Genomic DNA, 56317 nt, shown 5'->3' with positions numbered 1-56317 from the left:
GGGCCTGGGTCACGCGCCTTTTGGTGCCGGGGTCTTGTCCTTGAACTGGCAGATATCCTCGACGGGGCAGCGCCAGCATTCTGGCTTGCGGGCCTTGCAGAGATAGCGGCCATGCAGGATCAGCCAGTGATGGGCGCCCTGGCGGAATTCGTCGGGCATGATCTTCTCGAGGCGCAATTCGACAGCCAGAGGATCCTTGCCCGGCGCCAGCCTGGTGCGGTTGGAGACCCGGAAGATATGGGTGTCGACGGCAATGGTCGGCACGCCGAAAGCCTCATTCATCACCACATTGGCAGTCTTGCGACCGACGCCCGGCAAGGCTTCCAGGGCGGCCTGGTCGGCCGGCACCGCGCCGTCATGCTTGTCGATCAGCTGGTGTGAAAGCGCGATGACATTCTTGGCCTTGTTGCGGAACAATCCGATCGTCTTGATCCGGTCGCGGACATGATCCTCGCCCAGCGCCACCATCTTCTCGGGCGTATCGGCCTCTTGGAAGAGGAGTTTGGTCGCCTTGTTGACCCCGACATCCGTGGCCTGGGCGGATAGCGCGACGGCCACCAGCAGCGTGTAGGGATTGGTATAATCCAGCTCCGTACGCGGATCGGGGCGGTCCTGGGCCAGCCTCGCCATCAGATCATGCGCCTGTTCCCGATTGAGGCCGCGCGGGGCCCGCTTGGCACGTTTCTTTGTCTTGGCAGGAATGGCGGGCATGGCTCGGTCTCCCGATAGAGTCAGGCAGGTCGCGTATCAAGGAACAGCCAAATTGCGATCAAGGCCAGCAGAACAGCCAGTGTGCGCCGGAACAGCCGTGTCTGGTTGGAATCTGCCAGCCAGACTGATGCGCGCGACGCCATGGCCACTATGGCGAGATGAATCGCGGTCGCGACCCCAACCGAAATGGCAGTCAGGCCGATGGCCTGAGGCAGGCTGGGAAGGTCGGGCCGGATATAGTCGGGCAGGACGATGAGGTAGAAGAGGCCGGCCTTTGGATTGAGCAGGTTGATCATCAGACCATCGCGAAAATGCCGACGCAGGGAACCGGTCATGCGGGCGGGCGAGCTTTCTCCGGCACTTCGCCAGCCCTCGAGGGCGAGCCATAGCAAAAAAGCCGTGCCGCCATAGCGCAAGGTCTCGAACAGCCAGGGTGAGCGCGCGATCAGCGCGGCAATGCCCAGAGCAGCGAGCAGGCCGAGCAAGGCGAGTCCCGCGGCCACTCCGAGCACGGCCGCCAGGCCGGCGCGGCGGCCGCGATCCGCGCTCAATACTGCCAGCCAGGCCATGTTTGGACCAGGAGTCAGCTCGATCACGACGACGGTAAGAATGAAAGCGAAGAGAGGGCTTGCGGCGGCGTCCATGGCGCATGGTTAGGCAGAAACGCGGGTTTCGTCACCGGGCAAAACGCCGCGTGGAAATGCCCGGGCCCCGCCCTATCCTGTTGCGCATGAGTGGAATTGTTGAAACCTGGCCCGCCGAGGCCGCGCCGCCGATGCGCCATGACGGGCCTGTATTCATGGAGGCCGAACTGGCGCCCAACCGCTCTCTGGCCAATCCGGCCTTCATCGCCCTGATGGCGGCGATCGGCGGAATATCTTTCACGGCCGGGATTTTCTATCTGATCCTCGGGGCCTGGCCTGTCCTGCCTTTTTTCGGATTGGACGTGTTCCTGGTCTGGCTGGCCTTCAGGATTTCCTATCGCGATGGTCGTGCCCGGGAATTTGTCCGCGTCGATGCCCGCGATATCGAAGTTGTGCGCCAGCATCCGACCGGTCATCGCCGTCGCTATCGTCTGCCGACGGGCTGGGTCAGGTTGAAACTCCATGACCCGGAGGCGCATCATGCGCAGCTGGCCCTCCATGCGCACGGTCGGGCCCTTGTGCTGGGCCAGTTTCTCAGCCCGCCCGAGCGCGGAGAGTTTGCCACCGCGCTGGGGGAGGCGATCGCGCGGGCGCGAAAGGCACCAGTTTGACCGCAAGAACCGGGTGGAGCTGATCTGGCGAGCGCGTAAACTCGTCCTCATGACAGCCGATATCTACACGCTCGACGCTTCCTCCCGGGATTATGACCGCATCGCCGGTGCGCTCGCCTATCTGGGTGATAATTGGCGCGACCATCCCGATCTCGATCGTGCCGCGAAAGCGGCCGGCCTCTCGCCTCACCACTTCCAGCGGGTGTTCACCCGCTGGGTTGGTGTCTCGCCCAAGAAATTCGTCGGAGCCCTGGCTCATGATGCTGCGCGCGAAGCCATTGATGACGGGGCGTGTGTGCTCGATGCGGCGTATGAGGCGGGTCTGTCCGGTCCGGGACGATTGCACGACCTCTTTATTGCCCACGAAGCCGTCACGCCGGGTGATGCGCGACGCCGTGGCGCCGGTCTGCAATTTCACTGGGGTGTCGCGCCCTCACCCTTTGGGGACGCGGTCCTGCTGATCGCGCCGCGCGGCCTCTCGGCCATGGCTTTTGCCGATCCGGATGTGGAGCGTGGGTTTGCCGATCTCGAAGCCCGTTATCCGGCGGCTCGGTACGAACGCGATGACGCCCTCGCCCGGCACTGGTGCGAGCGGATATTTGCCGCCGAGCGAGCCGAGAAACTGCCCCTCGCGCTCTACGGAACGCCCTGGCAACGTCAGGTCTGGCGGGCCCTTCTGACTCTGAAACCTGGCGAGACGACGAGTTACAAGTCAATCGCCGAGCAGGTGGACTCTCCCAAGGCTTCGCGCGCTGTCGGGGCGGCTGTTGGTGCCAATCCGATTTCCTGGCTCATACCCTGTCATCGCGTGCTGGCCACAAACGGCAAGCTGACCGGCTATCATTGGGGTGTGAAACGCAAGCGCGCCATGCTCGCCTATGAGGCCGCGAGGCGCTAGATTGCGCCCATGAGCAACCCATTTCTCTATGCGGCTGCCGCAGCGTTGATTGCGGCTGCGGCCTTCTTACTTAGCTGGCTCGCTGCACGCCGTTCCCTGATGGAGGATGCGCGGTCGGAATATGCCGAGCGCTGCGAGAGCAAGCCGGGAACGGTAAAGGGCGTGGACGAACAGGTGTTCGAACGCCTCTATGTGTCCGCGCACGAGCCGCGTGGTGCGCTCTATATCGCGCTGGCATTGGTTGTGGCGGTGGCGATCACGCCCTTGGCCGGAGTCGGATTGATCGCGCTCTGGCCCTATATCGTCATGCTGCTGGATGGCGGGCCCTGGTATGACGTCGGATATTATCCGTGGATGTTCTACATGTTCTTCGGCCTGTGTGGCTGCTGGGCTTTCGCCGGCGCCGTCGTCGCCCGCATCCACCATGCGCGCACGCCGGAAAACTTTCACCCGGCCCTCGCCCGTGCTCGTGGCGAACCGCTCGATGATATTGTCATTCCGCGCAAACGCCCCAAATGGGCGGTAAAAGCCTTGTCCGGTTCGTCTTCCGATACCGAGACGCCGAACGACAACTGACGATCAGGGGAATTTCATGCGTTATCTGCACACAATGGTCCGGGTTTCGGATCTCGACGCCAGCCTCCGCTTCTATTGCGAGGGCCTCGGCCTGACCGAGATCAGTCGCCATGACAGCGAGAAGGGCCGCTTCACCCTGATCTTCCTGGCCACGCCGGAAGATGTCGCCGCGGCCGGCTATGAGGGCGGCAAGATTCCCGAGGGCCTGCCCTGCGTGGAGCTGACCCATAACTGGGATCCTGAAGCCTATCAGGGCGGCCGAAATTTCGGTCACCTCGCCTACCGCATGGACAATGTCTACGACACCTGCCAGCGCCTGGCGGACTTGGGGTATACGATCAATCGCCCGCCCCGCGACGGCCATATGGCCTTCGTGCGCTCCCCGGACGGAATCTCGGTCGAACTCCTCCAGCGTGGCGACAATCTGCCGGCGCAGGAGCCCTGGGCGTCGATGGAGAATACCGGGAGCTGGTAGGGCGTCTCAAGCCGCCCGCCGCATGTCCTCATAGCGCTTGCCGGGTTCGTCGTCGAAGCTCTCGGCCAGCACCGTCAGGCGCTCTACCCGATCGGTCCGGAAATGGCGGAAATCATTACGCAGCTCGCACCAGGCCGAGAGTAGCCAGACACGCCCGAAACAGGTCAGCGCCAGGGGCCGGATGACGCGTTGAGTCGTGTCGTCGGCCAGGGATTGGTAGCGCACCCGAAGTTTGCGCTTGTTGGCGATGGCATTGCGGACAGGGCCGAAGGCCTCGGGGCGCACGGTCTCGTCGAGGAAGGCGGCAAAGAGCGGCACATTGCGCAGCCGCTCGCGATGACTCTCCGGCAGGGCGTGCTCAATTTTGGCCAGCGCCTCATTGGCGGCCGAGGCAAGATCCTTGTCGCCGGTTGCCTTGACGAGACGTGCCCCGAGCGCAAGCGCGTCGAGCTGTTCGAAGGAAAAGGTCAGCGGCGGCAAATCGAAGCCTGGCCTCAGGACATAGCCGACCCCCGCTTCACCATCGATAGGCGCGCCCGATCCGATCAGATGCGCGATATCGCGATAGATGGTGCGCTCGGACACTTCGAATTTATGGCCCATTTCATGAGCCGTGACAGCGCCAGGCGCGGCTTCACGCAAAGCCTGGACAATGCGGATGAGACGTTCGGCCCGGCGCACTGACACCTCCTGCAATACCGTTATGGCGGGATGATGTCAGGATTTGTGGTATGCGGCAAGTCGCGAGGTTTCACGTGCGACACTCGCATGCAAGTTGAAGACTGACACGAAGTGTCAGGGTGGATGAGGCCCTATCCGACGACATCCTGCATGGTATAGCGCCCGTTCGGTCGACCCTCGCCTTCATTGATCATCCAGCGGGCCGCCTCCAGGGCGCCGCGGGCAAAGATCGAGCGATCGAGCGCGCGGTGGGAGATTGTGATCTCCTCAAGCTCGGCGAGATAGCGCACCGCATGTTCGCCGACCACAGAGCCGCCACGGCTGACGGCAAAGCCGATCGAGCCGCTCTGACGCGGACCGGTCGTGCCTTCCCGGCTCCATGTCGCAACATCTTCCAGGCGTTCCCCGCGGGCCTCGGCCGCGGCGCGGGCCAGCATGATGGCTGTTCCGGAGGGCGCATCGGCCTTGCGCTTGTGATGGGTCTCGTGAACCTCGATATCCCACGCCTTCGCCGGCAGGCGCGCGGCTTGGCGCACCAGGGCTTCTGTCACGGCAACACCAAGCGAGAAATTTCCGGCGGCGAGGAGCGGGATCTTGTCCGAACACGTTGCAAGTCGGGCTTCCTGGTCGCGATTGAACCCCGTCACACCGGTGACCAGGCTTGGCCCACCGAGGCTCGCCAGACGTTCTGCCGCGGCAACGGTCATGCCCGGCAGACTGGAATCGATGACGATATCGGCCCCGTGCACGGCTTGCTCCAGCGCGGTCTCACCCAGGCAACCGATGGGATCGCGCTCAAGCCATGTCCCGATATCGACACCGCAGGCAGGCGATTCCGCTCGGACAACAGCGCCGGCGAGCCTGAAATCAGGTGAATCCAGAAGCGCGTGGCAGATGGCGCTGCCCAGCCGGCCGGTCGGGCCAAGCACTGTAACGCGGATGGGAGAGGTCAAACCGGAGTTCCTGTGACGAGCTGGTCCGCAATCTTTTCAAAGATATAGGAGCCGAGAATGGGCAGAAGCGGAAGCAGGATATAGAGCGAGAAGCGGGTCGTCACGCCGCTGGATACCGGCCATTCCGGGCGATTGGTGATCCAGACTTCATAGTCGGTCAGTCCGGCCAGAGCCGCCGCCGCCGCGGGATCCCCGGCCAGGGCATGGTCACGAACCCGGTCCATCTCGGCGTGAATGCGCGCGAGCTCGGTCTGCTTGGCCGCGCATATTTTCTTGTGCACCGGATGCACGGCGCTCGTGAGCAGGAAAAGTCCGCCCAGGACGGACACGCCGACCACCGGGATGGTCATCCATAACTGGCTGGCGTCGAAAATTTGTTGCGGGTTGTTCGGATTGATCAGGAATAGCAGAAGAATTGCCGCCATGATCATCCAGGAGCGAGCCGCCTTCAGGCCAATTCGACCGAACACGGCCAGGCGCTCGAGATGGAACAGGTCGACTGCGAGATGGCCGCGGATCAAGGCTTTCAGGGCTCCGCTCTCTCGCGCCACATCGACCCCCGCTCGAAAACCGATCCCGTAGAGCAGGGGCGAGACCACCAGGAACCAGAGCCCGACGGAATTGGCGTACTCGATGAAACTGAAGCCGCCGGAGACGATCATGAAGCCATTGAATACCAGGCCCGCGATGGCACCGACGACAAACATGGTCAGGTATTGTCGGCGCCAACGGGCCGGGATGCCGGCATTGAGTGCCTCGACCTCGACCACCCCGCTCGGTTTCAGCGCCGCGATCAAGAGCTCTCTTTCCCTTGCCCACATGTGGCGCCCGGACTCGGTAAAGGCCGTACCCGCTGTGAAGATGAGGGAAAGAACCAGAGCGATCCAGGCGACCTGGGTCATGACCATTTCGCCCGCTGCACCAGGCTCGAAGACCGGTGGCCGCTGCGTCAGCGTCGCGACTACCAGGTAGAAGCCGTAGACGAGGAACAGGATCAGCGCGGTGGTACCGCCAAACCCGAGCGGCGACAGGGCGTAGAAACGCACTTCCGCAGGCTGGAAGCAATCCGTCGGACGCTCAATGGCCTCCGGTTCGGTTTCATCAGGGGCAGGCGTCTGGTTCATACCGTGATTGGTAAGCCGTTCCGCCTTGGCCTGTCATCCCATACCCGGTCGTGTTGTTTCACGCCCGGTCAGGTTCAGCCGGCATTGGGTCGCCCGTCATCCGTCGTTACCTCATCCCAGAACTGCTTGACCTTGTTGAAGAAACCGGCGCTGTCGGGATTACAGTTCTCGCCGGACAGGTCACAGAATTCTTTCAAAATCTCTTTCTGGCGGTCGCAAAGATTACGTGGGGTCTCGACGAAGAGCTCGACGATCATGTCACCGCGCGGCCCGCCGCGAAGGCGGGGCATGCCCTTGCCGCGCATGCGCATGCGCTTGCCGGTCTGAGCACCTTCGGCGATCTTCATCTCGGCCTTGCCGCCTTCAATGGTGGGAACCTGGATGGTGCAGCCCAGGGCCGCCTGGACCATGGAGGCCGGCGTCCGGCAATACAGGTTGGGCCCGTCACGCTCGAAAATCTCGTGCTCACGCACCGAGATGAAAATATAGAGATCACCGCGCGGCCCGCCACGCGCTCCAGCCTCGCCCTCACCGGCCAGCCGGATACGGGTGCCATCCTCGACGCCAGACGGAACGGTGACATTGAGGGTACGGGTCTTGCGCACGCGTCCGACGCCATCACAGTCCTGGCAGGGCGTTTTGACGTACTGGCCGCGCCCGCCGCATTGCGGACAGGTCTGCTCCATCGTGAAAAAACCCTGGGAGCGACGGATTCGACCTGCACCCTGACAGGTGCCGCATGTGTCCAGCTCCGTACCCGGCTCATTGCCCTGGCCGTCACACCGTTCGCAATGCATGGCGGTGGGAACCTTGATGGTCTCATCGGCGCCGTTGAAGGCATCCTCCAGCGAGATTTCCATGTCATAGCGCAGATCGGCGCCGCGGGCCGGACCGGACTGGCCGCGGCCGCCGCGTCGGCCGCCCATGCCGCCGCCCATATTGAAGGCCTCGCCAAAAACCTGTTCAAAAATGTCCGAGAAGTCGGCTGCACCGCCGCCGCCACCGCCGAATGGACCTTGGCCGCCGCCCATGCCGCCCTGCTCGAAAGCGGCGTGACCCATGCGGTCATAAGCGGCGCGCTTGTTCGGGTCGGAGAGAACCGACCAGGCCTCGCCGACTTCCTTGAACTTCGCCTCGGCCTCGGCATCGCCGGCATTGCGGTCCGGGTGGAATTTCATCGCCTGTTTGCGATAGGCGCTCTTCAGAGCCTTCTCGTCGGCGCCTTTCTCGACACCCAGGACTTCATAGAAATCACGCTTGCTCATCACTGTTCACCTGTCCGCAGGACCAGAACCGCGTTCTGCCGCATTTGCTGGGCCACTGTGTAGCCGTGTTCGAGGCAGAGACCGGAAGCGCCTTCGGTGATGGCGGCTTCATGCCGGGTCTCCAATAGGATCATCGTCGGCCAAAGACTCTTTGGAGCCTCGGCGAAGAAAGCTTTCAGGACCGGGGTTTCAAATCCCTCAATGTCCATTTTCATGACGTCGACACGCTCGACGCCCGCTTCGGCCAGTGCCGCTTCGAGCGGGCGCAACCGTATCGTGTCGCCGGTCTCGCTTGCTGTGGCGACATGGACCTCGCCGCGATTGGTAACCGACTGCACCATGGCGCCTTCGCCTTCTTCCGCACCCAGCGCATAGGGCAGGACAGTCACGCTCCCGGCCTTGGAAACAGCGAGGTTGAATTCGAGTCGGCGCCGGTTTTCGGTATCAGGCTCGATGGCGATCGCCTTGACGGGATGTGACTGCGCGGCAGCATCGGCGAGGACGGAGAGCGTGTAGAGACCGGCATTGGCGCCGGCGTCGACGAAGATGAAGGCCTCTTCGGCGGGCTTGGCCGCCATGGCCTCGCGAATGGCACGGCGCTCGGCATTGTCCCAGCTCTTCGACCCGGCGAAGACCCGTTTCTCGCAGCGATTATCGCGCAAATGGACGCGCGCGAACTGGCCGGGAAAGACCTCGATATCGGCGATCTCGCGACCGCCGGACATCAGGGCCCGTCTCACAATTGATTCCGCACTACGGCGCAGCGCGTCACCGGGCATCGCCATCGGAAGGCGACGGACACGCTCGGCCAGCGGCGAAAGAGCGAAGGCTCCAAACGGAGCGGTCAAGGGGTCGGGACGGGTCATGGTCGGGCTCGAAAGGTGAGCCGGGAGGGCGACAAGCCCTCCCGGTCAAACCGGACCTTACGCGTCTTTCTTCTTGTCGTCGTCGACTTCGGAGAATTCCGCATCAACCACGTCATCATCGCCTTCGGCATCAGCCTTGGCGTCGCTTTCGGCGGCTTCGGTCTGCTGGGCCGCATACATGGCTTCACCGAGCTTCATGGCCGCCTGGACGAGGGCCTGGGTCTTCTGCTGGATCGCTTCGAGATCCTCGCCATCCTTGACCTCTTTCAGCTCATTCAGGGCCGCCTCGATGGCGTCCTTGTCCTCGCCCGGCACCTTGTCGCCGAACTCTTCAAGCTGCTTCTCGGTCTGGTGGACCATCGCTTCGGCACCGTTGCGGGCCTCGACGATTTCCTTTTTCTGCTTGTCCGCTTCGGCATTGGCCTCGGCGTCCTTCACCATCTGCTCGATATCGTCGTCCGACAGACCACCGGAGGCCTGGATCCGGATGACCTGCTCCTTGCCGGTCGCCTTGTCCTTGGCGGACACGTTGACGATGCCGTTGGCGTCGATGTCAAAAGTGACCTCGATCTGCGGCAGACCACGCGGTGCTGGCGGGATGCCGACCAGGTCGAACTGGCCGAGGAGCTTGTTGTCGGACGCCATCTCGCGTTCACCCTGGGAAACCCGGATGGTCACGGCCGTCTGATTGTCATCCGCGGTCGAGAAAGTCTGGGATTTCTTGGTCGGAATGGTCGTGTTGCGATCGATCAGGCGGGTGAAGACACCGCCCAGCGTCTCGATGCCCAGCGAAAGCGGGGTCACGTCGAGCAACAGGACGTCTTTCACGTCACCCTGCAGGACGCCGGCCTGGATGGCGGCGCCCATGGCAACGACTTCATCCGGGTTCACACCCTTGTGCGGGTCCTTGCCAAAGAAGCCCTTCACGGCCTCCTGGACCTTGGGCATGCGGGTCATGCCGCCGACCAGCACGATGTCGTCAATGTCGGACGGGCTGAGGCCGGCATCCTTGAGCGCCTTCTTGCAGGGCTCGAGCGTGCGCTTGACCAGATCCTCGACCAGGGCTTCCAGCTTGGCACGGGAGAGCTTGATATTGAGGTGTTTCGGGCCAGATGCGTCAGCCGTGATGAAGGGCAGGTTCACTTCGTAAGAGGTGGCCGAAGAGAGTTCCTTCTTGGCCTTTTCGGCTTCTTCCTTCAGACGCTGGAGAGCCAGCTTGTCCGACTTCAGATCGATGCCGTTCTCTTTTTTGAACTCGTCCGCGAGGTATTGGACGATGCGCATGTCGAAGTCTTCACCGCCGAGGAAGGTGTCACCATTGGTGGCCTTCACCTCGAACACGCCGTCGCCGATCTCAAGGACAGAGACGTCGAACGTACCGCCGCCGAGGTCGAACACGGCGATCGTCTTGTTCTCACCCTTGTCGAGGCCATAGGCCAGGGCAGCCGCGGTCGGCTCGTTGATAATGCGCAGGACTTCCAGGCCGGCAATCTTGCCGGCATCCTTGGTGGCCTGGCGCTGGGCGTCGTCGAAATAGGCCGGGACCGTGATGACGGCTTTTTCGACCTTCTCGCCGAGATAGCTTTCCGCGGTCTCCTTCATCTTCTGAAGGGTGAAGGCGGAAATTTCCGACGGGGAGTATTTCTTGTCGCGACCCTGGACCCAGGCGTCATTGCTGTCCGACGGGACGATCTTGTAGGGCACCATGTCGATGTCCTTCTTGACCGTCGGGTCATCCATCATGCGGCCGATCAGGCGCTTGATGGCAAAGAAGGTGTAGTCCGGATTGGTGACGGCCTGACGTTTCGCCGGCTGGCCCATGAGGCGCTCGCCATCTTCGGTGAAGGCAACGACGGACGGGGTGGTCCGTACACCTTCGGAATTCTCTATGACCTTTGGCTGGCCGCTTTCCATAACTGCCACACAGGAATTGGTCGTACCCAGGTCGATGCCGATGACCTTGCTCATTGATCGTCTCTCCGTTTTTTCCAAGCGGGACCCGTCCGGCGAATGCAGGGCCTTCCAAAGAAGCACCTCACATCCCGCTGACCGTCCCCTTCGGGGTCGTCATTGATGATACCGGTGTGCCGACACCGGCTTGGTTCAATCCACAGGGCAGAACCCTGCGCTTGATGGCGATTTAGGGAGGCGCGAGGGCGAGCGCAAGGCCTGCATCAGCGCCATCGCATATGCGACATACGCATTTGATATGACTCAAGCCTTGCCAATCCGCACATACCGGGTGGTCAGCGCCCTGACCGCGGCCCATCTTGAAGGTATGAGCACGCCCTATGTCATGCCGGACGGTTTTCGACTTCTGCCGGGAAAACTCTCCCGATCGGAGCAGCAGGCGCTGATCGAAGCGGTGATCGCGGCGCAGGAGAAGGCGCCCTTCTGGCGACCGACCATGCCGCGCACAGGCCAGCCCCTGTCGGTGAAGATGACCAATTTCGGCATGCTGGGCTGGGTCACCGACAAGATCGGCGGCTATCGCTATGAGCCCTGCCATCCAGAGACCGGCGAGACCTGGCCGACCATGCCGGACGCGTTGACCGGGCTGTGGCGCGAACTGGCGAATTATCCGGTCGATGCCGAAGCTTGCCTGGTCAACTGGTATGCGCCGGACAGCAAGATGGGCCTGCATATCGACTGGGACGAGGAGGCCACGGATGCGGCGGTGGTCTCGATCTCGTTGGGCGACAAGGCGCGCTTTCGGCTTGGCGGGCCCAAGCGCGGTGGCAAGACGGCCTCGATGGTGCTGTCATCTGGCGATGTGGTCGTGCTCGGCGGCGCGGCCCGGCGTTGTTATCACGGTATTGATCGCATCTATCCTGGCACATCGACCCTTTTGCCGCCGGACTATTTTCCCGGTGGTGGCCGGATCAATCTGACGATGCGTCGCGTGAAGCGAGTGTCATGATCACCAGCTTGATCAAAGCGATGCGATTGCCCGAGACGCGGACGCCACAATGACCAGTAGGAAAACCGGCACCATGACCGGCACCACCCTCAGCGCCCAACTTTCCGGCAAGAACAGAATATCGCGAACCCAGTGCGGATCCGTCTCCTCGACACCCCTCATGCGTCGGGCCAGTGTCTGAAGGATGCAGCGTCCGCGATTGAGGACAAGGCCGAGAAAGACCCCGACCGGCGGCAGCAATGCCCAGATTGCCCACACCGCGCCGTGGCCGCTGGCAGCGTACCAGCCAATCGGTAGCAGGCTCGCAATGCAAACGATGAATACGATCGTGTGAACGAGTTGAAGCAGGAATAGGGGCGACATGCGCTAGGGCTGCTTAGGCAGGCCCGGGGCGCCACCGCCGGCCGGGGTCAACCGGTTCGGCGCGTCATCATCCGGCAGGTAGTTCAAGGTCGTCATCGGTAGAGAACGTCCATTGGCCTGGACGATGCGGACATGCTTGCGCCCGAGCCGGCGCGGTTCCGGTACGCCACAGGAATGGGCGATCATCTCGACATGCTTGCGGACCGTATCGGCATAGACCGCAACCCGTTCGGCCTTGTCACGCACCACCAGGCCGCGCTGCAGGCTTTTCTTGTGCGTCGTGACGCCAGTCGGGCAGGTGTTCTGGTGGCATTTCAGCGCCTGGATGCAGCCCAACGAGAACATGAAACCGCGCCCGCACTGAATGAAGTCGGCTCCAGCGGCCAGTGCCCAAGCGACCGCACCAGGGGTCAGGAGTTTGCCTGAAGCGATGATCCGGATGCGTTCTTTCAGGCCGTAACGCTCGAGGATGGAAACGACAATTGGAAGGCTTTCGCGGATTGTCAGGCCGACATTATCCATCAGCGCCATGGGAGCTGCGCCAGTCCCGCCATCGCCGCTGTCTATGGTGAAGAAATCCGGCGCATTTTCGGGTCCGCGCTTCGTTATCTCTTCGCACATCTCCTCGAGCCAGCCATAAGCCCCGATGACGGCCTTGAAGCCGATCGGCTTGCCGGTGACTTCGCGGATATGCCCCATCATGTCCAGCAGGCCGCCAATATCGTCGAACTCGGGATGACGATTGGGGGAAATCGATGCCTGGCCAACCGGAATGCCGCGGATTGTCGCAATATCCCGCGTGACTTTCTCGGCCGGCAGGATGCCGCCCTTGCCCGGTTTTGCGCCCTGCGAGAGTTTGAGCTCGAACATGCGCACCTGTTCGTGCGCTGCCATTTTCCGCAAATTACTGTCGGACAGGCCGCCTTCTGCGTTGCGGACGCCGTATTTCGCGGTCCCAATCTGGAAAACGATGTCGCAACCGCCTTCAAGATGCATGGGCGACAATCCGCCCTCGCCGGTATTCATCCAGATCCCGGCCTTCGCCGCGCCGCGTGACAGGGCCCGCACGGCCGGCTTCGACAATGCGCCATAGCTCATGCCGGAAATATTGAAGAATGAGGGCGCGTCATAGGGGGTACGGGCCTGTGGGCCGATCCGCATGGGACGGGATTCAGCGGCATCGTCGTCGAGCAGGGGAAAGGGGCAATTGACGAAAATCGCCGTGCCCGGCTTGTCCATCGGCTTGGTGGAGCCGAAAGGAATGGTCCCGCCCTTGCCCTCTGAGGACCGGTAGACCCAGTCCCGTTCAGCCCGGTTGAAGGGCAATTCCTCGCGGTCCATGGCGAAGAAGTATTGCCGGAAGAACTCCCCCAGCGTCGTGAAGAGTGAGCGAAAGCGCCCGAATAGCGGATAATTCCGGCGCACGGCATCCCGGGTCTGGGTGATGTCCGCCACATACATGAAGAAGCCGATCAGAACGGCCAGGCCCACGGCGAGAATAAAGGCCTGGGTCAGGATGTTCATCGTATCCATGGCCCAACTCGGTAGCATCGACATCGTCACCTCCCACGCGCGCGCGCCGCATCATGCCCCGTGAAGAGGGCCGAGGCGAGCGTCGGGTTGTGGGCCATCGCAAATGTGACGGGTCGTGAGCCCGTCAGGCCTTCATGTCGACATTGCCACCGGAACCGCCAGATGCGTCTCCATCGCCTGCGGCCGGGCCGGAAGAAACCGCGACCATGGCAGCGCGCAGTGTGCGGTCTGCAATCACAAAACCGGTCTGCATGACATTGGCGATCTTGCCAGCGCCGTGGTCCGACGGGATTTGCGCGACGGCCTGATGTTTGTGCGGGTCGAACGTGTCACCCGGCTGCGGATCGACCTTCTTCACGCCGTGGCGCTCCATCTTCGCGATCAGCGCCTTCTCGGTCATGGCAACGCCTTCGACCAGGTTCTTTACCGAGCCCGGCACGTCGGCGAGCGCGGATTCGTCGGCCGAGGCCATGGCACGGGCAAGATTGTCAGACACGTCGAGCATGTCCTTGGCAAAGCTGGATACGGCATAGCTCCGGGCATCGGCCACGTCGCGGGCGGCACGCTTGCGGGCATTGTCCGCTTCAGCCAGTGCGCGCATCAGCTTGTCGCGCATGGAATCGAGTTCGGCGGTCAGTTTGAGGACCGGATCCAGTTCGGCTTCCGCCTCAGTCTCATGCTCATTCTCGCTGCCGGCAGCGGACGCTGTGTTCACGGTCTCGTCTTCCGGGGTTTCGGTTTCGCTCTGCGGCTTGTTCTCTGTGTCGCTCATCTTGTCTTCACTCTCGCGATCGCGCGCCATCCAGTATCTGTCCGACCACACGGGCAGTGTAGTCGACGAGGGGGATAACACGGGCATAGTTCAAACGGGTGGGGCCAATTACACCCAGCGCCCCGATGATTTCCTGTTCCGCATTCATATAGGGAGCCACGATCACACTGGAACCCGAAAGACTGAAAAGCGGGTTCTCGGCGCCAATGAAGAGCCGTACGCCCTGGGCGTCGCGGGCCTTGTCCAGCAGGGTGATCAGCTCTTCCTTGCGCTCGATGTCGTCGAACAGGCGCCGGATGCGTTCGAGATCGCTGGCCGCTTCCAGGCTTTCCAGAAGCCGGGCCTGGCCCCGAACGATCAGCGAGCGCTCCTGTCCCTTGCCGCCGCTCCAATCCGCCAAACCCTGTGTAACGAGGCCCTCGGCAGCACTGTCGAGGGCGGACCGGCGTTCTGCGATTTCGGTCTCGATGGCCTTGCGGGCATCGCTCAGCGTGCGGCCCTTCAGGCGTGTGGAGAGGTAGTTGCCGGCCTCGATCAGCGCCGCCGGCGGAATCCCGTCCGGAGACCGCATGAGACGGTTTTCGACACTGCCATCCTCGAAAACGAGGACTGCCAGCATCTCCACAGCCGACAGCGGGACAAATTCGACATGCCGCAAAGGCGCTTCGCGCTTCGAGGTGACAACGAGGCCCGCCCCGCCCGCCAGTCCGCCCAGCAGCGAGGTCGCCTCGGTCAGCAGGTCCTGGGTCGAGCGCCCGGAGACCGAGACCTGACCTTCAATTGCCCGCCGCTCATCCACCGACAACTCGCCCACTTGCAGCAAACCGTCCACGAACAGGCGCAAACCGGCGTGGGTCGGCATGCGCCCCGCGCTTGAATGCGGTGCGCTCAACAGGCCCAGATCGGCGAGATCGGCCATGGTGTTGCGGATGGAGGCCGGTGACAGGGACAGATTGCCTGTCTGTGACAGGGTGCGAGAACCGACCGGGTCGCCCGAGCGCAGATAGGCTTCCACGATCTCGCGAAAGATCGTGCGCATCCGGTCGTCCAGCGCGGCCAGGGCCGATTGCGGTGCGGCAGGTATCATGCTTCTTCAATTAATCGCGCCCGCCCTCCTGTTCAATGCGCAAGACATTTGGGGGCGTGAAGGCCAGCTCGCTTGAAGCCCGGCGGCAACGCCGCTAGGAGCGGTGGCAGGAAACACCGAGACCGGAGAGACATATGAGACCGAATGGACGCGCCCGCGATGCAATGCGGGAAATCAGCCTGGAAGCCGGCGCCTCGGTCTATGCGGAAGGCTCCTGCCTGGCCCGCTTTGGTGGCACACATGTCCTGTGTACAGCGTCGGTAGAGGAAAATGTTCCGCCCTGGCTGCGCGGCGGCGGCAAGGGCTGGGTGACGGCGGAATACGGCATGCTGCCGCGCGCCACCCACACCCGCTCGCGCCGCGAGGCAACGGCCGGGAAACAATCCGGCCGGACCCAGGAAATCCAGCGCCTGATCGGACGCTCCCTGCGGGCGGTCGTTGATCTCAAGGCCCTCGGCGAGCGCCAGATCACGATTGACTGCGATGTTCTGCAAGCCGATGGCGGCACACGCACAGCCGCGATCACCGGCGCCTGGGTCGCGCTGAAACAGGCCATTGGATATCTGATTGAGGAAGGTGTTCTCAAAGAGGACCCGGTCCATGGCCAGCTTGCCGCCATCTCCTGTGGCGTCATTGACGGCGAACCCCGTCTGGATCTCGAATATGAAGAAGATCGCCGGGCCGAGGCCGATGCCAACTTTGTTCTGACGGATAAAGGCGGTATCGTCGAAATTCAGGCGACGGCAGAAGACAAGCCGATCCCGGAAACTGATTTTGACGAATTATTCGTCCTGGCCAAATTGGGTGTTTCGCAGCTTTGTGACGCGCAATTGGCGGCCTTGGCCTCGCGCGACTGAGCGCATCGGGTCGGCTGTACAGGTCGGTACGGATAGGAAGAACAGACGGCGGGGGCGCGCTGGGGGGCTGGAAACGGCCCGCACGGCCTCTTTGGGAAGGGGCTACCGTGCAGGCCCACCCCCGCCGTCTGTCCCGTCGGCACACAGGCCGGCGGTCTTGTGGTGACGATCGCGCCTATTCGGCAGCGTCCTCGTCCTCATCATCAAAACTCAACAGGTCGCCAGGCTGACAACCCAGTTCGCGGCAGAGCGCTTCCAGGGTCGAGAAGCGGACGGCCTTGGCCTTGCCTGTCTTGAGAATGGACAGGTTGGCCATGGTGATGCCGACACGGTCGCAGAGTTCGGTCAGCGACATGCGGCGCTCTAGGAGCATGCGATCAAGAGTGACGCGAATGGGCATGGTGTGCGTCTCCCTAAATCGTCAATTTTTGTTCTTGGCGCATTCGAGCACCTTCGCGGAACACTTCCGCCAGGACCAGGAGTGCCGCCACGGCAAACCAGGCCCCAAGATCGAAGCTGGCAAACTTGTTGATTTCCACGCCGCCGACCACGGGGGCATCGGTGTGCAACAGCGTCAGCACCATCGCGACGGCTCCCTGGGCCATGTAGCGCAGCACCTGGAATACCGCGATTGCAATCGCGATCATCCGAAGGTGACCCGCATTTTCCGGGACGAAGGGGTCTCCGGCGACCAGGGTCGCAAAAATGCGACGAAGCCGATCATTGACGACCAGGAACGCGATGATATGTGCGATCAAGATCGGGTATGCGCCGCCATAATCTCTGATGGCCTGAAACAAGTCAGTCAGGAAATTGGGCGAATACCCCAGCCAATCCATCAGCAGGGTTGCGCCAGTAGCGATCAGTACGAGGGCTGCAAAACCCAACAGACCCCAGGCTAGATACCAGAGGATATCCAGTACCACTTTCAGCACGGATACCAATGATCCGCTGCCCAGTGTCTTCATGACCGCCCCTTCCCTTTTAGGCGTCGCACGCGAGATCCGCGGACTTTATTCCGATCCGTCGGATCTCACGCGACTTTTTCCATCATGCCGTAACCGGAGCAATGGCGTAGAACGCGCCGGCGGCAACTGAAACCAGCAATACCAGATTGATGGCGATAGAGCCGACCATCTGCATGCCTGAATTTTTGGACCTGACCATTTTACTGTTTCCTTTGTCTTGTATCTGACCAATTACCGTTGTCATTCATGTTGTTCGGACGACGTTTCCCGTCCTTGTTGTTTATCGATAAACACAAAGTTCGGGGCACGCAAGCAGAAAATATCGTTTTTCGATATGAATTTTTCGAAAGGCGATATGAAACCGGGTCGATAAGGGGTCAAAATGAGCCAGGAAACCTGGGTAATCGCGAGCCATAATGCGGGCAAGATCAAGGAGATGGAGCAGATTCTGGCTCCGTTTGGAATCGCCCTGAAAAGCGCCGGCGACCTTGATCTGCCTGAACCCGATGAAACCGAGACGACATTCCGCGGTAATGCTGCGCTGAAGGCCCGGGCGGCGTGTGAGGCCACGGGATTGCCTTGTCTGGCTGACGATTCCGGGCTTTCAGTGGATGCGCTGGGCGGTGATCCGGGGATTTACTCCGCGCGCTGGGCCGGCGAGCCGCGTGACTTCACGCGCGCCATGCAGCGCGTCGAGGACGGATTGACGGAGATCGGAGCTTCCGACCGCACGGCCCGCTTCATCTGTACGATCGCACTCGCTCGGCCGGGAAGGACAGTGAGCTTCTTTGAGGGTGAAGTTGTCGGCGATATTGTCTGGCCGCCCCGCGGACCGGGCGGGTTTGGCTATGACCCGGTCTTCCGGCCGCACGGTCATGACCGAACATTCGGGGAGATGAGTGCGGCCGAGAAGCGCAAGCTCAGCCACCGGGCTCAGGCACTTGATGCCATGACCCGGGCCGAGTTCGGTTCTTGACCCGACAACCGGATACCGGGCTGGGTCGTGCGCTGGGACTCTATCTTCACTGGCCTTATTGCGCGCGCATCTGTCCGTATTGCGATTTCAACGTCTACCGCCCGAAGGGCGATGATGACGCGCTTCTGGATGCCATCTTGATGGATATGGCGGAGTGGCGAGTGCGGACGGGCGACCGTCAGCTTGCCAGTCTTCACCTGGGTGGCGGTACGCCGTCCTTGATGACGCCGGCCGCTGTGTCGCGTGTCCTCGAGGTTGCGGATCGGCTCTGGGGCTTCGCGCCGGATATTGAAATCGGGCTGGAAGCCAATCCGAATGATCAGGCTCGCTTTGCTGGTCTCGCCGAAGCCGGCATCCAACGCCTGTCCCTGGGGGTTCAGAGCTTTGATGACGCTGTCCTGCGGAAGCTGGGCCGCGATCATGACGGGCCGGAAGCGCGCTTGGCGATTGATTCCGCATTGGCGGTATTCGATCGGGTTTCCGTCGACATGATCTATGCGTGGGCGGGCCAGGACCTGGCGGCCTGGTCGGTTGACCTGGGAGAGGCTTTGACGACCGGTGCCGGCCATGTTTCCGCCTACCAGCTCACCATTGAAGCCGGTACCGCATTCGGGAAGCGGAGCGAGCGTGGCGAGACACTCGCAGTCGATGGGGACAGCGCAGCCGATCTTTATGAGGCAACCCAATCCCAGTGTGAGGCTGCGGGGTTTGCGGCCTATGAAATCTCCAACCATGCGCGAACGCCGCAAGACCGCTCAACGCATAACCGTCTCTATTGGGAAGGTGGGGACTGGATCGGTGTCGGTCCTGGCGCCCATGGCCGTCTGGGCCAATCCGTCAATGGGGGGCGCTACGCCACAACCGCCTGCCGACGCCCAGTCGATTACATCCGCTCGGTTCAGAAGACCGGGTCGGGCATCGCTCCGGACGGCATGGAGCGTCTGACACCACAGGACGACCTGGTCGAGCGGGCCTTTCTTGGTCTGCGCGTCATCGACGGGCTGGACCTCGCCCATCTCTCAGCCAGTACAGGATGCGAGCTCGATGCCGACGGTGTCACGCAGATGCTCGAATCCGGCATGCTCGAACTGGACGAATCAAGGCTGCGCCTGAGCGCCAGCGGGCGCCTGCTTGCTGATCGGGTAACGCGTGAAATCCTGCCTTGATGCCTAGAAGGAGTCTTCAGGCTCGAAAGTCAGCGGCGCCGGCTCAATTTCACGCAGGCCGCGTGAGCGCATCTCATAGATGGCCAGACCACGTTCGATCAGACCGGTTTCGCGGAACCGGAAAAGTCCATCAGCGCCCAGGAAGCCCTGGTCTTCCTCGATCGCTTCGCGGGTAAAGCCGCGCTCACCGCCATCGAGATGCGCGGCCAGGCTCATCGCATCATAGGCGAGGCTGGCAATCCGGGAGGGTTCGCTACCGAAATTGGTCTCATAGGCGGTTTCAAAGGCCGTGCGCGCATTCAGGTCCGGGCCAGCGAACCAGCCGCCATGCAGGGCCGGTTCACGCAGCAGGTCCGGGTCATTCCACAAACCGGTACCAAGAAAACGCACAACAAGCGGATCGACAGCCTGGGAGATCAGGAGCGGGCCCAGCGACCGCAGTCGTGTCCCGCCTTCCGGCAGAATGACCGCCTGGAAGGGCGCTTCCGGGTCCGGAACCCAATCTTGCTGACGCAGTTCGTCGGCTTCTTCCGGGGTCAGCGGCTCGAAGACGCCCTCGGCCAGCCGGGCAGAGGCGCGGGCCATCGCTTCGACATCGCCGGTGTAAAAACTCTCCGCAGCAATATATCCGCCGGTCAGAGCCGAATTGTCCTCAAGAGCCGAATAGACCGCCATGCCATAACGGTTCTGCGGCCCCAGATAGGCAAAGCGTTCGACGCCCTGCCGCGTCGCATATTCGACGATCCGGGCGACTTCCAATTCCGGCGGGAAGCTCATCAGATAGACGCCATCGCCGGCGACGGTTGTGTCAGTTGTGAAGGCAATAACAGGGACATCGGCCTGACGGGCAACTTGTCCGGCCGCCTCGACGGCTGGGCCAAAAAGCGGGCCGACAATGATATCGGCACCGTCTTCGACAGCCGCCAGCGCCGCGGAGCGGGCGCCCTGCGGCGTGCCTTGCGTGTCTTTCGGGATCAGCAGCAAATTGCCGCTGCCACGCTCGAACAATGCCAGCTCGGCGGCCCTCAAAAGCCGCAGGGCTTCAGAACGGGCACCGGAATTATCGGCCGAGAAGGGCAGGAGGACAGCGACGCGGGCAATATCCCGGTCGGCCATGTGCGGCGGCATGAGGCCGACTGCGACGGGTTCTTCGACCGGTTCCGGCTCCTGCTCGACCGGCTCCTCGATCACCGGTGCCGGCGGTACGATCACCGGCTGGGGCGGGGGTGTCGTCTGTGTTGTGCCGCAAGCGGCCAGGGTTCCGACGAGGCCGATGACAGCGAGGCAGCGCGCCGCCCGGCTTTGTGCCAAAGTGTCGAGTGACAGGGCGATACGCGATTTGAAGACTGGAAGCATGACCGAAACATCCCGGGAAATTCAAGGCGAAGCTATCCGCCACGGCGGCAAGGGGCAAGCGCTCGGACCGGGCCTCTATCTTGTTTCAACGCCAATCGGCAATCTGCGCGACATCACCTTGCGGGCGCTGGACGTTCTGGGCGGTGTCGATCGCGTCCTCGCGGAGGATACCCGGGTCACGCGACGTCTGCTCGATGCCTATGACCTGCGGGTCGAACTCACCGCCTATCACGACCATAACGGCGAGCGCGTCAGGCCCGGAATTCTTGCCGATCTGCGTAAGGGCGCGCGTATTGCCCTGGTCTCAGATGCCGGAACGCCGCTGGTTTCGGACCCGGGCTACAAGCTGGCGCGTGAGGCCATCGCTGACGATGTCCCGGTGACAGCCATTCCTGGCGCGTCGGCAGTCCTCGCAGCGCTCGCGATCGCTGGGCTTCCGACTGATTGCTTCACCTTTGCCGGCTTCCCGCCGCAAAAGACCGGTCCGCGCGAAGCCTGGCTGGAGCCCTTTCGTCATGTCCCGGGCAGTCTTGTCTTCTATGAGGGCGTCTCGCGCCTCCCCGCTATGCTGGCCAGTCTCGCCACGATCCTGGGCGATCGCCCGGCCGCAGTCTGCCGTGAGCTGACCAAACTGCATGAAGAGGCCCGACGCGGCAGCCTGTCTGAACTCGCTGCTCACTATTCCGAGACGGGCCCGCCGCGTGGCGAGGTCGTGATTGTGGTCGGACCGCCGGCTGCTGATGACTGGGATGCCGGACGGATCGATGCGGCGCTGGGTGCCGCGCTCGAGGACATGAGGGTCAAGGAGGCCGCCAGCCACGTCGCGGAGGCGTCTGGCTGGTCCCGGCGCGATGTCTATGCCCGGGCCCTCGCGCTCAAGGGCGAGGGCCGGTGAGCCGGGCGCGGCGGCAGGCGGAAGCCCGCGGCCGATGGGCTGAATGGCTGGCCATGGGCTGGCTCCTCTGCAAGGGCTATCAGTTGCTGGATCACCGCGCCCGTACAGCGGCGGGGGAGATAGACCTGGTTGCCCGGCGCGGTGAATATCTAGTTTTCATTGAAGTGAAGGCGCGCTCTTCCGTGCAGGCTGCGCTGGATTCAATCGGGTCGCGCCAGCGGGGCCGGATCACGCGAGCGGCCTCCATCTGGCGTGCGCGTCGCCCAGATCTGCAGTCTTTGCATCTGCGTTATGACCTGATGCTGGTGGTGCCCGGGCGCTGGCCCCAGCACCGACGCGCGGCCTGGGTGCCGGGCGACCGCGCCCGCGACCTGCTTTGACAGCGGGGCGTCCATCGTTCCGGCTTGGCCCGGGCGCCGCGACTTGTCATGGTAAGGTGTCTGCAAATAACTAAGCTGGGACGCGGGCGATTCGACAGGAGTTTCGTGCATGGCTGACCGACTTTCCACGCTATCCATCTTGCTGTTTGCCGGCGTTGCCGGACTGGTCCCGGCGGCCTGTAGTTCGGTTGGATCGATTAATGACGAACGATCGATCGGGCGCCAGCTCGATGACACCAACGCGTCGGTCTCGATCAAGTCCGCCATGCTTCGGTCCGAAGGCTTTGCGCTGGACGGGGTCGATGTCGAGGTAACCGAAGGTATAGCGCTCCTCACCGGGCGGGTACCACGAGAGGATGACCGGCTGATGGCGGAATGCCTGGCCTGGTCGTCTGTCGCTGTCCGCAATGTCGCCAATGAGATCCAGGTCGGTGACGATCAGGGTTTCCGTGATCGGGCCCGTGACGCCGAGATCACCGCGCGCGTCAATGGACGACTGATTTCCGACCGGGCTGTCCGCTCCATAAATTTCAACGTCGAAACCCGAAATGGGCGAGTCTACCTGCTGGGTGTCGCGCGCAATCGTGGTGAGCTCGAACGGGCCAGTTCCCACGCCTCCCTTGTGGAAGGCGTACAGGACGTTGTTTCCTATGTTCGCATCTCCGGCGTGCCGACCAATTTGCCGGCCCGCGGTGAGCGCCGCGCCGAAGCGTGTGCGGGCGAGGCCAATCCCGGGGTTGAATCCGGTGCCGGCACGCCTAACTCCGGTCCGCAATTGCTGGGTGGACCGGAGACAAGATGATGGCATGGCGTGTTGCGGTCCAGATGGACCCGATCGAGACGGTCAATGTGGACGAGGACACGACCTTTGCCCTGATGGAAGAAGCCCAGGCACGTGGCGCCGAGCTCTTCGTTTATCATCCGGACCAGCTGGCCTGGAATGAGGGGCGGATCGAGGCGCGGGCGCGCCCGGTGGCGGTTCGTCACGTCCAGGGCGCGCATGCCGAGCTGGGCGAAGAGCGCGTGCTTGACCTGCAGCGCGATATAGATGTGGTCCTGATGCGTCAGGACCCACCTTTCGACATGGCCTACCAGACCGCGGCGCATCTTCTGGAAATGCTCAAGGGCGAAACACTGGTTCTCAATGACCCTTTCTGGGTGCGTTCGAGCCCGGAGAAACTCCTGCCGCTGCTCTATCCGGACATCATACCGCCGACCCTGATCACGCGCGATCTGCCGGCGCTGACCCGTTTCAGGGACACGCACCAGGACATCATCATCAAGCCGCTTTACGGCAATGGCGGTGCCGGGGTGTTTCGGCTCAAGCCGGGCGACGGCAATTTCTCCGCCTTGCTCGAAACCTTCTTTGCGCAATCGCGCGAGCCTGTCATAGCCCAGGCGTTTCTGCCGGACGTGTCTGCCGGCGACAAGCGTGTCTTGATCATTGATGGTGAGCCGGTTGGCGCGATCAATCGCGTGCCGCAGAGCGGCGAGACACGGTCCAACATGCATGTTGGCGGCGTCGCCGAGGCCTCGGATCTGTCCGATAGCGATATGCGGATTTGTGACGCGATTGCGCCGGTTCTCAAGGAGCGCGATCTCGTTCTGGTCGGGATCGATGTGATCGGCGACCGGCTGACGGAGATCAATGTTACGTCCCCGACGGGTGTCCAGGAATTGAAGCGCTTTTCCGGCATCGATGCCTGTGCGGCGTTCTGGGATGCAGTTGCCCGTCGCATCGGAAACTGATCTGCACACCCTTGACGTGCATGCTTTGCTCGTACATGGTTTGTTCCTGTTTTGATCCGGGCGCGTGTCGACCTGTGGAAAACCCAATGATGCCGGATGGTTAACGGTATCGTATTTTTCCGCTACCAGACGGGCCCGATCGGAGGTCGGGGCGCGACACAGGCCAAGCCTTGTGATTCAAATCCCCGGTAAGCCGGGGGATTTGTTGTGGCAGCACGAACAAGCTCTGTCGCCTTCCAGGGAGCCGAGGCTCGACTTGTGGATGTGCAGGTTCAGGTTGCGGGTGGGTCGCAGCCGATATTTTCGATCGTCGGGCTCGCTGACAAGGCAGTGGCCGAAAGTCGCGAGCGCGTCCGCGCCGCCTTCTCGGCGCTGGGGTTGTCGTTGCCGTCCAAGCGCCTGATCGTCAATCTTGCCCCGGCTGACCAACCCAAGGAGGGGTCGCACTTCGATCTGCCTATTGCGATCGGAGTCCTGGCGGAACTCGATGTCCTGCCCAAGGATGTGGCGGAGGATTATCTGGCCTTCGGGGAGTTGGGCGCCGATGCGCGAATCCGGTCGGCCCCGGGTGCCCTGCCGGCGGCCGTCGCCGCTCACGGAGCCGGACGCGCGCTGATATGCCCTGAAGGCTGCGGCCCTGAAGCTGCCTGGGCCGGCGGAGACCTGGCCATTCTGGCGCCGGCAACGCTGATCCAGCTCATCAATCACTTCAAGGGTAGTCAGGTCCTCGATCGACCGGTGCCAGGCGAATTGATCGAAGCGGGACCACAGGTCGATCTGCGGCAGGTCAAGGGTCAGGAAGGGGCCAAGCGCGCACTCGAGATCGCGGCAGCGGGGCATCATAATTTGCTCATGGTCGGGCCACCCGGCTCCGGAAAGTCAATGCTGGCAGAACGCCTGCCCGGCCTGCTGCCACCGCTGACCGCGCCGGAACTGCTCGAAGTATCGATGATCCACTCGGTTGCCGGCCTGCTGGAGCGCGGTCGGCTGACTCGCAACCGGCCATTCCGGGCGCCTCATCACTCGGCTTCCATGGCGGCGATGGTCGGTGGGGGAAGTCGGGCCAAGCCTGGCGAAGCCTCCCTGGCGCATCGCGGCGTGCTGTTTCTCGACGAATTGCCGGAATTCCACCCGCAAGTGCTCGATAGTCTTCGTCAGCCTCTGGAGACTGGCTCCATCACCGTGGCCCGTGCCAATGCCCACGTCGCCTATCCGGCCCGGTTTCAGCTCGTTGCGGCGATGAATCCGTGCCGGTGCGGTGGTGGCGGAAGCGACGGGTCGAGCTGTCGTCGCGGAGAGCGCTGTGCCATTGACTATCAGGCCCGGATTTCCGGACCGATGCTGGACCGGATCGATCTGCAGATACAGGTGCCACCGGTCACGCCAGCAGACCTCGCCTTGCCGCCTCCCATCGAGGGGACCGCCGAGGCGGCAGCCCGGGTTGCGACAGCCCGGGAGGCTCAGGCCGAGCGCGGTTCGCTCAACGCCCACCTGCCCACCGATCAGCTTGATCATGTCGCGGCGCCGGACCGGGCTGGCGAAATCCTCCTGCATGAGGCGGCCATGCAACAATCCCTGACCGCCCGCTCCTATCACCGGATCATGCGAGTGGCGCGAACGATTGCCGACCTGGACGGGCAGGAGGCGGTGCGTCGGCTCCATATCGCCGAAGCCCTGTCCTGCCGCCGTGGCCTCAATCGAGGAGCGCCGCGCGCCGTCGCGCGCACCGGCGGCCTGTCGCGATAGGGAGTGCTGGTAGCGGACGGCAATTTTCGCGCTGGCCAGACCAGACCCGGTGTGATCGGTCAGCTCCTGTCACATTATCCGGGAGCGGTGCAATCGGGCTGGCGTCGCAAGTGCGCCGGCCGAGCTTGGCTCTGCACGCCCGGACATTGCGAACGGAAGGCCGCGATGACGACGCTTCATTAACCCCGATCGGCTAGAAAACATGCAGATAAAGCCGAGGGTGGATCGTGGCCGACGAGCCGGACAATCGACACAACGCAGCGGACCCGCGAGGGTCCGACGATGTCGCGCGTCCCACCGACGGCAATGCGGACCCCTTTGCCTCACCCCGCGAAGCAAGCCTGGACGACTTGCTGCTCACTGCGCTCGATGCTGCCGGAGAGCTTATTCTGGTTCGCGGCTTCGGTGGCCGGGTCATGTATGTGAATGCGGCCTTCCTCCGGGCGTTCGGCGGAGAACGGTCGGATTGGGTCGGGCGCTGGTTCTCAGTCGCCCCACCTGTAACCACACAAGATTCACGCCGCTACGAAATGCTCATGCGCACCCGCGACGGGGCGATATGGATTGAGTGGGATGAGCGTCTCCTTCCCGGAAGCGCCGGCGTGATCTCGGTCGGGCGCGATGTCACCGGCCGCCGTGAGGCGCATGAGGACCTGGAAGCATCCCAGCGCGCGAAATCCCTCTTTTTTGCCGCTGTGACCCATGAATTGCGCACGCCCCTGGCTGGCGCACTGGGCGTGTCGCGCCTGCTGGAAGCCACCGCCCTCAAGCCGGATCAGGCCGATTATGTCCGTTCAATTGCGGCCTCGGCCGATCATGCACTTGCCATGGTCGATGATATTCTCGACCTGTCGCGCCTTGAAGCGGGTCGCCTCGAATTGCGCCCGGAATCTGTCGATGTCGCCGACCTGGTCCGCGAAACGGTCGAGCTGGCCGCGCCGCGTGCCCAGGAAAAAGGGCTTGAGATCGGTGTCGTGCACGCTCATGGCGCGCCGGCCGAGATCATGGGCGATTCCGCCCGGCTCAAGCAGATCCTCTACAATCTCATCGGCAATGCCGTGAAATTCACCGCCCGGGGCGGCGTTCGAGTGGACATCACCAACGCGCCGGACAGTGAAGGACGTGATCGCCTGGCTCTGGCTGTCAGTGATACGGGTCCGGGTATTTCCGAGGCCGACCAGGAAACCCTGTTTGAGCATTTCGAACGCGGCGCTGCCGAGCGCAATGGCGCGGAAAGCGGGGCCGGGCTCGGCCTGGCCATGGTCCGTCGTCTCGCCGATGCGATGAATAGCGCCATGGGCGTTGAAAGCCGTCTGGGTGACGGCGCGAAATTCTGGCTGATCTTCGATCTACCGGTCCTCGCTCTTCGCACCGCCCTGCCCATGCTCGGGCGCGAGGTTGCTGTGGCAAGCGATAATGCCACGCTCAGGCAATGCCTTCACGACCAACTCGAGGCGATGGGCGCTGCGGCGCAGGTTATCGAAAGCCCGGAAACACTCGATCTGGCGCGTGATCGAGACCTCCTGTGCGACGCCGACTGGGCGATGGCGGCCGAGGCGACCCGTATCTGGCAGCTTGTGACTCCGGCCGAGAAAGCCCAGCGCGATGACCTTGTGGCCGACGGGCCAACCAACTGGTTTGTGAAACCGGTCCGGGCCGCGACCCTGGCAACGCAATTGACCGGTGCTTCAACCGGCGACGGGAAGGCACAGACTAGCGCGGCTTCCCGCGTGACCCCGGCATTCCAGCCGGATGTGTCCGGCCTTCATCTCCTTGTCGCCGAGGATGATCCGGTGAATGCGCTGATCGCACGCAAATGCCTCGAGGGGCTTGGTGTCTGCGTGACCCCGGTTTCACGCGGGGATGAGGCATTGGAGGCGCTCACTTCACAGGCATTTGATGCGGCCTTGCTGGATCAGCGCATGCCCGGAATGGATGGGCCCGAGATTGCTCGCGCGGCCCGCGCCGCGGGCCTCGGCTTGCCGCTAATCGCGTTGACTGCCAATGATTCCGAAGCCGATCGCACGCTTTGCCTCGGTGCGGGCATGGATGAATTCCTCACCAAGCCTCTCGATACCGATCAACTCGCCGCCAGCCTCACCCGCTTGTGCCGCCCCGGAAACCGCGCCAGCATGGGCTGACGGTTTTTCAAGCACAATCGGGGACTTGCGATAATGGCCGAGGCGACAGAGACGAAGCGCTCACTACTTTCGGCGCTCGCGGCGATGGGGCGCGACAAATCCCTCGCGGCCATGCTGCTGCTTGGCCTCGGAGCTGGTCTGCCCTACGCCGTCCTGACCGGGACTTTGAATGCCTGGTTTACCGAGGAGAACGTCGATGTCTCCACCATCGGTGTCCTCTCCTGGATCGGCCTCGCCTACGCCTTCAAGTTTCTCTGGTCCCCGGCGCTGCATCGATCCCGCTTGCCCTTTTTCGACAAGCTGGGCCAGCGACGTGGCTGGATGCTGGGATTCCAGGTCGTCATCATGCTCGCCATGGGTACGCTCACCATGGCCGATCCCGGCTCCCAATTGGGCCTTATCACCCTGATGGCGTTACTGGGCGTCGTGGCCTCGGCCAGTCAGGATATCGTGATTGATGCTTGGCGGATCGAGGTGGCGAAGGATGAGGACCATCTCAACAGTCTCTCTGCGCTCTACCAGTTGGGGTATCGTGTTTCCGGCTTCCTGGGCGGATTCCTGGCCCTCATCCTCGCTGCCCGGATTGGATGGTCATTCACCTTTGCGCTGCTGACCCTGATGATGGTGTTCGCAATCATTGGTGTCCTCATCGCGCCGGAGTCCCGGCCGGATGGCAATGATGATGCTGAAGAGGGCGTCACGCTCGGCGCCGGCCTGCCGACCCTGACACGGCGCGCGGCCCTGGGTGTCGTTGTACTGGGCTGGGGCTGGGCGCTTTGGATGCTTGGCGCCTTCATGGCGGCGACCATCTTGGCGGAGGAGCCGCCCAATGCGCGGAATTTCATTCGCGGCTACGGGCCCTTGATTGTCTTTGCGACCGTTATTCTGCCAGCGATTATCTCTGCAGTCCTGCTTTGGCTCGAAGGTCGAAGCAAAGCCCCGGTCGAGTTGGACAATTCGCCGGCTGGACGTGTCGCTGACACCCTCCATCGTTTTATCCTCGAACCGCTGATGGACATTATCGGCAGGCTCAAATGGGCGGCGCCGCTGGTGCTGCTTCTCATCCTGTCCTACCGCTTCACCGACCTTGTCTGGGGTTCCTTCGCCTACCCGTTCTATCTGGGCACAAATTACGGCGCGATGGCCTACACGATGGATGATGTCGCAGTCGCGTCGAAATTTGTCGGTGTGATCATGACGATTGCCGGCGTCGGCCTTGGCGGACTGGCTCTTAAGGCTTTCGGGCGGATGAGCTGCCTGATCGCTGGCGCCATCATGGCGGCGGCAACCAATCTCCTGTTCTGGGACCTGACAACAGGCGCGACCTATGTCGGTGGCTTCCTGTCGTTTACCCAGCTCGACGATTTCATGGCGCTCTTCCATATCAATGAGCGGCTCGGCTGGCTGGTCGCGGCGATCGCGGGTGAGAATTTGGCGGTCGGCTTTGCGAGCGTGGTCTTCGTTGCCTATCTCTCGGCAATCGTGAATCCGCGCTACGCAGCGGTCCAGTATGCGTTGATGGCTTCGCTGACGATGTTGATCGGCACGCTGGGGCGCGGCGCCCTGGGCGAGCTGATTGAAGAGCGCGGCTTTGCCTATGTCTTCATCCTGACGGCGCTCCTGGGCCTCGTGGCCGTCGCCGCATCCATCGGTGAAGCCCTGCGGACCCGGTTTGCGCCGGACAAACCGGCCGCGGGCAGTACGGACAGCGGAGCGAGCTGAGCCTTATTCGGCCAGCCCGCTTTCCACATCATGCTTGTCCGGGTCGTAGGCGGCCAGGGCTGCGAGTGTGGTGATTTCCGAGACCGACGCGCCCAGACGCGCGATTTGCACGGGCTTTTCGACCCCGACCAGCATCGGCCCGATCACGGTCGCGCCGCCGGCCATGCGCAAGAGTTTGGTCGCGATCGAGGCCGAGTGGATGGCCGGCATGACCAGCACATTCGCCGGGCCCTTGAGGCGCGAGAACGGGTAGAGGAAGCGGTGTGACGGGTCGAGTGCCACATCGACATTCATCTCGCCCTCGTATTCGAAGTCCACTCCCCGCTCATCGAGGATCTGCACCGCGCGACGGAGCTTGTCGGAGCGGTCGCCGGACGGGTTGCCGAAGGTCGAATAGGACAGGAAGGCGACGCGCGGGGTGAAGCCGAAGCCCTTGGCTGCAGCCGCCGTTTCCATGGCGATATCGGCCAAGGCGTTCTCGTCGGGGAATTCGGCGATATTGGTATCGGCGATGAAGAGGGTCCGGTTCTTGGCCAGGGCGATAGACATGCCCATGACACGTTGACCCTCCGCCGGATCGAGGACCTGTGAGACATCGCCCAGCGCTGCCCCGTAGGAGCGTGTTGTGCCGGTGACCATGCCGTCGGCATCGCCCAGCTTGACCATGCAGGCAGAGAAAACATTGCGGTCATTATTGACGAGGCGCTGCACGTCTCGCTTGAGATAGCCTTTGCGTTGCAGGCGCTTGTACAGGAAGTCGGAATAATCGGCATTGCGGTCCGAGAGGCGCGCATTGACGATCTCGATCGAGTCTTCCGGTACGCCCACGAGGCGCATATTCGCGCGCGTGATTTCTTCTCGCCCGACCAGAACGGCCTTGCCGAGCTCCTGGTTCTGGAATGCGTAGGCGGCGCGGATCACTGACGGTTCCTCGCCTTCGGCGAAGACGATGCGACGGCCATGGCCCATGACAGCGCCCTGGATCCGCTGCAGGAGTGCTGCTGTCGGGTCAAGGCGGCGGGCCAGGGAGGCGCGGTAGGCGGCCATGTCGGGGATTGGCTTGCGAGCGACGCCGGTATCCATCGCGGCCTGGGCGACATAGGGCGGCACATAGGAGATCAGACGTGGGTCAAACGGCGAGGGAATGATGTAGTTTCGGCCAAAGGTCGGGCGGGCTCCATGGTAGGCAGCGGCGACCTCATCCGGCACATCTTCCTTGGCCAGGGCGGCCAGTGCCCGGGCCGCGGCGATTTTCATGTCTTCATTGATCGTTCTGGCACGAACATCCAGAGCACCGCGGAAGATATAGGGGAAGCCGAGAACGTTATTGACCTGGTTGGGATAGTCGGACCGGCCGGTGGCGACGATGGCATCCTCGCGTACGGCCCGGGCATCTTCCGGCGAAATTTCCGGATCCGGGTTGGCCATGGCGAAGATGATCGGGTCCTTGGCCATGGTCTTGACCATGTCCTGGGTCAGCGCGCCGGCCACGGACAGGCCGAGGAAGCAATCCGCGCCGTCAACCGCTTCGGCAAGCGAACGCTTGTCAGTCCGGATGGCGTGGGCCGCCTTCCACTGGTTGAGATTGTCGCGTTCGGTATGGATGATGCCCTTGCTGTCACACAGGATGGCATTGTCGGGATGGACACCCATTGCCTTGAGCAGTTCGAGCACCGCGATTCCGGCGGCTCCGGCGCCATTGACGACAACGGTAAGGTCCTCAATGCGGCGATCAGTCAGCTCGCAGGCATTGATGATGCCCGCGGCCGAGATAATGGCGGTGCCATGCTGGTCATCGTGGAAGACGGGCACATCGAGCAATTCGCGCAAGCGCTGTTCCACGATGAAGCTTTCCGGTGCCTTGATGTCTTCCAGATTGATGCCACCGAATGTGTTGCCGATGCGCTTGACGCATTCGATGAATTGCCCGGCATCCTCTTCCTCGACCTCGATATCGATGGCGTCGATATCGGCGAAGCGTTTGAACAGGACAGCCTTGCCCTCCATCACCGGCTTGGACGCCATGGCGCCAAGATTGCCGAGGCCGAGAATGGCGGTGCCGTTGGAGATCACGGCGACCATGTTTCCCTTGGAAGTGTAGTCGTAAACCTTGTCAGGCTCTGCGGCGATTGCCTTGACCGGAGCGGCGACGCCCGGGCTGTAGGCGAGCGAGAGATCGCGCTGCGTGGCCATCGGCTTGGTCGGGGACAGGGCCAGCTTGCCGGGAACGGGATCCTTGTGGAAGGCGAGGGCTTCCTCGTCGTCGACGTGGCTGGTTCTGTCGTTCATCACCGTTGTCCTTGTATACTCTGAAGTCCCGGGTCTTACAGCGCTCTAGCCGCTTCGCACCCTTGCACGCAAGGCGAAACCTCGCCACCGTCTGCGCCGATGAATGCCATGTCGACCCTCCCTGTCCCGCGCGACCGCACCTTCCCGACCCCGGAAGGGGCGACGCCGATGATGCAGCAATTCCTGGAGTTGCGACGTCAGGCTCCGGCGGATGCCCTGCTTTTCTACCGCATGGGCGATTTCTACGAGCTATTCTTTGATGATGCCGTGCGTGCGTCTGCTGCGCTGGACATCGCCCTGACCAAGCGCGGCGAACACCAAGGTGAACCGATCGCGATGTGCGGGGTGCCGGCGGCCACGGCGGAAGCCTATCTGGCGCGCCTGATCAAGGCCGGCTTCAAGGTCGCGGTTGGCGAGCAGATGGAGGACCCCAAGGCCGCGAAGGCGCGCGGCGGCTCAAAGGCAGTGGTGAAGCGTGCGATCACCCGGATCGTCACGCCAGGCACGTTGACCGAAGACACCTTGCTTGACCCGCGGTCGTCCAATCGCCTTGCGGCCTTGTCGCATTTGCCGACGGGCGAGGCGGCGCTCGCCTGGGCCGATGTTTCGACCGGTGATTTCAGGGTCTCGCCGGTGGCGCCGGACAATATGGCCGCCGAGATCGCCGCCTTGAGCCCGGCCGAGCTTCTTGTCGAGGAGCGTGCCTTTGCCGAAGCCGCCGGTCTCGCGCCGAGGGCGGTGCTGACCCCTTTGTCCAAGGCGAAATTCGATCCGGCTTCAGCCGAGCGTCAGCTGAAGGACCAGTTCGGGGTCCAGGAATTGACGGCGTTCGGAAGTTTCTCCAAGGCGGAGTGCGCGGCGCTTGGCGCTTTGCTTGACTATCTTGCGCTATCCCAGGCGGGAGCGCCGGCCAAGCTCGCCCCGCCGCATCAGATACAAGCCGGGGCAAGCCTCGCCATTGATCCCGCGACCCGTGCCAGCCTTGAGATCGACCGTACCTTGTCAGGGGCGCGTCAGGGGTCGTTGCTGGACGCGATCGATCGTACGGTAACTGCGCCCGGCGCTCGTCGCCTGGCCGAACGCCTCGCCCGCCCGGTGACGGATGTCGCGGTGATCGAAGCGCGGCTGGATGCCATTGCCTGGTTCGAACGCGGTCGGGCCGAGCGTCGCGACTTGCGCGAACGCCTGCGCCAGGCAGGTGATGCAGAGCGCGCCCTGTCACGCCTGCTCCTCGGGCGCGGCGGACCGCGTGACCTCAAAGCCCTGGCGGCGGCGTTGCAGGAAGGCGAGATCATTGCCTCACGCCTGCTGGACAAGACGCTGGACACGCCGCCCGCCCTGGTCGCTGACGGGCGGACCGCGCTGGTCCTCAATGACAAGCCCGAGCTGGCCCGGCTGGTCGCTGATCTCGAGCTGGCGATTGTCGATGAACCGCCGCTTCTTGCTCGCGATGGTGGGTTCATCGCCGAGGGATGGCAGGCAGAACTGGATGAATTGCGACAGCTGCGCGATGCCTCCCGGCGCGTCGTGGCCGGGCTGCAGCAGACCTATGCCGAGGCCGTCGGTGTCAGCGCGCTGAAGGTCAAGCATAACAATGTGTTGGGGTATTTCGTCGAGGTCACGGCCAAGCATGGTGACGCCCTGATGGGGGATGAGCGCTTCATTCACCGTCAGACCATGGCCAATGCGGTGCGCTTTTCAACAACTGAGTTGGCTGAACTGGAAGCGAAGATCGCATCCGCCGGCGATCGTGCCCAGGCCATGGAGCTGGACGCCTTTTCCGGGCTGCGCGAGCGCGTGGAAGTCGTCGCTGATCAGATCCGCGGCGCGGCACAGGCTCTGGCCGATTTTGACGTTTCGGCGGGTCTGGCCGAATGGGCCGAGGAAAGCGAGGCCTGCCGCCCGATCGTGTCGGATGACAGCGCGTTCCGCGTCGAAGGCGGGCGGCATCCGGTTGTCGAGCGGGCGTTGGCCAAGGCTGGCGACGGCCGGTTCACACCGAATGACTGTCATCTCGACGGCACCGGGACGGACGCCGCGCGCCTGACTTTTGTAACCGGGCCAAACATGGCGGGTAAATCGACCTTTCTGCGCCAGAATGCCCTCATCCTGATGCTGGCCCAGTCGGGCTGCTATGTCCCGGCGCGCGCGGCCCGCATCGGGATCGCTGACAGGCTTTATTCCCGGGTCGGAGCCGCGGATGATCTGGCAAGGGGCCGATCAACCTTCATGGCCGAGATGATCGAGACTGCCGCTATTCTCAACCAGGCCACGCCGCGCAGCTTTGTCATCCTCGACGAGATCGGGCGCGGGACTGCGACTTTTGATGGTCTGTCAATTGCTTGGGCCGCGGCAGAACACCTGCACGCTGTGAATGGATGTCGGGCGCTTTTCGCCACGCATTATCACGAACTGACACGCCTCGCAGACGACCTCGACGCTGCCGGTAATGTGTCCCTGAAAGCGCGCGAGTGGAAGGGAGAGCTGGTTTTTCTGCATGAGGTCGGTGCCGGCGCCGCGGATCGCTCCTACGGGATTGAAGTGGCTCGCCGTGCCGGTCTGCCGCGGGTCGCAGTCAAGCGTGCCAAGGCGATCCTCGAGCGCCTCGAAGCAGATGGGACACCGGCTGCAGCGCTGCACGATCTGCCCCTCTTCGCGACAGCCGAGGCGGAAGTGGAGCCTTATGTGTCTGAGGTTGAAACCCGTCTCGAACAGATCGATCCGGACGCCCTGTCACCTCGCGAGGCACTCGATGTGCTTTATGCGCTCAAAACCCTTACGAAGAAGACGTGACGCTGGCCCGGGCGTTGAACTAGATTGGCTCCATCATGACGATGCCCGTTCTTCCCGCTTCGCTGGATGGTCTGCAATTGCGGGCCCAACTGGCTTCAGCCCTGTCTCAACAAGGTTGGGACTCGCCGGCTGCGCGGGCGGCGGCCCTGTCGCATGTGCGGGCTTCGATCGACCGCTTCCGCAAACAGGCTTTTGCGAGTCTGTCCGGCGCGGGGGGCGGTGCGGTTGCGGCCCATCTTCTGTGTGACGGTATGAGCGCCTGCCTCCACGCCCTGTTCGATTCCATGGCGGCGGCGGACGAGACAGGCTCGGCCGGGGTCGCCCTGTGCGCCCAGGGCGGATTTGGTGCGGGTGAACTGGCACCGTCGTCTGATATCGACCTGATGTTGATAAAGCCGGACGGGGCAACCGAAGAAACGAATGTCTTCCTGCAGCAATTCCTCTACGCGCTCTGGGACCTCAAGATCGATGTTGGCGGCGGGGCCTGCCGCACCATGGATGAGACAATCGAGCTGACCCGCGAGGACGCCTCGGAGCGCACGGCCCTGCTTTCCCTGCGCCACCTTGCGGGAGATGAGGCAGTGACCGCAAACTTGGCCCAGCGCTTCCGCGATGAAGTCGTGGCCGGCGATTTACCCGGTTTCGTCGAGGCCAAGCTCAAGGAACGTGATGCCCGGATCGAGAAGGCGGGGCGTTCACGCTACACCGTCGAGCCCAATCTTAAATCGGGCAAGGGGGGGCTTCGGGACCTCCAGCTCATGCGTTGGCTGGCGCAATTCCTTTATGGCGCAGACGCCTTCGAGCGCTGGGTCGGTACGCGTCTGCTTTCTGTCGAGGATGTGTCGAAATATATTCTCGCTGATGATTTCCTCTGGACCGTGCGTTTCCACTTGCACGAAATTGCCGGTGGCAAGGATGAGCGGTTGACCTTTGATGTCCAGCCGGAGATCGCGGCTCGCATGGGGTTTGAGGATGGCGAGACCGAGAACGGGGTCGAGCGCTTCATGCGGCGCTATTTCCGCACAGCAATGGATGTCGGCGCGTTGACGCGCCTCGTCTGCGCCAAGCTGGAAGCCGACGCCTGGAAGTCCAAGCCGAAGGGCCTCGCCCGCTTTCTCCCGCCTGGCATGGATGCGGCTGAAGAGGCCGATGTGGGAGAGTTCATCGTGCGCGAGGGGCGGCTTGATTTTGCCCATGCCACCCAGATCCGCGAAGACCCGATCCGCTTGATGCGCTTTTTCCATGTGGCTGCGTCGCGGCGTCTGGACTTGCATCCCGAAGCGGTCGCGAGGATCGGCCGCACCTTGCACCTGATCGATGATGATTTTCGCCGGGCGCCGCGGGCCGCACGAGCCTTCTTTGCGGTCTTGCTGGACAGCGCGGCCCCGATGGCGGTTCTGCGCATGATGACCGAGGCCGGTGTGCTCGGGCGCTATGTGCCGGAATTTGGCGATATTGTCGCGCGCACCCAGTTCAACATGTATCATCGCTACACGGTTGATGAGCATACCCTGCAGGCGCTGGGACTGTTGCGTGAGATCGAGGACGGCCTCCACCCGCTTGACCACCCGCTCGTGACCCGTCTGGCGCCGTTGATCCAGAACCGGCGCGCGCTGCACCTGGCTGTGCTGCTGCACGATACCGGCAAGGGAGCAGGCGATCAGTGCATCGAGGGCGCCGCCCGGGCCATGACGGCTTGCGAACGCATGGGGCTGGGCGAGGCCGAGACCGAGCTCGTTTCCTGGCTGATCGCCAACCATCTCCTGATGAGTGATACCGCCCAGCGCCGCGATCTGTCTGATCCGCAAACCGTGGCCGATTTCGCTGCGGCTATTGGAACTGTTGAACGCCTGCGCCTTCTGTCCGTCCTGACCGTGGTGGATATCCGCTCCGTCGGGCCGGGTGTGTGGAATGGCTGGAAGGGACAATTGATCCGCGAGCTCTACGCGGCAACCGAACAAGTCCTGTCCAGTGAGGGCGATAATCTCCAGCTGGCGCGCGAAACGCTTGCCGACAAGGCCGAGCTGGCGCGCAACCGGATCCGACCGCGTCTGGAACGGGTCAATCCGGCGTTTGCCGCGTGGTGGGCTTCCGAGCTCAATGACGCCTATTGGACGGCCTTCTCGGAAGAGGACCGTTTTCGCCATGCCGCCTTTGTGCGTCATGCCCGCGACGCCGGACGCCAGACGTCCGCAGCAGTGCGCGTGGATCGGCGGCGGGCGGCAACCGAGGTGATGATCTGGTCGCCGGACCGCGAGCGAGTCTTCGCCGATATCGTCGCCGCCTTTGCCGAGGTCGGGGCTGATGTTGTCGGGGCAACAATCAACACCACGGCCTCCGAGCAGGTGTTCGACATTTTCTACATCCAGGATGCCGCCGGGCAACCCTATGGCCGGCTCGACGCCCTGCAGCGTCAGGCCTTGGTTGAATATTTGCGTGAAGTCGCGACCGGTGAAATCACGGTCCGGCGCCGCGATGCCGCTCCGCTCAAGCGGCGCGACGCGGCTTTTCGGGTGACACCAAGCGTAACCATTTCCAATGAACTTGCCGAGCAGGCGACCGTGATCGAGGCCTCCGGGCGGGACCGACCGGGTTTGTTGGCGGATCTGGCCGATATCCTCGCCGACGAACATCTGGCCCTCGCATCTGCTCAGATTGATGGCTATGGCGAACGCGCGACGGACGTGTTCTACGTTACCCATCGCGGCGCCAAGCTGGAGGATGAGGCGATAGTCGAGCGCATTCGCAGCGGCCTGCTCGCCGTATTCTCCGAAAGCGAGACCGCTTTTGACAAGACGGCCGCGCAACGGGGTATCGCCCGGGCGCGGGCCAGCGTGTTGAGGTAGCCATGCGCTTGCTGCGTTCTACTGCCGTTGTCGGCGTGCTGACCATGGCGAGCCGCGTGCTGGGCCTCGTTCGGGAAATGCTGTTGGCCGCCGCCCTGGGTGCTGGAGCGGTAACTGACATATTCCTGACAGCTTTCCAGTTTCCCAATCTTTTCAGGCGAATATTTGCGGAGGGCGCGTTCAATTCGGCCTTTGTCCCTCTTTATGCGGGCAAGCTCGAGAGCGGCCAGCAGGACGAAGCCATCCTGTTTGCCCGCCAGGTCATGTCCGTCCTTCTGACCGCAATGTTCGTACTGGTCGTGGCCGCGCAATTGCTGATGCCCTGGCTGATGTATGCGCTGGGGCCGGGTTTCGTCGGTGAGCCCGACAAGCTCGGTTTGGCGGTTCTCCTGACCCAGATCACCATGCCCTATCTGTTGATGATGTCCTTGAGCGCCATGCTCAGCGGCGTGCTCAACTCGCATGGCCGCTTTGCGGTTGCGGCAGCGGCGCCAGTGCTTTTGAACCTGACCCTGATCGGCATTCTCTATCTATCGCCGGCTGAGGGTGAAGACCTTGCCCTGCATCTCTCGATCGGGATCAGCCTGTCCGGGATCGCCCAGCTGGTTTGGCTGTTTGCCGCCTGCCGCGCGACCGGTTTGCGGCTCACCTTGACCTTGCCCCGTCTTTCGCCCGGCGTGCGACGCCTGATCGTGCTGGGGGTTCCCGGGGCGGTAGCCGCTGGCGTGACACAGATCAACATTCTGGTGACCTCCTCCATAGCGACAACCGAATTGAGTGCCCGGTCCTGGCTGTATTATGCCGACCGGCTCTATCAATTGCCGCTGGGTGTGGTGGGTATCGCCATGGGCGTGGTTCTTCTGCCGACACTCAGCGGTCGGGTACGAGCCGGAGCGGTTGAGGCAGCCTCGAACGCGATGAACCGCGCGCTGGAGATTGCGATGGCACTGACGCTGCCCGCGGCAACAGCGCTGGCTGTCATCCCCGTCTTCATCGCAAGCGGCATATATCAACGTGATGAGTTCACGCCGCACGATGCGATCATGGTGGGGCAAGCCTTGGTACCCTTTGCCATTGGCCTTCCCGCCTTTGTGCTGATCAAGGTCCTGTCACCCGGCTTTTTTGCTCGTGAGGACACGTTGACACCGATGAAGTTCGCGGGTGTTGGCGTTGTCGTGAACCTGGTCGTTGGCCTCGCCCTTTTCTTTGGGCCGCTTGGCTTTGCGGGACTGGCGATCGCGACGGCCCTGGCTGGGTGGGTCAACACTATCCTTCTTGCGGTTACCTTGCATCGGCGCGGCCTGCTGGAACCAGATGCCCGCCTGCTCGGCAAACTGCCGCGTATTCTCGGCGCTTGCGCCATCATGGCTGTCTTCCTGTACGCGGCAGACCATTATGCGGACCTGGTCAGGCCCTATCTGTTTGATTCCACGCTACTCACCTTGCTCGTAGTCTGTGGCGCCGGCTTGGTTGTTTATGGCCTTGCGGCGCTGGTAACCGGTGCCCTGCGCCCCTCCGAGGTGCGTGCCGCGCTCAAGCGCTCTTGAGGCCCGGCCCCGCGCTCGCTAAGACGCTTGTCCCTGTTCGTCTTTTCCGCAAGGCCCTCCCATGAGTGACACGCCCACCGACTACAAAGGTCCGCACCGCGTCCTGTCCGGCATGCAGCCGACCGGCCGGCTGCATCTCGGCAATTATCTGGGTGCTCTCAAGAATTGGGTGGAACTGCAAAAGGACGGAACGCGCGAGTGCTTCTACTGCGTGGTCGACATGCATGCGATCACCATGCCGCACGACCCCGCCACATTGCCGGACGCGGTGCGCTCGGCCGCAGCGGCCTATATCGCTGCGGGCGTGGATCCGGAGAAGAGCGCGATTTTCGCCCAGTCTGCGGTGCCCGCCCATGCCGAAATGGCCTGGATTCTCAATTGTGTTGCGCGCCTCGGCTGGCTCGAGCGCATGACCCAATTCAAGGACAAGGCTGGCAAAGACAAGGAGCGGGCCTCGGTTGGCCTGTTCACCTATCCGGTTCTCCAGGCCGCGGATATCCTCGTCTACAAGGCGACGGAAGTTCCGGTTGGTGAGGACCAGAAACAGCATCTTGAGCTGTGTCGTGATATCGCAGCCCGCTTCAATCGCGATTTCGGCAAGGGTGAAGCGGTTTTCCCGCAAACCGATCCGCTCATCCAGGGGCCCGGCGCGCGCATTATGAGCTTGCGTGACGGCACGTCGAAAATGTCCAAGTCGGACGTCTCCGACAATTCGCGCATCAATCTGGAAGATGATGCCGACATGATCGCCCGCAAGATCAAGAAGGCCAAAACCGACCCGGAGCCACTGCCGGCAACCGTCGAAGAGCTTGAGGGGCGCGCCGAAGCGTCCAACCTCGTTGGCATCTATGCCGCACTGGCCGGCCAGTCCAAGGCGGATGTCCTCGCCGAGTTCGGCGGCCAGGGCTTTGGTGCCTTCAAGCCCGCGCTGGCCGATGTGGCCGTGCAGTATCTGGCACCGATCTCGGACGAGTATCGCCGTCTGATTTCCGACAAGGCCGAAATAGACCGCATCCTGACCAAAGGGGCCGAGCGCGCCCGGGCGGTTGCGCAGCCGGTTGTCGAAGAGACCAAGAAGATCATTGGATTCTGGGGCTAGCGGATTTGCCGCACTCCTCACGCGTGAGCAGACCGGCTAGCTTCCCATCATGACCTGGCAACGCCTGCGAACCGGTCTTCTGGGCCTGGTGCTCGTCTGGAGCGCGCTCTTCCCCTTTGCGGCGGAGGCAATGACGCGTGCCAGCGGCGATGGATACCGGCTGCTTTGCGCGCCGCAAATTCGCGGTGAACTGAGCGGGCAAGATGCCGTCAATCTTGCCATCCTGGCCAAGCTGTCGGGTCAATCGGCGGAGGATGATGCCGCCGTACCGGCTCTGGTTTGTGATGACTGCCTTGCCTGTCCCGTTCTTGCCCTGCCGGCTGCGGCGCTCACAGATTTCGATCCGCCGGACCGGCATGCTCTCTTGCGCGTCCGAAGGACTGGCTTGCCGTGCGCTCTGCCGCAAGCTCGCCTGCGGCCGGATGCCCGTGCACCCCCCCGTGTCGACCACCAGACTGCCTGACAGTGATCCCGGCCTTCTGCGGTGGGGCAATCCTGTCGACTTGGCCCGGCGCGAACTCGGTCGGATGCGCTGACGACTTTCTCCGTCAGTGTCCTGCCTCGAGTTGTCTTGTCCACGTCATCAGGTCTCAACGGGCCGCAGTTGGTGATGGGCTGGGCGTTCCCGTCGGGATGGCAATACGCGCGGGGTGGCTCGAATGGCGCCCCGCCTTCACGAGGACGAGACCATGAAAATACAAGTGCTTCTGCCCGCCATCGGGCTTGTCGTGGCCGCCTGTGGCGGTGGCTCGGATCCGGTTCAACCGGAAGCCGGTCATCATGCAGGCGGGACCATGCACGCGGCGGACGACGCCCAGTTGAGCCAGCTGCCAGATGATGGCGTCACGCCGGTGGTGGAAATCCGGTCGGCCTGGATTCGCCCGCATCCGCAGGGTCGGGATGTGACGGCCGCTTATTTCCAGGCGGTTCTGACTGACGGCCATACAGACCGCCTTGTGTCTGCCGAGATCGATGGCGCCAGTCGGGTCGAGATGCACGGTCATACAATGGATGATCAGGGCATGATGCGTATGCGCCCGGTTGGCCCGCAGGACCTGGACGATACGGGTCCGCTTGTATTTGCGCCTGCCGGCTTGCACCTGATGGTGCATGGTCTCGCGCCGGTAACGGAGGGCGACCAGGTCGCCGGCACGCTCATGTTTGAGCGCGCAGGCGCAGTGTCCGTGATTTTCGCCGCCCAGGCGTTTGCTCCCGTGACGGGGAACGAGAACTAGGCAATTTGGCCGACGGTCCGACGCGCAGGTGAGATGGTTAACGAGTGGTTACCGAACCCTCTTTTTCTGCCACATTCGCGCCGGACTCGTCTGCCTGGGCAGCGGACTCTCCTGCCGGAGCCTCGATATAGCGAGCCGGATCATAATCCTTGGCGGCGCGCGGCCAGAAAAGTCGCATCAGCCAGAGCCCCAGCGCGATCGCGGGGATCAAGACAAGACCGATCGCATTCTCGTCGACCAAAAAGAGCTTGGCGAAGAAGCCGGCTCCCACCAGGGCGAGCACGCCGCCGAGCCCGGCCATGATGACAAGAAAGGCCATCGATGCCCCCTCAATGTATCGGACAGGCCCGGCTTGTTCGGCGAGGTCCCGGTGCAGCTCAGCCAGAAAATCACGAAAATCGCGCGCATTGGCTTCCCACAGACCGACCCCGGCCCAGCGCATCGAACCGAAGGCGATCTCGGTACCGTCTTCTGTGCTCATGCGACAGACGACCTGGCTCTCCCGGCCGGCCATCTCGACCGCGAGCCGAACCTGTCGAACGCGATCCAGCGGCAGGTTGCCATCGGTTTCGCCATCCTCCTCCTGCCAATGCAGGAACTTGCCATCGAGAGAATAGGCGCGTTGGGGCGTGCCGGCATTGCGGCGGTCGATAAGGGTGGTGCGAGGCATCGGAATTCCTTTCCGGGCCCGGTTAGCATGAATGTCTGGACGTGTCCTTCCGCACACGCCAAACTCACACCATGCCGCCAAGCTCGCGAAAATTCCTCGTCGTTGCAGACGACAGCTCCGAGTGCCGGACCGCGCTCTATTTCGCCGCCCGGCGCGCCCAGGCCACGGGGGCGCACGTCGCCATTCTTGCAACGCATGAGCCCGGTGATTTCAGTCACTGGATCGGTGTCGCGGAGACCGCGAAGCGCGAAGCCGAAGGTGCGGCCGAAGCCCTGCTGGAATCCATGGCCGAGGATGCCGAAGCGGTCACGGGCGAGCGTCCGGAACTCCTCCTGCGCGAAGGTGATCGGCGAACAGTCCTGTCGGAACTCCTCGAGGAAGACTCTCTGATTTCCCTGTTGGTTCTGGCGGCCTCGGCCAATGGCGAAGGGCCGGGGCCTCTGGTGACGGCCTTGTCCCGAGGGAAGGGCCTGTTCACGGGGCGAGCGGTCCCTGTCACGGTTGTACCGGGCGATATGGACCAGGTCGAAATAGACGCCCTCGTCTGATATCCCCACATCGTGTGTGGTTGAATGGGTGGCGAAAGAGCGCCAAGTCATCCGCAGGAGGCCCTGCCATGTTTATCCAGACCGAAGCCACACCCAATCCGAATACGCTGAAATTCCTGCCAGGCCGAGAGATTGCGCCGGATGGACCGCGAGAATTCGAGAATGAAGAGGACGCGGCCGAGGCGCCGCTGGCGGCCGATCTTTTCCTGATTGACGGGGTGTCGGGAGTTTTCTTTGGCGAGGATTTCATCGCAGTCACGAAAACCGACGCTTATGAGTGGGACCATATCAAACCCTTCCTGCTCGGCGCGATCATGGACGGGCTTCAGTCGGGTCGACCGATTGTTGGCGCGGCGGTCAACGAGAGCGGACACGCCAACTACTCCGGCGATGACGAGGGTTTGGTGAAGGAAATCATTGAGCTCATCGACACCCGGGTCCGCCCTGCTGTGGCCCAGGATGGCGGCGACATTCTCTTCCACTCCTACCTCTCCGATAGTGGTGTTGTGCGGTTGAAGATGCGTGGTGCCTGCGCCGGCTGCCCATCATCCACGATGACGCTGAAGTCCGGCATCGAAAATCTGCTCAAGCACTACATTCCGGAGATCCAGGCAGTCGAGGCCGTGGAATAGGCCGTCGCGCGTGCCGCGAATAGCCGTATAACGGGCGTCATGAGCTGGTTGGCCATTGATACGACAGGGGTGAATTGCACCGTGGCGCTCCGGATGCCTGACGGGACGGAGCACGTGCTGAGTGAACCGATCGGGCGAGGTCATGCCGAGCGGCTGGCGCCCATGGTTGAGGCACTTTTCAAGCTGGCGGAGATCGACCCGAACGCGCTCACCCGGATCGGTGTGACGGTGGGCCCTGGAAGCTTTGCCGGCACCCGGGTCGGTGTGGCTTTCGCGCGCGGTCTGGCGCTGGCCTGCCAGGCTCGATGCATTGGCCTTTCCAACCTTGCAGTCCTTGCCCGCCAGGCCGGTACCCGCCCGGCCCTGGCCGTGTTGCATGACGCCAAGCGCGATGAAGTCATCCTGCAGGTCTGGCGGGATGGCCGGACGACAGGACCCGAACGCAGTGCGCTGAAGGCCCTGGAGGCACGCCTCCGTGATCTCGGCGGTATCGACTGTCTCGTCACGGGCTCCGGTGCCCGTCACGCCGGGGCGGGGTTTGATGACCTCGGGATCGAGACTCTGGATCCTGCCGCACTCCTGGCGATGACGGGTGAGCTGTCGGCTTCGGAGAATCCGCCAGCTCCTTTCTATGCCCGACCGCCGGACGCGAAGCTTCCCGGCGGGGTCGCCCCGGCATGAAGGTCGTGCCGGAAGCCGTCTGGGCGTCCAGTGCCGCCGAACTGGCTGACCTGCACGTGCAATGCTTCCCGCAGGCCTGGTCGGAAGCGGAGTTTGCCTCACTGCTTACCTTGCCTGGCAGTTCTGCCTGGGTTTGCCGTGAAGCCGGACGCTTTGTGGCTCTGGCGCTATTCCGCCAGGCCGTCGATGAGGCGGAACTCCTCACGCTTGCCACGCATCCCGATTATCGCCGATCCGGCCATGCTGCCACCATCCTGACAGAAGGGGAGAAGGCACTTTTATCTCAGGGTGTTGGGCGAGTCTTCCTGGAGGTTTCAACCGCAAATCCAGGCGCCCTGTCTCTCTATTCGCGGGCGGGTTATGGCGAGCTGGCCCGGCGACGGGCCTACTATCGCGATGGCAGCGATGCGCTGGTGCTCGAAAAATGGCTGCGTAAAGATGGACAGACTGCCCTCTGAGCGCCTATTTCTCGTTCAACACTAAGGGGATTTCGCATGCCGGATCGGATCGAGAAGCTTTGCATTGCCAAAGGACTGCGAATGACGGACCAGCGCCGGGTCATCGCCCGGGTGCTGTCGCAGTCCGATGACCATCCCGATGCCGAGGAATTGCATCGCCGAGCCTCGGACGAAGACCCGCGAATTTCGTTGGCGACGGTTTACCGCACGGTTCGCCTGTTCGAAGAGGCCGGGATCATCGAGCGCCATGATTTCCGCGACGGAAGGTCGCGCTATGAGGAAGTCGGCGACGAGCATCATGACCATCTCATTGATCTAAAGTCCGGTGAGGTCATCGAATTCGTCAATGAAGAGATCGAGCGGCTGCAGGAAGCAATCGCACGCAAGCTGGGCTACAAGCTTGTCGATCACCGGCTCGAACTCTACGGCGTACCGCTCAAGAGCGCCGAGGACTAGGCGCGGGGTCCGGCCCTACCGGCCCGACATCAAGGGAACGCCATGTCCGTCCGACCGACCGGCCAACACGCGGTCATCTTTATCTTCATCACGGTCTTGATCGACATGATCGGCTTCGGCCTGATCATCCCGGTAATGCCGGACCTGATTGAAGAATTGACCGGATTGCAGGCGGATGATGCCGCCATCCTGGGCGCGTGGTTGATGGTGTCCTACGCAGCCATGCAATTCGTGTTCGCGCCGATCGTCGGCGGGCTGTCCGACCGGTTCGGTCGCAAGCCTGTCCTGCTGGCCGCCCTTGCCGGATTCACCATCGACTACATCATCATGGGGTTCGCACCGGTCTTCTGGCTCCTGCTGGTCGGTCGGCTGCTGGCCGGGGTTTTCGGCGCGAGTTATTCCACCGCGAATGCGTACATCGCTGACATTACGCCGCCGGAGCAGCGTGCAGCCCGCTTCGGTCTGATCGGTGCCGCCTTCGGAGTGGGCTTTACCCTGGGGCCGGCCATAGGCGGGTTTCTGGGTGACAATTTCGGTCCGCGGGCGCCTTTCTTCGCTGCGGCTGTCCTCGCCGGAGCGAATTTCGTCTACGGCCTGATTGTCCTGCCTGAGACGTTGAAGCCGGAAAACCGCCGGAAGTTTGATATTCGGCGCGCCAATCCGCTTGGCTCGTTGATGCAGATGCGCAAATACCCGGCGGTGTTGGTGCTGATGTTCGCCATTTTCCTGATGCTGCTGGGGCATTCGGTCTATCCGGCGATCTGGTCCTATTACACCGATTTCAAGTTTGGCTGGGGCCCGGGGGAGATTGGTCTGTCGCTCATGGCGGTCGGTTTGTCGTCGGCGATTGTTCAAGGTGGTCTGACACGCATTCTGGTTCCCAAGCTCGGAGAATGGCGAGCGATCACAATCTCGCTGGTTCTGGCCGTCGTCGCTTACGCCCTCTATGGCCTCGCGAATTCGGGCTGGATGGTCTATGCGATCATTGTGTTCGCGGCTCTTGGCGGGATCGGTCAGCCGGCGCTCCAGGGCGTGATGTCACGGATCGTCCCGTCGAACGCCCAGGGTGAGTTGCAGGGCGCAATGACGTCGCTGCAAAGCCTGTCGATGATCATTGGGCCGCTGGTGATGTCGCGCATCTTTTCCCATTTCTCCGAGGAGGACGCTGCGGTCACCTTCCCCGGTGCGCCCTTCCTGGTCGCATCAGCGCTGACCCTCATCGCTCTGGTTATCGGCCTTTACGCCCGGCGCAATGACCCCGGGCTCTCGGCAAAATCGACGGTGCCGCCAAAGCAGGTGACGGACCCGGCAGAATAGTCACGCTCCGGACCGGATCGACTGGCAGGCCTTGCGTTCAGACCCCATATCCATCATAACCCGCGCCTCCCCGGACCTGCCGAAAGCGGCGGGCCGGATAGCAAAGAGGTAGCGATCTGCAGGACAGGTCGAAGAAATTCATGAGTACGACGCGCAAACGCCTCTTCATCAAGACCTATGGCTGTCAGATGAATGTCTATGATTCCGACCGGATGAAGGACGTTCTGACGCCGCTTGGCTATGAGTCGTCCGACACCCCCGAGGGTGCGGATCTCGTCATTCTCAACACCTGCCACATTCGCGAGAAGGCCGCCGAGAAAGTCTATTCCGAGCTCGGGCGTCTGCGTCCGCTGAAGGAAGAGAAGGCTGCGTCCGGCGGGATGACGATCGCGGTGGCGGGCTGTGTGGCCCAGGCCGAGGGCGCGGAAATCATGAAACGCGCGCCGGTCGTCGACCTCGTCGTCGGGCCGCAAACCTATCACAAATTACCCGAGCTGATTGCCCAGGCCCACCGCGCCAAGGGTGAGGCGCTCGACACTGAATTCGAGGTCGAGGACAAGTTCGACCGGCTCGGCAATGACCGCCATGTCGAGGGCTATTCGGCTTTCGTCACGGTTCAGGAAGGTTGCGACAAGTTCTGCACCTTCTGTGTTGTGCCCTATACCCGAGGCGCGGAATGGTCGCGGCCGGTCGACCAGATCGTCGGAGAAGTGCGCGCTCTGGCCGCCAAGGGTATTCGCGAAGTCACTTTGCTGGGCCAGAACGTCAATGCCTTTCACGGCGCCGCGCCCAGCGGACGCGAAGGGGACGGGCCCTGGGGCCTGGGTCAGCTGGTTCGTCACATCGCCCTGATCGGCGGTATCGAGCGCATTCGCTTTACCACCTCGCATCCACGCGACATGGATGAAGACCTGATCCAGGCCTTTGCCGACACGCCCAAGCTGATGCCCTATTTCCACCTGCCAGTGCAGTCCGGGTCGGACAAGGTCCTCAAGGCGATGAACCGACAGCACGAGGCCGCGGACTATCTGAAGACGATTGCCCGTCTGCGCGAGGTTCGCCCGGATATCGCCATTTCCGGTGACATGATTGTCGGCTTCCCGGGCGAGACTGATGCCGACTTCGAGGCAACGATGGAACTCGTGCGCGAGGTCAATTACGCGTCCTGTTTCTCGTTCAAGTATTCCAAACGCCCGGGGACGCCGGGTGCGGCCATGTTCAATCAGGTCGATGAGGCGGTGAAGGGTGAGCGGCTCGCCGCGCTCCAGGCCCTGCTCGACGAACAGCAGATCGCCTTCAACACGTCGATGATCGGCAAGACGCTCCCAGTCCTGTTTGAAAAGCCGGGCCGGCTGGACGGCCAGCTGCACGGTCGCAGCCCCTATCTGCAATCCGTGCATGCCAACGCCCCGGCCGAGCTGATCGGCCAGATCGCCGAGGTCGAGATCGAGGGTGCATCCCGCAATGCGCTCTCCGGTCGCCTGATCGGACCGAAACGGAGTGCCGCGTGACCGCATCGCGCCCACCCGCCCGCAAGCGAGCTGCCAAGCCGCGCAAGGCGGCGTCGGAGAGTCTGTATTTTGAAGATGTGGAACGTTTGCGCGGCATGGCCGGCGCGGGCGATCGCTTCTTCATGATCATGGAACAGGATCTCGGCGTCTCGATGAGCGCACCGGGCCGGGGCCAGGTCGTGATCACGGCTGAGGACAATGCCGCCCGTGACGAGGCCAAGCGCGTTCTCAAACGCCTATATGCCAGCCTCGAACACGGCTTGACCTGCGACGAGGCGGCTGTGCGTGCGGCCTTGCGCATGCCTGATGACGACGAGTCCGTCGGAAGTGTGGATGACGGAGTCATCCGGGTGCCGCGTGGCTCCAGTCTGATCGCCCGCACCGAAGGACAGCGCGCCTATGTGCGGTCGCTGAAGAATGAAAAAGCCTATGACCTGATCTTTGGAGTTGGCCCGGCTGGAACCGGCAAGACGCTGCTGGCGGTTGCCTATGGAGCCTCCATGCTGGTCCAGCGCAAGGTCGAGAAATTGATCATCACCCGCCCGGCGGTCGAGGCTGGCGAGAAGCTCGGCTTCCTGCCCGGTGACCTCAATGAGAAGGTCGACCCTTATCTCCTGCCGGTCTGGGACGCGCTTGCTGACACGCTCGGCCGCAGCCAACTCGAGAAGATGCGGGAAGATGGCCGGATCGAAGTCGCGCCGATTGCTTTCATGCGTGGACGCACTCTGAACCGGGCCTTTGTCGTCGTCGACGAGGCGCAGAATACTTCGCGGGCGCAGATGCAGATGGTTTTGACCCGACTGGGTGAAGGGTCACGCATGGCAGTGACCGGCGATCCCAGCCAGTGTGATCTGGGACCGCGTGATCCGTCCGGTCTTTCCCATGCGCTCGATATTCTTTCCAGCACCAAAGGTGTTGCCATCACGCGCTTTTCGCGCGTTGATGTGGTTCGCCATGATCTTGTGGCGCGAATTGTCCAAGCCTATGAGGAAGATGTGCGCCACAAGACCGGTAGCGCGCAATCACAATGAACGCCGTTGATCTGATTGTCGAAGATGACGCCTGGTCATCGCTGGAAGGCAAGACGCGCCTCGTCGAGGAGGCGATCACTGCAGTCTGCCGGGAATTGCCGGGGCGTGAGCCCGGCGTGGTCGCGGTCCTTCTGGCCGACGACGACGCCATCGCGGCCATGAATGCGCAGTTTCGCGGCAAGACTGCCCCGACCAATGTCCTGTCCTTCCCGTCCGGCGAGCACGCCGACAATCATCTTGGTGATATCGCACTCGCGCATGGCGTAGTGGCGCGTGAGGCACAGGCGCGCGACATCGCGCTTGGTGATCATGTGAGCCATCTCGTCATCCATGGATTCCTGCACCTTCAAGGTTATGATCACCAGGCAGATGACGAAGCTGTCGTGATGGAAGCGATCGAACGGCGCGCCCTGGCCCATCTGGGTGTGACCGACCCCTATGAGAATGAGGACCCGGGCCCGGCCCCGGCAGCTAAATGACCGATACTTCAGCGCCTTCAGACCCCGACAGTCGACCCTGGTTCTCACGACTTTTCTCTGCCGGGCATCGCCTTGGGGAGGCCGTGGCCGCGGCTCCGACCGGCGCTGTGCCCAATTCGATCGAGGCTGATGCGCTCGACAAGTTGCGGGTTGCAGATGTGATGGTGCCGCGAGCCGACATCATTGGCGTCGATGTGGCGACGCCGCTGGGCGAGCTGGCCAAGATCTTCGCCCATGCCGCACATTCCCGCCTGCCCATCTATCGAGACACGCTGGATGACCCTGTCGGGGTGGTGCACATCAAGGATGTGGTCAGCCATCTCGCGCCAGGAACATCCGGGAAGCGCCCGGCGGGCTGGTCGCAGCAACAGGTCCTGCCCTCAATCGGACGCCCCCTCCTGTTCGCACCGCCTTCAATGAAGGCGCTCGATCTGCTCCGACGCATGCAGGGTCGGCGCATGCACCTCGCTCTCGTGGTCGATGAGTATGGCGGCACGGACGGTCTCGTGACCCTGGAAGACCTGATCGAGCCGATCGTCGGTGATATCGAAGACGAGCATGATGACGAGGAAACGCCGGCCATCCGGGCGCGCGGACCCGGTGTCTGGGATGTCGAGGCACGGGCCGAGATTGACGCCTTCGAGGCGGTCGTCGGTGAAGAGATCGCGGCCGAGGACGAAGACGAGGATGTCGACAGTCTGGGCGGTCTGGTCTTCACGCTGATCGGACGTGTTCCGGAACGTGGTGAGGTTATCCGTCACCCTACCGGTTATGAGTTTGAAGTGATTGACGCCGACACGCGACGCATCAAGCGCATGCGGGTCAGGGCGCCGCAAAAGCGTCCCGACAAGTCGGTTGCGACCGGGTCGGACAGCACGGACGCGGGCTGATGCAGCGCCTGCACCTTCTGGTCTGGCAACCGCGGATCTGGCTGGCCGCACATTTCGGCTGGCGCCCTCGGCTGGTGATTTTCTTGGCCGGGCTTTTCAGCGCGCTGTCTTTGGCGCCCTTGCACATTGTACCAGCCTTGATGTTGGGCCTGTGGGTCATGTTCGCAGCCCTGGATGGGGCGCGTCGGGCCGACAAGCCGCTTCGCAGCGCCTTCCTTCGCGGCTTTGTATTCGCCTTCGGCTACTTCCTCGCGGGCATGGCATGGGTCGTCTACGCCTTCCTCACTCGCGGGGAGGGATTGCAATACGCGGCGCCCTTCGCCTTGCCGGCCCTGGCTGCCCTGATGGCGGTTTTCTGGGGGCTCGGGGCGGTGATCTACTGTGCGCTCGCGCCACGATCCGTTTGGCGTGTCCTGGTTTTCGCCGCCGCGCTGGCCTTCGCCGAATGGCTGCGCGGCCATGTCCTGGGCGGGCTTCCTTGGAACTTGCCTGCCTATGTCTGGCCGGCGGGCGGACTGGTCAGCCAGACGGCGTCCTGGTTTGGCGTTTACGGGCTCAGCCTGCTTACGCTTTTTGTTCTGACAGCTCCCCTAGTTGCAGTCACGCCGCGGCTGGAACTGGGGCGTTGTCTGCCGGCTTTTGCGGCCCTGGCCATCTCCACGATTGTGCTGGCGACGGGCGCGATCCGGCTTGCCGCGAGCGCGCCGGAAGATGTGCCGGGTGTCACTATTCGCCTGGTTCAGGCCGGTATACCGCAGACCCAGAAATGGGCGCCGGGCGGTGCTGAACTGACCCGCGATCGCTATCTCAGCCTGACGGGCCGCGAAGGTATCGAAGCGGTGACGCATGTCGTCTGGCCGGAAGGCGCGTTGCCAAGCTTCATGCTTGAGGACGGTGCAACACTGGCCCGGATTGGTGAGAGCCTGGACGAGGGCCAGGTCCTGTTGGCGGGAGTGAACCGACGGGCCGCTGATGGCAACAGTGTGCGCTATTACAACACGCTGGCCGCGCTGCGTTTCCCCTCCGGCACGCCGCGTATTGCGGCGCTCTATGACAAGGTGCGCCTGACGCCGTTCGGCGAATTCACCCCCCTGTCCGGTGCTCTGGCGATGACGGGAATCCCCGCATTGCAGGAGCTGGCCCGATATGAATTCACGCCGGGGCCGGGCGCCGATGTGCTGGATATCCCCGGCGCTCCCAGCATGCTGCCGCTGGTCTGCTACGAGGCCATCTTCCCGGATTTCGTCGGTTCGGCGGAAACCCGAGCGGCTTGGATATATAATCTCTCCAATGATGCCTGGTTCGGGCCAACGTCCGGACCGCGCCAGCATTTCAACCAGGCGAGTTATCGCAGCATCGAGACCGGGCTTCCCATGGTCCGTTCCGCGGCGTTGGGGGTTTCCGGTGTGGTCGATTCGCTTGGTCGTGCCCGTGTGACGCTTGACCCAAGTGCGGAAGGGGTTCGCGATGTCGCCCTGCCGGGCCGTCTTGGTCGAACGCCTTATTCCTTCTGGGGCGACAGCCCCTTCCTGGCCTTTTGCGCCCTTGTTCTTGCGGGCATGGCTTGGCAGCGCTTCCGGCTTTCGCGGGCCGCAAGGCATGCATCCATGAGATGAGTTGATTGGGTCGCATCGTGTCGGTTGTGCTAGTTTGGCAAACCCGACCTTCACTGTGGTGCAACCTGAAAGAGGTATCCCGATGCCGAAGGTGACCCCGCATGGCCCCAATCCGATCGATATTCATGTCGGATCTCGTGTCCGGCTGCGGCGACAATTGCTCAAGATGAGCCAGGAAAAGCTGGGAGACGAGCTCGGCGTGACTTTCCAGCAGATCCAGAAGTATGAGCGCGGCGTCAATCGGGTCGGCGCCAGCCGGCTATACCGATTGTCACGTGCCCTAGAAGTGCCGGTCCAGTTCTTCTTCGAGGGTCTTGTCGGTGAGATTGCGGTTTCCGGCGTGGCCGAGGGCGACCAGGCACCGATTGTCTACGACTTCATCCAGAGCAGTGATGGTGTCTCGCTGGCGGAATCTTTCTCGCGCATCAAGGACGGCAAGGTTCGGCGGCGTGTGCTGGAACTGGTGCGAACGCTGGCCTCGCAAGACCCGGCCGACGCGTGATGAACGCTGACTTTCCCGGTGCAAGCATTGCCGGAAAACGCTAAACCCGCGCCCCATGACGCAAGATACGCCAGAAAAACCCGCTTTCAGGCTGTTTGGACGCTCACAGGGCAAGCCCTTGTCAGCGCGCCAGCAAGGCCTCGTTGATCACCTCTTGCCGCGCATCACCCTGCCGGAAGCGGGGATGATCGTGCCGAAGACGCTGCTGCCGGATTGTGCCGAGCAGGCGCTTGAAATCGGCTTTGGAGGCGGAGAACATCTGGTTGCCCAGGCCACGGCCCATCCTGAAATCGGCTTCATCGGGATTGAGCCCTTTCTCAATGGCGTCGCCAAGGCACTGACCGGCGTCGATACAGCGGGCCTGACCAATGTCCGCCTCGCCCGCGAGGACGCCCGCGAAATCCTGCCGCGCTTCGAGGCCGGCTGTTTCGATCGGATCTATCTGCTCTTCCCGGATCCCTGGCACAAGAAGCGTCACGCCAAGCGGCGCTTCGTCCAGCCCGAGACCCGCGACCAATTTGCACGCCTGCTGAAGCCCGGCGGACGCTTGCGTATTGCGACGGACGTCAAATCCTACGCCGACCACTGCATGGCCGAGCTGTCAGGCGACGGGCGTTTCGTGTGGCAGGCGTGTGCTGCGGAAGATTGGCGGACGCCGCCCGCCGATCACATCACGACGCGGTATGAAACCAAGAATCTCGGCGATTGCGCGCCAGTCTTCATGGACTTCCTGCGCGACTGATCAGCGGCGGCAGGCGGGCCATGGGAGTCGGCGCAATCGCGGTCCCGGCAAGCGAGGAGATGGTCACATATATTTCGGTTTGACGGGTCACATCCGGGCCACCAGTCATACGTCCGGCGATAAAACCCAGTCCCGCTCTTGGCGCAGCCGATGACTGCCAGCCACCGTATTCCGGTTCGCCTAAGAGTCCCGAAGTCGGACTTTTGCTTGGGTGGGGTGGTTGTCGACCGGGATGTTGCAGCCGAGCTGATCTCTTGCCAATCGTCTCCATGGGGCGTATACAGGCCTCATTACATGTTCGATTGTATCGGATGATACATTCGAGCGGTCGCCTTCGGCGGCCGCTCTTTTTGTTTCTGCAGACGGAACTCGTGCCTTGAAGACCAAGTCGCCACAGGATGATCGCATTCTCGCTCTCGCCGAGCCGGTCGCTGCCGAGCTCGGGCTGGAGGTGGTGCGGGTGCGGATCATGTCCGGCAAACGGCCACGGCTGCAGATCATGGCAGATCGCGCAAATGGCACGGCGATCGAGGTTGAGGATTGTGCCCGCTTTTCACGCGCGCTCTCCGACGTGTTCGAGGTCGAGGATCCGATCGCCGGCGAGTATGATCTGGAAGTCTCTTCGCCCGGTATTGATCGTCCGCTCACCACCTTGCCGCATTTCGCGCGCTGGGAAGGTAATGAGGCAAAGATCGAGCTTGACCGCCTGGCCGAGGGTCGCAAGCGCTTCCGCGGCATTCTGGCCGGCGTCGAGGACGATAATGTCGGTCTCGACATGGAAGGCGAAGACGAAACGACGATGATCCCGTTTGACTGGATCCTTGAAGCCAAACTGGTTTTGACAGACGCCTTGATCGAGGCAGATTTGAAAGCGCGGGGCGCCAGCTCCGCGACGACTGAAGGAGACGAATAATGTCGCTTTTCAACGCAACGGGGATCACCCGATGAGCATTGGTGTCAGTGCAAACCGGCTGGAATTGCTGCAGATCGCGCGTGCGGTCGCGGCAGAAAAGTCCATCGATGAATCGATTGTGATCGAGGCCATCGAGGAAGCCATCCAGAAGGCTGCGCGCTCCCGCTATGGAGCCGAGAATGACATTCGCGCCAAGATCGACCCGAAGACGGGCGAGCTGTCGCTGACCCGCAACATGACGGTTGTGGAAGAAGTCGAGAATGAGAGCCAGGAGCTCACCCTCGCCGACGCCAAGAAAATCGACAAGACTGCCGAAGTTGGCACGGTCTTCTCCGACGAGCTGCCACCGATCGAGTTTGGCCGTGTCGCATCGCAGACCGCCAAGCAGGTGATCACTCAAAAAGTGCGTGAAGCCGAGCGCCAGCGCCAGTTCGAAGAGTACAAGGACCGCGTCGGCGAGATCATTTCCGGCATCGTCAAGCGCGTCGAGTACGGCAATGTGATCATTGATCTCGGCCGTGCGGAAGGCATCATCCGTCGTGCCGACGGAATTCCGCGCGAAAACCTGCAGAACAATGAACGTGTTCGCGCCTATATCTATGATGTGCGTGAGGAAGTTCGCGGTCCGCAGATATTCCTGTCGCGTGCCCATCCGGACTTCATGGCCGCCCTGTTCGCGCAGGAAGTACCGGAAGTCTATGAAGGCATCATCGAAATCCCGTCTGTCGCTCGCGATGCGGGTTCGCGCGCGAAAATAGCCGTGATCTCCAATGACGGGTCCATCGACCCGGTCGGTGCCTGCGTTGGTATGCGCGGTTCGCGTGTTCAGGCTGTGGTCTCCGAGCTGGCTGGTGAAAAGATCGACATCATCCCTTGGTCTGACGACCCGGCGACCTTTATCGTCAACGCGCTGCAGCCGGCGGAAGTCGCCAAGGTCGTTCTCGACGAGGAAGACCAGCGCATTGAAGTCGTCGTGCCGGATGAGCAGCTTTCGCTCGCCATTGGTCGCCGCGGTCAGAATGTGCGCCTCGCCTCCCAGCTGACCGGCTGGTCGATCGACATCCTGACCGAGGAAGAAGAGTCCGAGCGCCGGCAGAAGGAATTCGCCGAGCGGACCCAGCTCTTCATCGCTGCCCTTGATGTCGACGAAGTTATTGCCCAGCTTCTGGCCACGGAAGGTTTCACCGACGTTGAAGACCTCGCCTATGTCGATCTCGGCGAAATCGCTGCCATCGAAGGCTTTGACGAGGACACAGCGGAAGAAATCCAGGCCCGAGCCCGCGATTTCCTCGACCGCCAGGCGGCTGAGCAGGACGCGAAGCGCAAGGAATTGGGCGTCGAGGATGCCGTGCTCGAGGTGCAGGGCGTGGAACTCGCCATGACCGTCAAGTTTGGCGAGAATGACGTCAAGACGGTCGAGGATCTCGCCGGTCTGGTCACCGATGACCTGCGCGGCTGGTTTGAAACCAAGAATGGCGAGCGCGTGCGCGAGCCGGGCATTCTGGAAGACTTCAATCTGTCGTCCGAAGATGCCGAGATGATGATCATGCGCGCGCGTGTGGATGCGGGCTGGATTTCGGAAGAAGACCTGCCGCAGCCGGAAGTCGTCGAGGAAGAGGTGGATGAAGCCGCCGAAGTCTTCGATGTCGAGAGCATGGATCTCGCCGCACTGGAAGCCGAAGCCGCGGCACTTGGCCTCGACCTCGACGCCGAGCTGCCCGAAGAGGGTGAGGAGGCGAAGGCTGACTAACCCTCGGGCCAGCCTGTCCAGGGAGCGGCGCTGTGTGGCCAGCGGAGAGGTTCGCGACGAAGCGGAGCTTGTCCGGATGGCCCTTGGGCCGGGCCAGCAGCTGGTTCCCGATCTCGCGGCGAAGCTGCCGGGGCGTGGCGCCTGGGTGAGTGCGCAGCGGGAGCTGATTGAGAAGGCGGTCAAGAAATCCGCCTTCAACCGGGCCTTCGGGTGTCCGGTGACGATGCCGGAAGACCTGCCGGGCTTGATTGAGGGCCAGCTGGTCGAGCGCGCGCTGAACCTGCTTGGTTTGGCGCGCCGTTCCGGAGATCTGGCCCTGGGCTATGACGCAGTGCGTCTGGCGCTCAAGGCCGGGAAGCCCGCCTGGCGCATCGAAGCGTCGGACGGGGCCGAGGATGGTCGGTCCAAGCTGGACCGACTGGCCTTTGCGGCTTGGGGCGATGTCCCGGTCGCTGGATGTTTCACGGCGGAAGCCATTGGTGTTGCGACAGGTCGCAGTCCCGTGGTTCACGCCAGCATGTCGAGGGGCTCGCAAGCGCGGGCTTTCACGACTGTCATGGGGAAGCTTTCGGGCTTCCGGCCGCTCGTCCCGCAAGGCTGACGTGCGGAGATTGCCGCGACAGCGGTTGATATCGGCCTTGAGCTGGCTAGTTTAGCGAGCCTTCAGGCCGGGCAGTGGTTTGAACAGTGCGGGTTTCCGGCATTCGGCTACCGGAAGGCCCCGCGGAACGAAAGCCGATTTGGAAGGCTCGCATGAGCGACGCAGACGACAACAACTCCTCCGGCCGCCGGCCGCTCTCTCTGAAACGCTCCGGCGGTGGCACCGTGCAGCAAAGCTTTGCGCGGGGTCGCTCCAAGGCGGTCGTTGTGGAGAAGA

At 62.7% G+C, this 56317-nt stretch carries 55 protein-coding genes (1 of these 55 only partly in view); 38 read left to right on the top strand and 17 right to left on the bottom strand.

All coding sequences use genetic code 11. From position 1 onward, the window contains the following. Positions 1-9 precede the first annotated feature (9 nt). Together nth and JXQ94_RS14620 are read right to left on the bottom strand one after the other, a co-directional pair. On the bottom strand, positions 10-711 hold the full coding sequence (nth, locus tag JXQ94_RS14625; RefSeq protein WP_421924514.1) for an endonuclease III: 702 nt from the start codon (positions 709-711) through the stop codon (positions 10-12). 20 nt (positions 712-731) lie between these two features. Further along, positions 732-1355: a LysE family translocator gene (locus tag JXQ94_RS14620; protein ID WP_421924513.1), complete on the bottom strand. Its 624-nt coding sequence runs from the start codon at positions 1353-1355 to the stop codon at positions 732-734. An 86-nt stretch (positions 1356-1441) separates the two neighbouring features. Here JXQ94_RS14620 and JXQ94_RS14615 point away from each other — a divergent pair, with 86 nt between their 5' ends. The 4 genes from JXQ94_RS14615 to JXQ94_RS14600 are packed head-to-tail and all read left to right on the top strand — an operon-like array spanning position 1442 to position 3915. Continuing rightward, positions 1442-1966: a DUF2244 domain-containing protein gene (locus tag JXQ94_RS14615; protein WP_421924512.1), complete on the top strand. Its 525-nt coding sequence runs from the start codon at positions 1442-1444 to the stop codon at positions 1964-1966. Between the two features lie 49 nt (positions 1967-2015). Next, complete coding sequence (locus JXQ94_RS14610) at positions 2016-2864, top strand: methylated-DNA--[protein]-cysteine S-methyltransferase (RefSeq protein ID WP_421924511.1); 849 nt, start codon at positions 2016-2018, stop codon at positions 2862-2864. 9 nt (positions 2865-2873) lie between these two features. Then, the gene (locus JXQ94_RS14605) at positions 2874-3440 is read left to right on the top strand and encodes a hypothetical protein (protein ID WP_301063293.1); all 567 of its coding nucleotides are present in this window, start codon (positions 2874-2876) and stop codon (positions 3438-3440) included. 16 nt (positions 3441-3456) lie between these two features. After that, entirely contained in the window at positions 3457-3915 is a 459-nt protein-coding gene (locus JXQ94_RS14600; RefSeq protein WP_421924510.1) for a VOC family protein, read from the top strand. Between the two features lie 6 nt (positions 3916-3921). Here JXQ94_RS14600 and JXQ94_RS14595 read toward each other — a convergent pair whose 3' ends face one another. The 6 genes from JXQ94_RS14595 to dnaK form a co-directional block, all read right to left on the bottom strand. After that, positions 3922-4596: a helix-turn-helix transcriptional regulator gene (locus JXQ94_RS14595; protein WP_421924509.1), complete on the bottom strand. Its 675-nt coding sequence runs from the start codon at positions 4594-4596 to the stop codon at positions 3922-3924. A 131-nt stretch (positions 4597-4727) separates the two neighbouring features. Next, positions 4728-5549, bottom strand: a complete 822-nt coding sequence (gene dapB / locus JXQ94_RS14590; RefSeq protein ID WP_421924508.1) for a 4-hydroxy-tetrahydrodipicolinate reductase — start codon at positions 5547-5549, stop codon at positions 4728-4730. Then, positions 5546-6673 (bottom strand): hypothetical protein, encoded by a 1128-nt coding sequence (locus JXQ94_RS14585; RefSeq protein WP_421924507.1) that lies wholly within the window; start codon positions 6671-6673, stop codon positions 5546-5548. Before JXQ94_RS14585 ends, dapB begins: the two co-directional genes overlap by 4 nt. A 74-nt stretch (positions 6674-6747) precedes the next feature. After that, positions 6748-7938 carry a molecular chaperone DnaJ gene (gene dnaJ, locus JXQ94_RS14580; RefSeq protein ID WP_421924506.1) on the bottom strand — a complete coding sequence of 397 codons (1191 nt, stop codon included), beginning with the start codon at positions 7936-7938 and terminating at the stop codon, positions 6748-6750. Then, on the bottom strand, positions 7938-8804 hold the full coding sequence (locus JXQ94_RS14575) for an FkbM family methyltransferase (protein WP_421924505.1): 867 nt from the start codon (positions 8802-8804) through the stop codon (positions 7938-7940). The genes dnaJ and JXQ94_RS14575 overlap by 1 nt, the downstream gene beginning before the upstream one ends. Positions 8805-8861: 57 nt before the next feature. Next, positions 8862-10772, bottom strand: coding sequence for a molecular chaperone DnaK (gene dnaK / locus JXQ94_RS14570; RefSeq protein ID WP_421924504.1), 1911 nt, complete (start codon positions 10770-10772; stop codon positions 8862-8864). A 310-nt stretch (positions 10773-11082) separates the two neighbouring features. Here dnaK and JXQ94_RS14565 point away from each other — a divergent pair, with 310 nt between their 5' ends. Continuing rightward, the gene (locus tag JXQ94_RS14565; RefSeq protein WP_421924777.1) at positions 11083-11724 is read left to right on the top strand and encodes an alpha-ketoglutarate-dependent dioxygenase AlkB; all 642 of its coding nucleotides are present in this window, start codon (positions 11083-11085) and stop codon (positions 11722-11724) included. Positions 11725-11736: 12 nt separating this feature from the next. Here the strand turns inward: JXQ94_RS14565 and JXQ94_RS14560 are convergent, their stop codons facing one another. From JXQ94_RS14560 to hrcA, 4 genes are all read right to left on the bottom strand, one after another. Then, positions 11737-12087, bottom strand: coding sequence for a hypothetical protein (locus JXQ94_RS14560; protein ID WP_421924503.1), 351 nt, complete (start codon positions 12085-12087; stop codon positions 11737-11739). Between the two features lie 3 nt (positions 12088-12090). Continuing rightward, complete coding sequence (locus JXQ94_RS14555) at positions 12091-13638, bottom strand: FMN-binding glutamate synthase family protein (RefSeq protein WP_421924776.1); 1548 nt, start codon at positions 13636-13638, stop codon at positions 12091-12093. 106 nt (positions 13639-13744) lie between these two features. Continuing rightward, positions 13745-14422 (bottom strand): nucleotide exchange factor GrpE, encoded by a 678-nt coding sequence (gene grpE / locus JXQ94_RS14550; RefSeq protein ID WP_421924502.1) that lies wholly within the window; start codon positions 14420-14422, stop codon positions 13745-13747. Continuing rightward, a complete protein-coding gene (gene hrcA, locus JXQ94_RS14545; RefSeq protein WP_421924501.1) occupies positions 14400-15479 on the bottom strand; it encodes a heat-inducible transcriptional repressor HrcA in 1080 nt (359 codons plus the stop codon). The genes grpE and hrcA overlap by 23 nt, the downstream gene beginning before the upstream one ends. Positions 15480-15613: 134 nt before the next feature. On the opposite strand from hrcA, the gene rph reads away from it, so the two are divergent. After that, positions 15614-16336 (top strand): ribonuclease PH, encoded by a 723-nt coding sequence (gene rph, locus JXQ94_RS14540; RefSeq protein ID WP_421924500.1) that lies wholly within the window; start codon positions 15614-15616, stop codon positions 16334-16336. A gap of 175 nt (positions 16337-16511) precedes the next feature. Here rph and JXQ94_RS14535 read toward each other — a convergent pair whose 3' ends face one another. Beyond that, positions 16512-16736, bottom strand: coding sequence for a helix-turn-helix domain-containing protein (locus JXQ94_RS14535; RefSeq protein WP_295691156.1), 225 nt, complete (start codon positions 16734-16736; stop codon positions 16512-16514). A gap of 13 nt (positions 16737-16749) precedes the next feature. After that, a complete protein-coding gene (locus tag JXQ94_RS14530; RefSeq protein WP_295691153.1) occupies positions 16750-17304 on the bottom strand; it encodes a DUF2975 domain-containing protein in 555 nt (184 codons plus the stop codon). A gap of 382 nt (positions 17305-17686) precedes the next feature. Here JXQ94_RS14530 and rdgB point away from each other — a divergent pair, with 382 nt between their 5' ends. Together rdgB and hemW are read left to right on the top strand one after the other, a co-directional pair. Then, positions 17687-18280: an RdgB/HAM1 family non-canonical purine NTP pyrophosphatase gene (rdgB, locus tag JXQ94_RS14525; protein ID WP_421924499.1), complete on the top strand. Its 594-nt coding sequence runs from the start codon at positions 17687-17689 to the stop codon at positions 18278-18280. Beyond that, on the top strand, positions 18277-19446 hold the full coding sequence (gene hemW / locus JXQ94_RS14520) for a radical SAM family heme chaperone HemW (protein ID WP_421924498.1): 1170 nt from the start codon (positions 18277-18279) through the stop codon (positions 19444-19446). The genes rdgB and hemW overlap by 4 nt, the downstream gene beginning before the upstream one ends. A gap of 3 nt (positions 19447-19449) precedes the next feature. On the opposite strand, the gene JXQ94_RS14515 is transcribed toward hemW, so the two are convergent. Next, positions 19450-20802, bottom strand: coding sequence for a penicillin-binding protein activator (locus JXQ94_RS14515; RefSeq protein WP_421924497.1), 1353 nt, complete (start codon positions 20800-20802; stop codon positions 19450-19452). On the opposite strand from JXQ94_RS14515, the gene rsmI reads away from it, so the two are divergent. The 7 genes from rsmI to JXQ94_RS14480 all read left to right on the top strand — a co-directional run bounded on the left by rsmI (position 20801) and on the right by JXQ94_RS14480 (position 29435). Beyond that, a complete protein-coding gene (rsmI, locus tag JXQ94_RS14510) occupies positions 20801-21697 on the top strand; it encodes a 16S rRNA (cytidine(1402)-2'-O)-methyltransferase (protein ID WP_421924496.1) in 897 nt (298 codons plus the stop codon). The genes JXQ94_RS14515 and rsmI overlap by 2 nt on opposite strands. Next, positions 21694-22077, top strand: a complete 384-nt coding sequence (locus JXQ94_RS14505; RefSeq protein ID WP_421924495.1) for a YraN family protein — start codon at positions 21694-21696, stop codon at positions 22075-22077. Before rsmI ends, JXQ94_RS14505 begins: the two co-directional genes overlap by 4 nt. Positions 22078-22186: 109 nt before the next feature. Continuing rightward, positions 22187-22879, top strand: a complete 693-nt coding sequence (locus JXQ94_RS14500; RefSeq protein WP_421924494.1) for a BON domain-containing protein — start codon at positions 22187-22189, stop codon at positions 22877-22879. Next, the gene (gene gshB, locus JXQ94_RS14495; protein ID WP_421924775.1) at positions 22879-23826 is read left to right on the top strand and encodes a glutathione synthase; all 948 of its coding nucleotides are present in this window, start codon (positions 22879-22881) and stop codon (positions 23824-23826) included. Before JXQ94_RS14500 ends, gshB begins: the two co-directional genes overlap by 1 nt. 207 nt (positions 23827-24033) lie before the next feature. Then, positions 24034-25572: a YifB family Mg chelatase-like AAA ATPase gene (locus tag JXQ94_RS14490; RefSeq protein ID WP_421924493.1), complete on the top strand. Its 1539-nt coding sequence runs from the start codon at positions 24034-24036 to the stop codon at positions 25570-25572. A gap of 227 nt (positions 25573-25799) precedes the next feature. Then, a complete protein-coding gene (locus tag JXQ94_RS14485) occupies positions 25800-27713 on the top strand; it encodes an ATP-binding protein (protein ID WP_421924492.1) in 1914 nt (637 codons plus the stop codon). 33 nt (positions 27714-27746) lie between these two features. Continuing rightward, positions 27747-29435, top strand: a complete 1689-nt coding sequence (locus JXQ94_RS14480; RefSeq protein WP_421924491.1) for an AmpG family muropeptide MFS transporter — start codon at positions 27747-27749, stop codon at positions 29433-29435. Between the two features lie 3 nt (positions 29436-29438). Here the strand turns inward: JXQ94_RS14480 and JXQ94_RS14475 are convergent, their stop codons facing one another. After that, positions 29439-31724: an NADP-dependent malic enzyme gene (locus JXQ94_RS14475; protein ID WP_421924490.1), complete on the bottom strand. Its 2286-nt coding sequence runs from the start codon at positions 31722-31724 to the stop codon at positions 29439-29441. Between the two features lie 99 nt (positions 31725-31823). On the opposite strand from JXQ94_RS14475, the gene mutS reads away from it, so the two are divergent. The 6 genes from mutS to JXQ94_RS14445 all read left to right on the top strand — a co-directional run bounded on the left by mutS (position 31824) and on the right by JXQ94_RS14445 (position 41244). Next, positions 31824-34517, top strand: coding sequence for a DNA mismatch repair protein MutS (mutS, locus tag JXQ94_RS14470; RefSeq protein ID WP_421924489.1), 2694 nt, complete (start codon positions 31824-31826; stop codon positions 34515-34517). Between the two features lie 35 nt (positions 34518-34552). Further along, positions 34553-37363, top strand: a complete 2811-nt coding sequence (locus JXQ94_RS14465) for a [protein-PII] uridylyltransferase (RefSeq protein ID WP_421924488.1) — start codon at positions 34553-34555, stop codon at positions 37361-37363. 2 nt (positions 37364-37365) lie between these two features. Next, positions 37366-38910, top strand: a complete 1545-nt coding sequence (gene murJ / locus JXQ94_RS14460; protein WP_421924487.1) for a murein biosynthesis integral membrane protein MurJ — start codon at positions 37366-37368, stop codon at positions 38908-38910. 61 nt (positions 38911-38971) lie between these two features. Then, positions 38972-40009: a tryptophan--tRNA ligase gene (gene trpS / locus JXQ94_RS14455; RefSeq protein ID WP_421924486.1), complete on the top strand. Its 1038-nt coding sequence runs from the start codon at positions 38972-38974 to the stop codon at positions 40007-40009. A 49-nt stretch (positions 40010-40058) separates the two neighbouring features. Next, positions 40059-40472, top strand: a complete 414-nt coding sequence (locus JXQ94_RS14450; RefSeq protein WP_421924485.1) for a hypothetical protein — start codon at positions 40059-40061, stop codon at positions 40470-40472. 226 nt (positions 40473-40698) lie between these two features. Beyond that, positions 40699-41244: a copper chaperone PCu(A)C gene (locus JXQ94_RS14445; RefSeq protein WP_421924484.1), complete on the top strand. Its 546-nt coding sequence runs from the start codon at positions 40699-40701 to the stop codon at positions 41242-41244. 37 nt (positions 41245-41281) lie between these two features. On the opposite strand, the gene JXQ94_RS14440 is transcribed toward JXQ94_RS14445, so the two are convergent. Next, the gene (locus JXQ94_RS14440; RefSeq protein WP_421924483.1) at positions 41282-41914 is read right to left on the bottom strand and encodes a hypothetical protein; all 633 of its coding nucleotides are present in this window, start codon (positions 41912-41914) and stop codon (positions 41282-41284) included. 71 nt (positions 41915-41985) lie between these two features. Between JXQ94_RS14440 and JXQ94_RS14435 the strand changes: the two genes are divergently transcribed. The 17 genes from JXQ94_RS14435 to infB all read left to right on the top strand — a co-directional run. Beyond that, on the top strand, positions 41986-42462 hold the full coding sequence (locus JXQ94_RS14435; protein WP_421924482.1) for a universal stress protein: 477 nt from the start codon (positions 41986-41988) through the stop codon (positions 42460-42462). A 68-nt stretch (positions 42463-42530) separates the two neighbouring features. Then, positions 42531-43094 (top strand): NifU family protein, encoded by a 564-nt coding sequence (locus JXQ94_RS14430; protein WP_421924481.1) that lies wholly within the window; start codon positions 42531-42533, stop codon positions 43092-43094. Positions 43095-43133: 39 nt separating this feature from the next. Then, positions 43134-43775, top strand: a complete 642-nt coding sequence (tsaB, locus tag JXQ94_RS14425; protein WP_421924480.1) for a tRNA (adenosine(37)-N6)-threonylcarbamoyltransferase complex dimerization subunit type 1 TsaB — start codon at positions 43134-43136, stop codon at positions 43773-43775. Then, on the top strand, positions 43772-44233 hold the full coding sequence (locus JXQ94_RS14420; RefSeq protein ID WP_421924479.1) for a GNAT family N-acetyltransferase: 462 nt from the start codon (positions 43772-43774) through the stop codon (positions 44231-44233). The genes tsaB and JXQ94_RS14420 overlap by 4 nt, the downstream gene beginning before the upstream one ends. A gap of 36 nt (positions 44234-44269) precedes the next feature. Continuing rightward, complete coding sequence (locus JXQ94_RS14415; protein ID WP_075190308.1) at positions 44270-44689, top strand: Fur family transcriptional regulator; 420 nt, start codon at positions 44270-44272, stop codon at positions 44687-44689. Positions 44690-44731: 42 nt separating this feature from the next. Then, positions 44732-46006, top strand: coding sequence for a TCR/Tet family MFS transporter (locus tag JXQ94_RS14410; RefSeq protein ID WP_421924477.1), 1275 nt, complete (start codon positions 44732-44734; stop codon positions 46004-46006). A 140-nt stretch (positions 46007-46146) separates the two neighbouring features. Next, positions 46147-47517: a tRNA (N6-isopentenyl adenosine(37)-C2)-methylthiotransferase MiaB gene (gene miaB / locus JXQ94_RS14405; RefSeq protein ID WP_421924476.1), complete on the top strand. Its 1371-nt coding sequence runs from the start codon at positions 46147-46149 to the stop codon at positions 47515-47517. Continuing rightward, positions 47514-48548 carry a PhoH family protein gene (locus JXQ94_RS14400; RefSeq protein ID WP_421924475.1) on the top strand — a complete coding sequence of 345 codons (1035 nt, stop codon included), beginning with the start codon at positions 47514-47516 and terminating at the stop codon, positions 48546-48548. Before miaB ends, JXQ94_RS14400 begins: the two co-directional genes overlap by 4 nt. Then, positions 48545-49027 carry an rRNA maturation RNase YbeY gene (ybeY, locus tag JXQ94_RS14395; protein ID WP_421924474.1) on the top strand — a complete coding sequence of 161 codons (483 nt, stop codon included), beginning with the start codon at positions 48545-48547 and terminating at the stop codon, positions 49025-49027. The genes JXQ94_RS14400 and ybeY overlap by 4 nt, the downstream gene beginning before the upstream one ends. Continuing rightward, positions 49024-49917, top strand: a complete 894-nt coding sequence (locus tag JXQ94_RS14390; protein WP_421924473.1) for a transporter associated domain-containing protein — start codon at positions 49024-49026, stop codon at positions 49915-49917. Before ybeY ends, JXQ94_RS14390 begins: the two co-directional genes overlap by 4 nt. Next, entirely contained in the window at positions 49917-51533 is a 1617-nt protein-coding gene (gene lnt, locus JXQ94_RS14385; protein ID WP_421924472.1) for an apolipoprotein N-acyltransferase, read from the top strand. Before JXQ94_RS14390 ends, lnt begins: the two co-directional genes overlap by 1 nt. A gap of 82 nt (positions 51534-51615) precedes the next feature. Then, complete coding sequence (locus JXQ94_RS14380; protein ID WP_421924471.1) at positions 51616-52035, top strand: helix-turn-helix domain-containing protein; 420 nt, start codon at positions 51616-51618, stop codon at positions 52033-52035. 55 nt (positions 52036-52090) lie between these two features. Continuing rightward, positions 52091-52777, top strand: a complete 687-nt coding sequence (gene trmB, locus JXQ94_RS14375) for a tRNA (guanosine(46)-N7)-methyltransferase TrmB (RefSeq protein ID WP_421924470.1) — start codon at positions 52091-52093, stop codon at positions 52775-52777. A gap of 376 nt (positions 52778-53153) precedes the next feature. After that, entirely contained in the window at positions 53154-53690 is a 537-nt protein-coding gene (rimP, locus tag JXQ94_RS14370) for a ribosome maturation factor RimP (protein WP_421924469.1), read from the top strand. A gap of 31 nt (positions 53691-53721) precedes the next feature. Continuing rightward, entirely contained in the window at positions 53722-55440 is a 1719-nt protein-coding gene (nusA, locus tag JXQ94_RS14365; RefSeq protein WP_421924468.1) for a transcription termination factor NusA, read from the top strand. Continuing rightward, complete coding sequence (locus tag JXQ94_RS14360) at positions 55418-56041, top strand: RNA-binding protein (RefSeq protein WP_421924467.1); 624 nt, start codon at positions 55418-55420, stop codon at positions 56039-56041. The genes nusA and JXQ94_RS14360 overlap by 23 nt, the downstream gene beginning before the upstream one ends. A gap of 152 nt (positions 56042-56193) precedes the next feature. Beyond that, positions 56194-56317, top strand: the 5' end (the start) of a protein-coding gene (gene infB / locus JXQ94_RS14355) for a translation initiation factor IF-2 (RefSeq protein ID WP_421924466.1). The gene runs 2462 nt beyond the window's last position; only the first 124 of its 2586 coding nucleotides appear in the window; its start codon is at positions 56194-56196; its stop codon lies off the right edge, out of view.

This window comes from Maricaulis maris (assembly GCF_049116555.1).
GTDB classification, from domain to species: Bacteria; Pseudomonadota; Alphaproteobacteria; order Caulobacterales; family Maricaulaceae; genus Maricaulis; species Maricaulis maris_C.
Note: the sequence above shows the minus strand (reverse complement) of the source record. Positions and strands in the feature narration are given on the sequence as shown.

What these genes read in the sequence shown, in the direction of transcription:
- nth (WP_421924514.1), bottom strand. Translation starts at nt 711, where the DNA reads ATGCCCGCCATTCCTGCCAAGACAAAGAAACGTGCCAAGCGGGCCCCG.
- JXQ94_RS14620 (WP_421924513.1), bottom strand. Translation starts at nt 1,355, where the DNA reads ATGGACGCCGCCGCAAGCCCTCTCTTCGCTTTCATTCTTACCGTCGTC.
- JXQ94_RS14615 (WP_421924512.1), top strand. Translation starts at nt 1,442, where the DNA reads ATGAGTGGAATTGTTGAAACCTGGCCCGCCGAGGCCGCGCCGCCGATG.
- JXQ94_RS14610 (WP_421924511.1), top strand. Translation starts at nt 2,016, where the DNA reads ATGACAGCCGATATCTACACGCTCGACGCTTCCTCCCGGGATTATGAC.
- JXQ94_RS14605 (WP_301063293.1), top strand. Translation starts at nt 2,874, where the DNA reads ATGAGCAACCCATTTCTCTATGCGGCTGCCGCAGCGTTGATTGCGGCT.
- JXQ94_RS14600 (WP_421924510.1), top strand. Translation starts at nt 3,457, where the DNA reads ATGCGTTATCTGCACACAATGGTCCGGGTTTCGGATCTCGACGCCAGC.
- JXQ94_RS14585 (WP_421924507.1), bottom strand. Translation starts at nt 6,673, where the DNA reads ATGAACCAGACGCCTGCCCCTGATGAAACCGAACCGGAGGCCATTGAG.
- dnaJ (WP_421924506.1), bottom strand. Translation starts at nt 7,938, where the DNA reads ATGAGCAAGCGTGATTTCTATGAAGTCCTGGGTGTCGAGAAAGGCGCC.
- JXQ94_RS14575 (WP_421924505.1), bottom strand. Translation starts at nt 8,804, where the DNA reads ATGACCCGTCCCGACCCCTTGACCGCTCCGTTTGGAGCCTTCGCTCTT.
- dnaK (WP_421924504.1), bottom strand. Translation starts at nt 10,772, where the DNA reads ATGAGCAAGGTCATCGGCATCGACCTGGGTACGACCAATTCCTGTGTG.
- JXQ94_RS14565 (WP_421924777.1), top strand. Translation starts at nt 11,083, where the DNA reads ATGAGCACGCCCTATGTCATGCCGGACGGTTTTCGACTTCTGCCGGGA.
- JXQ94_RS14560 (WP_421924503.1), bottom strand. Translation starts at nt 12,087, where the DNA reads ATGTCGCCCCTATTCCTGCTTCAACTCGTTCACACGATCGTATTCATC.
- JXQ94_RS14555 (WP_421924776.1), bottom strand. Translation starts at nt 13,638, where the DNA reads ATGCTACCGAGTTGGGCCATGGATACGATGAACATCCTGACCCAGGCC.
- grpE (WP_421924502.1), bottom strand. Translation starts at nt 14,422, where the DNA reads ATGGCGCGCGATCGCGAGAGTGAAGACAAGATGAGCGACACAGAGAAC.
- hrcA (WP_421924501.1), bottom strand. Translation starts at nt 15,479, where the DNA reads ATGATACCTGCCGCACCGCAATCGGCCCTGGCCGCGCTGGACGACCGG.
- rph (WP_421924500.1), top strand. Translation starts at nt 15,614, where the DNA reads ATGAGACCGAATGGACGCGCCCGCGATGCAATGCGGGAAATCAGCCTG.
- JXQ94_RS14535 (WP_295691156.1), bottom strand. Translation starts at nt 16,736, where the DNA reads ATGCCCATTCGCGTCACTCTTGATCGCATGCTCCTAGAGCGCCGCATG.
- JXQ94_RS14530 (WP_295691153.1), bottom strand. Translation starts at nt 17,304, where the DNA reads ATGAAGACACTGGGCAGCGGATCATTGGTATCCGTGCTGAAAGTGGTA.
- rdgB (WP_421924499.1), top strand. Translation starts at nt 17,687, where the DNA reads ATGAGCCAGGAAACCTGGGTAATCGCGAGCCATAATGCGGGCAAGATC.
- rsmI (WP_421924496.1), top strand. Translation starts at nt 20,801, where the DNA reads ATGACCGAAACATCCCGGGAAATTCAAGGCGAAGCTATCCGCCACGGC.
- JXQ94_RS14515 (WP_421924497.1), bottom strand. Translation starts at nt 20,802, where the DNA reads ATGCTTCCAGTCTTCAAATCGCGTATCGCCCTGTCACTCGACACTTTG.
- JXQ94_RS14500 (WP_421924494.1), top strand. Translation starts at nt 22,187, where the DNA reads ATGGCTGACCGACTTTCCACGCTATCCATCTTGCTGTTTGCCGGCGTT.
- gshB (WP_421924775.1), top strand. Translation starts at nt 22,879, where the DNA reads ATGGCATGGCGTGTTGCGGTCCAGATGGACCCGATCGAGACGGTCAAT.
- JXQ94_RS14480 (WP_421924491.1), top strand. Translation starts at nt 27,747, where the DNA reads ATGGCCGAGGCGACAGAGACGAAGCGCTCACTACTTTCGGCGCTCGCG.
- JXQ94_RS14475 (WP_421924490.1), bottom strand. Translation starts at nt 31,724, where the DNA reads ATGAACGACAGAACCAGCCACGTCGACGACGAGGAAGCCCTCGCCTTC.
- mutS (WP_421924489.1), top strand. Translation starts at nt 31,824, where the DNA reads ATGAATGCCATGTCGACCCTCCCTGTCCCGCGCGACCGCACCTTCCCG.
- JXQ94_RS14465 (WP_421924488.1), top strand. Translation starts at nt 34,553, where the DNA reads ATGACGATGCCCGTTCTTCCCGCTTCGCTGGATGGTCTGCAATTGCGG.
- murJ (WP_421924487.1), top strand. Translation starts at nt 37,366, where the DNA reads ATGCGCTTGCTGCGTTCTACTGCCGTTGTCGGCGTGCTGACCATGGCG.
- trpS (WP_421924486.1), top strand. Translation starts at nt 38,972, where the DNA reads ATGAGTGACACGCCCACCGACTACAAAGGTCCGCACCGCGTCCTGTCC.
- JXQ94_RS14450 (WP_421924485.1), top strand. Translation starts at nt 40,059, where the DNA reads ATGACCTGGCAACGCCTGCGAACCGGTCTTCTGGGCCTGGTGCTCGTC.
- JXQ94_RS14445 (WP_421924484.1), top strand. Translation starts at nt 40,699, where the DNA reads ATGAAAATACAAGTGCTTCTGCCCGCCATCGGGCTTGTCGTGGCCGCC.
- JXQ94_RS14440 (WP_421924483.1), bottom strand. Translation starts at nt 41,914, where the DNA reads ATGCCTCGCACCACCCTTATCGACCGCCGCAATGCCGGCACGCCCCAA.
- JXQ94_RS14435 (WP_421924482.1), top strand. Translation starts at nt 41,986, where the DNA reads ATGCCGCCAAGCTCGCGAAAATTCCTCGTCGTTGCAGACGACAGCTCC.
- JXQ94_RS14430 (WP_421924481.1), top strand. Translation starts at nt 42,531, where the DNA reads ATGTTTATCCAGACCGAAGCCACACCCAATCCGAATACGCTGAAATTC.
- tsaB (WP_421924480.1), top strand. Translation starts at nt 43,134, where the DNA reads ATGAGCTGGTTGGCCATTGATACGACAGGGGTGAATTGCACCGTGGCG.
- JXQ94_RS14420 (WP_421924479.1), top strand. Translation starts at nt 43,772, where the DNA reads ATGAAGGTCGTGCCGGAAGCCGTCTGGGCGTCCAGTGCCGCCGAACTG.
- JXQ94_RS14415 (WP_075190308.1), top strand. Translation starts at nt 44,270, where the DNA reads ATGCCGGATCGGATCGAGAAGCTTTGCATTGCCAAAGGACTGCGAATG.
- JXQ94_RS14410 (WP_421924477.1), top strand. Translation starts at nt 44,732, where the DNA reads ATGTCCGTCCGACCGACCGGCCAACACGCGGTCATCTTTATCTTCATC.
- miaB (WP_421924476.1), top strand. Translation starts at nt 46,147, where the DNA reads ATGAGTACGACGCGCAAACGCCTCTTCATCAAGACCTATGGCTGTCAG.
- ybeY (WP_421924474.1), top strand. Translation starts at nt 48,545, where the DNA reads ATGAACGCCGTTGATCTGATTGTCGAAGATGACGCCTGGTCATCGCTG.
- JXQ94_RS14390 (WP_421924473.1), top strand. Translation starts at nt 49,024, where the DNA reads ATGACCGATACTTCAGCGCCTTCAGACCCCGACAGTCGACCCTGGTTC.
- lnt (WP_421924472.1), top strand. Translation starts at nt 49,917, where the DNA reads ATGCAGCGCCTGCACCTTCTGGTCTGGCAACCGCGGATCTGGCTGGCC.
- JXQ94_RS14380 (WP_421924471.1), top strand. Translation starts at nt 51,616, where the DNA reads ATGCCGAAGGTGACCCCGCATGGCCCCAATCCGATCGATATTCATGTC.
- trmB (WP_421924470.1), top strand. Translation starts at nt 52,091, where the DNA reads ATGACGCAAGATACGCCAGAAAAACCCGCTTTCAGGCTGTTTGGACGC.
- nusA (WP_421924468.1), top strand. Translation starts at nt 53,722, where the DNA reads ATGAGCATTGGTGTCAGTGCAAACCGGCTGGAATTGCTGCAGATCGCG.